This window comes from Halobellus clavatus (genome assembly GCF_900107195.1).
Classification (GTDB): domain Archaea; phylum Halobacteriota; class Halobacteria; order Halobacteriales; family Haloferacaceae; genus Haloquadratum; species Haloquadratum clavatum.
Genome location: NZ_FNPB01000003.1, coordinates 1 through 54,259, shown reverse-complemented (window position 1 = coordinate 54,259; position 54,259 = coordinate 1). Strand labels below are relative to the sequence as shown.

General features: G+C 67.2%; 59 protein-coding genes, 1 tRNA gene and 3 pseudogenes (1 of these 63 cut by a window edge). 36 read left to right on the top strand and 27 right to left on the bottom strand.

Annotated elements, in window-relative coordinates; genetic code table 11:
• Window positions 1-151 (bottom strand): annotated as a pseudogene (locus BLU74_RS05825) (haloacid dehalogenase type II); it reaches 530 nt to the left of the window's first position.
• Window positions 152-218: 67 nt separating this feature from the next.
• On the opposite strand from BLU74_RS05825, the gene BLU74_RS05820 reads away from it, so the two are divergent.
• The 5 genes from BLU74_RS05820 (at window position 219) to BLU74_RS05800 (ending at window position 5,367) form a co-directional block, all read left to right on the top strand.
• The gene (locus BLU74_RS05820; protein ID WP_089766263.1) at window positions 219-1,934 is read left to right on the top strand and encodes a glutamate--tRNA ligase; all 1,716 of its coding nucleotides are present in this window, start codon (window positions 219-221) and stop codon (window positions 1,932-1,934) included.
• Between the two features lie 191 nt (window positions 1,935-2,125).
• Window positions 2,126-2,455, top strand: coding sequence for a hypothetical protein (locus BLU74_RS05815; RefSeq protein ID WP_089766260.1), 330 nt, complete (start codon window positions 2,126-2,128; stop codon window positions 2,453-2,455).
• A gap of 121 nt (window positions 2,456-2,576) precedes the next feature.
• On the top strand, window positions 2,577-3,113 hold the full coding sequence (locus BLU74_RS05810) for a hypothetical protein (RefSeq protein ID WP_089766572.1): 537 nt from the start codon (window positions 2,577-2,579) through the stop codon (window positions 3,111-3,113).
• A 98-nt stretch (window positions 3,114-3,211) separates the two neighbouring features.
• Window positions 3,212-4,531 (top strand): histidinol dehydrogenase, encoded by a 1,320-nt coding sequence (gene hisD / locus BLU74_RS05805; RefSeq protein ID WP_089766258.1) that lies wholly within the window; start codon window positions 3,212-3,214, stop codon window positions 4,529-4,531.
• Window positions 4,532-4,533: 2 nt separating this feature from the next.
• Window positions 4,534-5,367 carry a class I SAM-dependent methyltransferase gene (locus BLU74_RS05800; protein WP_175454577.1) on the top strand — a complete coding sequence of 278 codons (834 nt, stop codon included), beginning with the start codon at window positions 4,534-4,536 and terminating at the stop codon, window positions 5,365-5,367.
• A gap of 18 nt (window positions 5,368-5,385) precedes the next feature.
• Here the strand turns inward: BLU74_RS05800 and BLU74_RS05795 are convergent, their stop codons facing one another.
• Window positions 5,386-5,811, bottom strand: a complete 426-nt coding sequence (locus BLU74_RS05795) for a universal stress protein (protein ID WP_089766256.1) — start codon at window positions 5,809-5,811, stop codon at window positions 5,386-5,388.
• Between the two features lie 126 nt (window positions 5,812-5,937).
• Here BLU74_RS05795 and BLU74_RS05790 point away from each other — a divergent pair, with 126 nt between their 5' ends.
• The 8 genes from BLU74_RS05790 (at window position 5,938) to BLU74_RS05755 (ending at window position 10,740) form a co-directional block, all read left to right on the top strand.
• Entirely contained in the window at window positions 5,938-6,303 is a 366-nt protein-coding gene (locus BLU74_RS05790) for a HesB/IscA family protein (RefSeq protein WP_089766253.1), read from the top strand.
• 67 nt (window positions 6,304-6,370) lie between these two features.
• Window positions 6,371-6,622: a DUF5816 domain-containing protein gene (locus BLU74_RS05785; RefSeq protein WP_089766250.1), complete on the top strand. Its 252-nt coding sequence runs from the start codon at window positions 6,371-6,373 to the stop codon at window positions 6,620-6,622.
• Window positions 6,623-6,700: 78 nt separating this feature from the next.
• Window positions 6,701-7,042: a DUF7116 family protein gene (locus tag BLU74_RS05780; RefSeq protein ID WP_217635339.1), complete on the top strand. Its 342-nt coding sequence runs from the start codon at window positions 6,701-6,703 to the stop codon at window positions 7,040-7,042.
• A 126-nt stretch (window positions 7,043-7,168) separates the two neighbouring features.
• Window positions 7,169-7,834: a hypothetical protein gene (locus BLU74_RS05775; protein WP_089766246.1), complete on the top strand. Its 666-nt coding sequence runs from the start codon at window positions 7,169-7,171 to the stop codon at window positions 7,832-7,834.
• Entirely contained in the window at window positions 7,831-8,502 is a 672-nt protein-coding gene (locus BLU74_RS05770) for a DUF2238 domain-containing protein (RefSeq protein WP_089766243.1), read from the top strand. The genes BLU74_RS05775 and BLU74_RS05770 overlap by 4 nt, the downstream gene beginning before the upstream one ends.
• 67 nt (window positions 8,503-8,569) lie before the next feature.
• On the top strand, window positions 8,570-8,776 hold the full coding sequence (locus tag BLU74_RS05765) for a dodecin (RefSeq protein ID WP_089766571.1): 207 nt from the start codon (window positions 8,570-8,572) through the stop codon (window positions 8,774-8,776).
• Window positions 8,777-8,846: 70 nt separating this feature from the next.
• Window positions 8,847-10,259, top strand: a complete 1,413-nt coding sequence (locus BLU74_RS05760; protein WP_089766241.1) for a bifunctional metallophosphatase/5'-nucleotidase — start codon at window positions 8,847-8,849, stop codon at window positions 10,257-10,259.
• A gap of 73 nt (window positions 10,260-10,332) precedes the next feature.
• Window positions 10,333-10,740, top strand: coding sequence for a universal stress protein (locus tag BLU74_RS05755; protein WP_089766239.1), 408 nt, complete (start codon window positions 10,333-10,335; stop codon window positions 10,738-10,740).
• A 10-nt stretch (window positions 10,741-10,750) separates the two neighbouring features.
• On the opposite strand, the gene BLU74_RS05750 is transcribed toward BLU74_RS05755, so the two are convergent.
• A complete protein-coding gene (locus tag BLU74_RS05750) occupies window positions 10,751-11,809 on the bottom strand; it encodes a mechanosensitive ion channel family protein (RefSeq protein ID WP_089766235.1) in 1,059 nt (352 codons plus the stop codon).
• Window positions 11,810-12,181: 372 nt separating this feature from the next.
• Here BLU74_RS05750 and trmB point away from each other — a divergent pair, with 372 nt between their 5' ends.
• The 4 genes from trmB (at window position 12,182) to bcp (ending at window position 16,161) form a co-directional block, all read left to right on the top strand.
• Complete coding sequence (trmB, locus tag BLU74_RS05745) at window positions 12,182-13,243, top strand: HTH-type sugar sensing transcriptional regulator TrmB (RefSeq protein ID WP_089766232.1); 1,062 nt, start codon at window positions 12,182-12,184, stop codon at window positions 13,241-13,243.
• A gap of 65 nt (window positions 13,244-13,308) precedes the next feature.
• Window positions 13,309-14,466 carry a DNA primase small subunit PriS gene (gene priS / locus BLU74_RS05740; protein ID WP_089766230.1) on the top strand — a complete coding sequence of 386 codons (1,158 nt, stop codon included), beginning with the start codon at window positions 13,309-13,311 and terminating at the stop codon, window positions 14,464-14,466.
• 16 nt (window positions 14,467-14,482) lie between these two features.
• Complete coding sequence (locus BLU74_RS05735) at window positions 14,483-15,640, top strand: DNA replication complex subunit Gins51 (RefSeq protein ID WP_089766227.1); 1,158 nt, start codon at window positions 14,483-14,485, stop codon at window positions 15,638-15,640.
• Between the two features lie 47 nt (window positions 15,641-15,687).
• A complete protein-coding gene (bcp, locus tag BLU74_RS05730) occupies window positions 15,688-16,161 on the top strand; it encodes a thioredoxin-dependent thiol peroxidase (RefSeq protein WP_089766225.1) in 474 nt (157 codons plus the stop codon).
• A gap of 99 nt (window positions 16,162-16,260) precedes the next feature.
• On the opposite strand, the gene BLU74_RS05725 is transcribed toward bcp, so the two are convergent.
• Both BLU74_RS05725 and BLU74_RS05720 read right to left on the bottom strand, forming a co-directional pair.
• Entirely contained in the window at window positions 16,261-18,522 is a 2,262-nt protein-coding gene (locus BLU74_RS05725; protein ID WP_089766222.1) for a CDC48 family AAA ATPase, read from the bottom strand.
• 2 nt (window positions 18,523-18,524) lie between these two features.
• Window positions 18,525-18,773, bottom strand: a complete 249-nt coding sequence (locus BLU74_RS05720) for a DUF7127 family protein (RefSeq protein WP_089766220.1) — start codon at window positions 18,771-18,773, stop codon at window positions 18,525-18,527.
• 212 nt (window positions 18,774-18,985) lie between these two features.
• Here BLU74_RS05720 and BLU74_RS05715 point away from each other — a divergent pair, with 212 nt between their 5' ends.
• The 3 genes from BLU74_RS05715 to BLU74_RS05705 all read left to right on the top strand — a co-directional run bounded on the left by BLU74_RS05715 (window position 18,986) and on the right by BLU74_RS05705 (window position 21,165).
• On the top strand, window positions 18,986-19,765 hold the full coding sequence (locus BLU74_RS05715) for an alpha/beta fold hydrolase (protein ID WP_089766218.1): 780 nt from the start codon (window positions 18,986-18,988) through the stop codon (window positions 19,763-19,765).
• A gap of 166 nt (window positions 19,766-19,931) precedes the next feature.
• Entirely contained in the window at window positions 19,932-20,249 is a 318-nt protein-coding gene (locus BLU74_RS05710) for a DUF5822 domain-containing protein (RefSeq protein ID WP_089766216.1), read from the top strand.
• A gap of 67 nt (window positions 20,250-20,316) precedes the next feature.
• Window positions 20,317-21,165 carry an eIF2B alpha/beta/delta subunit family protein gene (locus BLU74_RS05705; RefSeq protein ID WP_089766214.1) on the top strand — a complete coding sequence of 283 codons (849 nt, stop codon included), beginning with the start codon at window positions 20,317-20,319 and terminating at the stop codon, window positions 21,163-21,165.
• Window positions 21,166-21,228: 63 nt separating this feature from the next.
• On the opposite strand, the gene BLU74_RS05700 is transcribed toward BLU74_RS05705, so the two are convergent.
• From BLU74_RS05700 to tmcA, 4 genes are all read right to left on the bottom strand, one after another.
• Entirely contained in the window at window positions 21,229-22,398 is a 1,170-nt protein-coding gene (locus BLU74_RS05700) for a Gfo/Idh/MocA family protein (RefSeq protein WP_089766211.1), read from the bottom strand.
• Window positions 22,395-22,877 (bottom strand): GNAT family N-acetyltransferase, encoded by a 483-nt coding sequence (locus BLU74_RS05695; RefSeq protein ID WP_089766208.1) that lies wholly within the window; start codon window positions 22,875-22,877, stop codon window positions 22,395-22,397. The genes BLU74_RS05700 and BLU74_RS05695 overlap by 4 nt, the downstream gene beginning before the upstream one ends.
• A 160-nt stretch (window positions 22,878-23,037) precedes the next feature.
• Window positions 23,038-23,517 (bottom strand): DUF456 family protein, encoded by a 480-nt coding sequence (locus BLU74_RS05690; protein WP_089766206.1) that lies wholly within the window; start codon window positions 23,515-23,517, stop codon window positions 23,038-23,040.
• 78 nt (window positions 23,518-23,595) lie between these two features.
• The gene (gene tmcA / locus BLU74_RS05685; RefSeq protein ID WP_089766203.1) at window positions 23,596-25,932 is read right to left on the bottom strand and encodes a tRNA(Met) cytidine acetyltransferase TmcA; all 2,337 of its coding nucleotides are present in this window, start codon (window positions 25,930-25,932) and stop codon (window positions 23,596-23,598) included.
• A gap of 232 nt (window positions 25,933-26,164) precedes the next feature.
• Between tmcA and rpl7ae the strand changes: the two genes are divergently transcribed.
• The 5 genes and pseudogenes from rpl7ae to BLU74_RS05660 all read left to right on the top strand — a co-directional run bounded on the left by rpl7ae (window position 26,165) and on the right by BLU74_RS05660 (window position 27,837).
• On the top strand, window positions 26,165-26,527 hold the full coding sequence (gene rpl7ae, locus BLU74_RS05680; RefSeq protein WP_089766200.1) for a 50S ribosomal protein L7Ae: 363 nt from the start codon (window positions 26,165-26,167) through the stop codon (window positions 26,525-26,527).
• A 6-nt stretch (window positions 26,528-26,533) separates the two neighbouring features.
• The gene (locus tag BLU74_RS05675) at window positions 26,534-26,758 is read left to right on the top strand and encodes a 30S ribosomal protein S28e (RefSeq protein WP_049986948.1); all 225 of its coding nucleotides are present in this window, start codon (window positions 26,534-26,536) and stop codon (window positions 26,756-26,758) included.
• Window positions 26,759-26,761: 3 nt separating this feature from the next.
• A pseudogene (locus tag BLU74_RS05670) lies at window positions 26,762-26,944 on the top strand (50S ribosomal protein L24e); the annotation flags it as partial.
• Window positions 26,945-26,946: 2 nt separating this feature from the next.
• Window positions 26,947-27,426: a nucleoside-diphosphate kinase gene (gene ndk, locus BLU74_RS05665; protein ID WP_089766194.1), complete on the top strand. Its 480-nt coding sequence runs from the start codon at window positions 26,947-26,949 to the stop codon at window positions 27,424-27,426.
• Window positions 27,427-27,552: 126 nt separating this feature from the next.
• On the top strand, window positions 27,553-27,837 hold the full coding sequence (locus BLU74_RS05660) for a DUF6199 family natural product biosynthesis protein (protein WP_089766192.1): 285 nt from the start codon (window positions 27,553-27,555) through the stop codon (window positions 27,835-27,837).
• Between the two features lie 12 nt (window positions 27,838-27,849).
• Here the strand turns inward: BLU74_RS05660 and BLU74_RS05655 are convergent, their stop codons facing one another.
• From BLU74_RS05655 to BLU74_RS05620, 8 genes are all read right to left on the bottom strand, one after another.
• Window positions 27,850-28,914 carry a methionine synthase gene (locus tag BLU74_RS05655; RefSeq protein WP_089766189.1) on the bottom strand — a complete coding sequence of 355 codons (1,065 nt, stop codon included), beginning with the start codon at window positions 28,912-28,914 and terminating at the stop codon, window positions 27,850-27,852.
• Entirely contained in the window at window positions 28,914-29,924 is a 1,011-nt protein-coding gene (locus tag BLU74_RS05650) for a 5-methyltetrahydropteroyltriglutamate--homocysteine methyltransferase (protein ID WP_089766187.1), read from the bottom strand. The genes BLU74_RS05655 and BLU74_RS05650 overlap by 1 nt, the downstream gene beginning before the upstream one ends.
• A gap of 55 nt (window positions 29,925-29,979) precedes the next feature.
• Window positions 29,980-30,585 (bottom strand): HemK2/MTQ2 family protein methyltransferase, encoded by a 606-nt coding sequence (locus BLU74_RS05645; protein WP_245705752.1) that lies wholly within the window; start codon window positions 30,583-30,585, stop codon window positions 29,980-29,982.
• A gap of 38 nt (window positions 30,586-30,623) precedes the next feature.
• Window positions 30,624-31,841: a mechanosensitive ion channel family protein gene (locus BLU74_RS05640; RefSeq protein ID WP_089766181.1), complete on the bottom strand. Its 1,218-nt coding sequence runs from the start codon at window positions 31,839-31,841 to the stop codon at window positions 30,624-30,626.
• Between the two features lie 10 nt (window positions 31,842-31,851).
• Window positions 31,852-32,712 (bottom strand): 16S ribosomal RNA methyltransferase A, encoded by an 861-nt coding sequence (locus tag BLU74_RS05635; protein WP_089766179.1) that lies wholly within the window; start codon window positions 32,710-32,712, stop codon window positions 31,852-31,854.
• A 93-nt stretch (window positions 32,713-32,805) separates the two neighbouring features.
• Window positions 32,806-33,453, bottom strand: a complete 648-nt coding sequence (locus tag BLU74_RS05630; RefSeq protein ID WP_089766176.1) for a DUF655 domain-containing protein — start codon at window positions 33,451-33,453, stop codon at window positions 32,806-32,808.
• A gap of 114 nt (window positions 33,454-33,567) precedes the next feature.
• Entirely contained in the window at window positions 33,568-33,924 is a 357-nt protein-coding gene (locus tag BLU74_RS05625) for an RNA polymerase Rpb4 family protein (protein ID WP_089766174.1), read from the bottom strand.
• 9 nt (window positions 33,925-33,933) lie between these two features.
• Window positions 33,934-34,224 (bottom strand): 50S ribosomal protein L21e, encoded by a 291-nt coding sequence (locus BLU74_RS05620; protein ID WP_089766172.1) that lies wholly within the window; start codon window positions 34,222-34,224, stop codon window positions 33,934-33,936.
• A gap of 131 nt (window positions 34,225-34,355) precedes the next feature.
• Here BLU74_RS05620 and BLU74_RS05615 point away from each other — a divergent pair, with 131 nt between their 5' ends.
• Window positions 34,356-34,622 (top strand): glycine zipper domain-containing protein, encoded by a 267-nt coding sequence (locus tag BLU74_RS05615; RefSeq protein ID WP_089766169.1) that lies wholly within the window; start codon window positions 34,356-34,358, stop codon window positions 34,620-34,622.
• Between the two features lie 102 nt (window positions 34,623-34,724).
• Here BLU74_RS05615 and BLU74_RS05610 read toward each other — a convergent pair whose 3' ends face one another.
• From BLU74_RS05610 to BLU74_RS05600, 3 genes are read right to left on the bottom strand one after another with little or no spacing between them, the layout of a single operon-like run.
• Complete coding sequence (locus BLU74_RS05610; RefSeq protein ID WP_089766167.1) at window positions 34,725-34,991, bottom strand: elongation factor 1-beta; 267 nt, start codon at window positions 34,989-34,991, stop codon at window positions 34,725-34,727.
• A gap of 3 nt (window positions 34,992-34,994) precedes the next feature.
• On the bottom strand, window positions 34,995-35,174 hold the full coding sequence (locus BLU74_RS05605) for an HVO_2753 family zinc finger protein (protein WP_081927459.1): 180 nt from the start codon (window positions 35,172-35,174) through the stop codon (window positions 34,995-34,997).
• Window positions 35,175-35,219: 45 nt separating this feature from the next.
• Window positions 35,220-36,479, bottom strand: coding sequence for a tripartite tricarboxylate transporter permease (locus tag BLU74_RS05600; RefSeq protein ID WP_089766164.1), 1,260 nt, complete (start codon window positions 36,477-36,479; stop codon window positions 35,220-35,222).
• Between the two features lie 124 nt (window positions 36,480-36,603).
• Here BLU74_RS05600 and radB point away from each other — a divergent pair, with 124 nt between their 5' ends.
• The gene (gene radB / locus BLU74_RS05595; RefSeq protein WP_342702053.1) at window positions 36,604-37,296 is read left to right on the top strand and encodes a DNA repair and recombination protein RadB; all 693 of its coding nucleotides are present in this window, start codon (window positions 36,604-36,606) and stop codon (window positions 37,294-37,296) included.
• A gap of 36 nt (window positions 37,297-37,332) precedes the next feature.
• Here radB and BLU74_RS05590 read toward each other — a convergent pair whose 3' ends face one another.
• A complete protein-coding gene (locus tag BLU74_RS05590; protein WP_089766159.1) occupies window positions 37,333-38,478 on the bottom strand; it encodes a CBS domain-containing protein in 1,146 nt (381 codons plus the stop codon).
• Window positions 38,479-38,725: 247 nt separating this feature from the next.
• On the opposite strand from BLU74_RS05590, the gene BLU74_RS05585 reads away from it, so the two are divergent.
• Both BLU74_RS05585 and ppk1 read left to right on the top strand, forming a co-directional pair.
• On the top strand, window positions 38,726-39,490 hold the full coding sequence (locus BLU74_RS05585) for a metallophosphoesterase family protein (protein ID WP_089766157.1): 765 nt from the start codon (window positions 38,726-38,728) through the stop codon (window positions 39,488-39,490).
• Window positions 39,491-39,502: 12 nt separating this feature from the next.
• A complete protein-coding gene (gene ppk1 / locus BLU74_RS05580) occupies window positions 39,503-42,025 on the top strand; it encodes a polyphosphate kinase 1 (protein WP_089766155.1) in 2,523 nt (840 codons plus the stop codon).
• Between the two features lie 15 nt (window positions 42,026-42,040).
• On the opposite strand, the gene fer is transcribed toward ppk1, so the two are convergent.
• Window positions 42,041-42,781 (bottom strand): ferredoxin Fer, encoded by a 741-nt coding sequence (gene fer, locus BLU74_RS05575; RefSeq protein WP_089766152.1) that lies wholly within the window; start codon window positions 42,779-42,781, stop codon window positions 42,041-42,043.
• A gap of 148 nt (window positions 42,782-42,929) precedes the next feature.
• Between fer and BLU74_RS05570 the strand changes: the two genes are divergently transcribed.
• Window positions 42,930-43,142 (top strand): hypothetical protein, encoded by a 213-nt coding sequence (locus tag BLU74_RS05570; RefSeq protein WP_089766147.1) that lies wholly within the window; start codon window positions 42,930-42,932, stop codon window positions 43,140-43,142.
• A gap of 27 nt (window positions 43,143-43,169) precedes the next feature.
• On the opposite strand, the gene BLU74_RS05565 is transcribed toward BLU74_RS05570, so the two are convergent.
• Entirely contained in the window at window positions 43,170-43,862 is a 693-nt protein-coding gene (locus BLU74_RS05565) for a type 1 glutamine amidotransferase domain-containing protein (protein WP_089766144.1), read from the bottom strand.
• Window positions 43,863-44,293: 431 nt separating this feature from the next.
• Entirely contained in the window at window positions 44,294-46,207 is a 1,914-nt protein-coding gene (locus BLU74_RS05560; protein WP_089766141.1) for an ABC transporter ATP-binding protein, read from the bottom strand.
• 316 nt (window positions 46,208-46,523) lie between these two features.
• Between BLU74_RS05560 and BLU74_RS05555 the strand changes: the two genes are divergently transcribed.
• Window positions 46,524-46,838 carry a DUF7526 family protein gene (locus tag BLU74_RS05555; protein ID WP_089766139.1) on the top strand — a complete coding sequence of 105 codons (315 nt, stop codon included), beginning with the start codon at window positions 46,524-46,526 and terminating at the stop codon, window positions 46,836-46,838.
• 93 nt (window positions 46,839-46,931) lie between these two features.
• Here BLU74_RS05555 and BLU74_RS05550 read toward each other — a convergent pair whose 3' ends face one another.
• Both BLU74_RS05550 and BLU74_RS05545 read right to left on the bottom strand, forming a co-directional pair.
• On the bottom strand, window positions 46,932-48,767 hold the full coding sequence (locus BLU74_RS05550) for a hypothetical protein (protein ID WP_089766136.1): 1,836 nt from the start codon (window positions 48,765-48,767) through the stop codon (window positions 46,932-46,934).
• Window positions 48,768-49,215: 448 nt separating this feature from the next.
• Window positions 49,216-49,290: transfer RNA gene (locus BLU74_RS05545), tRNA-Val, on the bottom strand.
• Between the two features lie 297 nt (window positions 49,291-49,587).
• On the opposite strand from BLU74_RS05545, the gene trpD reads away from it, so the two are divergent.
• Genes trpD through trpG form a run of 4 tightly spaced genes read left to right on the top strand, consistent with a single transcriptional unit; the run spans window position 49,588 to window position 53,689 of the window.
• Window positions 49,588-50,610, top strand: a complete 1,023-nt coding sequence (gene trpD / locus BLU74_RS05540) for an anthranilate phosphoribosyltransferase (protein WP_089766133.1) — start codon at window positions 49,588-49,590, stop codon at window positions 50,608-50,610.
• Between the two features lie 3 nt (window positions 50,611-50,613).
• Window positions 50,614-51,300, top strand: a complete 687-nt coding sequence (locus BLU74_RS05535; RefSeq protein ID WP_089766131.1) for a phosphoribosylanthranilate isomerase — start codon at window positions 50,614-50,616, stop codon at window positions 51,298-51,300.
• Window positions 51,301-51,344: 44 nt separating this feature from the next.
• Window positions 51,345-53,030 (top strand): anthranilate synthase component I, encoded by a 1,686-nt coding sequence (gene trpE, locus BLU74_RS05530; RefSeq protein WP_089766570.1) that lies wholly within the window; start codon window positions 51,345-51,347, stop codon window positions 53,028-53,030.
• The gene (gene trpG / locus BLU74_RS05525) at window positions 53,027-53,689 is read left to right on the top strand and encodes an anthranilate synthase component II (protein WP_089766129.1); all 663 of its coding nucleotides are present in this window, start codon (window positions 53,027-53,029) and stop codon (window positions 53,687-53,689) included. Before trpE ends, trpG begins: the two co-directional genes overlap by 4 nt.
• Here the strand turns inward: trpG and BLU74_RS05520 are convergent.
• Window positions 53,676-53,897, bottom strand: coding sequence for a DUF8029 family protein (locus BLU74_RS05520; protein ID WP_089766128.1), 222 nt, complete (start codon window positions 53,895-53,897; stop codon window positions 53,676-53,678). The two genes, trpG and BLU74_RS05520, sit on opposite strands and share 14 nt — an antisense overlap.
• Before the next feature lie 101 nt (window positions 53,898-53,998).
• Between BLU74_RS05520 and BLU74_RS05515 the strand changes: the two are divergent.
• Window positions 53,999-54,259, top strand: a pseudogene (locus BLU74_RS05515) (IS6 family transposase); the annotation flags it as partial.

Genomic DNA, 54,259 nt, shown 5'->3' with positions numbered 1-54,259 from the left:
ACGTGTACGCCAGCGAGCGCGACCGCCAGTGCTTCGAGATCGGTTCGGGCTCCGCAACCCGGTCGGCGAGCGCTGCTTCCGCTGCATCGACGTCGACGAGCGTGCTGTAGGAATCGAAGGTAACCGTCGTGACCCGGTCTGCGTCGAACACGGCGACCAGACGGCCGCCGGGAGGAAAATCCCTCGTTTGATTACCGGGGAGGACCCACCGACGGGTAATGGACGAGGACTTACGCGAACGCGTCGAGCGCGAGGCCGAAAAGCACGCGCTCCTGAACGCGGTCAAATACGAGAGCGACGCCGACGTCGGAGCCGTGATGGGCCCCCTGATGGGGGAGAATCCCGACTTCCGCCCCCACGGCGACGAGATCCCCGGAATCATCGGTGGCGTGGTCGGGCGCGTCAACGACCTCTCGACGGCGGAGAAGCGCGAGCGACTGGAGACGCTCGCACCCGAGGAACTCGCCGCGATCGAAGCCGAAGACGACGGCGACGAGCACGACCTGCCTGATCTCCCGAACGTCGACGACTACGACGAGGTGCGGATGCGGGCCGCGCCGAACCCGAACGGACCCTGGCACATCGGTCACGCCCGGATGCCGGCGGTCATCGGTCGGTACAAGGAGCGATACGACGGGTCGTTCGTCGTCCGCTTCGACGACACGGACCCCGAGACGAAGCGGCCCGATCTGGAGGCCTACGACGCCATCCTCGAAGACATCGACTACCTCGGATTCGAGCCGGACGAGGTCATCCTCGCGTCCGACCGCCTGGAGACCTACTACGAGCACGCCCGCGACCTGATCGATGCCGGCGGCGCGTACACGTGTTCGTGTTCGGGCGAGACCTTCTCGGAACTGAAGAACGACGGAGAGGCCTGTCCCCACCGCGAAAAGGATCGGGAGACGACCCGGCGGGAGTTCGCGGCGATGGTCGACGGCGAGTACGACGCCGGCGAGATGGTCCTCCGCGTGCGGACGGACATCGACCACAAGAACCCCGCGCTGCGCGACTGGGTCGCGTTCCGAATGATCGACACGCCGCACCCGCGCGAGGAGGCCTCCGAGTACCGGTGCTGGCCGATGCTCGACTTCCAGTCCGGCGTCGACGACCACCTCACCGGCGTCACCCACATCATCCGCGGCATCGACCTCCAGGACTCCGCGAAGCGCCAGCGGTTCGTCTACGACTACTTCGACTGGACGTACCCCGAGGTGGTCCACTGGGGCCACGTGCAGGTCGACGCCTACGACGTGCAACTTTCGACGTCGACGCTGAAAGAGAAGATCGACGCGGGCGACCTCGACGGGTGGGACGACCCGCGCGCGCCGACACTGAAGAGTCTGCGACGCCGCGGGATTCGCGGTGAAGCCGTCGTCGAAGCGCTGGCCGCGCTGGGCACTTCGACCTCGAACGTGGACCTCTCGATGAGTTCCGTCTACGCCGAGAACAGAGAGCTCGTCGACGACGAGGCCGAGCGGTACTTCCTGGTCAGAGACGGCGAGATGTTCCCGATCGAGGGTGGGCCGGACGCCGGCCACCCCCCGATACACCCCGATCACGAGTCCCGCGGTGAGCGGACCGTCCCCGCGGCCGACGGCGTCGTCGTCGAACCGGAGGACGTGCCGGCGGAGGGAGACCGCGTCTGGCTGAAGGGCTACGCGTGTGTCCGGCGCGAGGGCGACAGCCTCGTCGCGACCGGTGACGACATCGACGTGGTTCGGGCGGGCGACGTCGACGTGATCCACTGGGCGCCCGCGACGGACACCGTCGCCGTCCGACTGCGGACGCCCGACGGCGACGTCTCCGGCGTCGCGGAACCGGACTTCGGCGCGACCGAAGACGGCGACGTTATTCAGTTCGAGCGGATCGGGTTCGCACGCGTCGACGACCACGGAGACGAGGAATCGGTCGCGTACTGGTCGCATCCGTAGTCGGTCGCGGCCCGCGCGCCGGAATGTGGTCGGCGTCCCCGGAGGAGCGATGCGCTCGTTCGGCCCGAATGGGTCGTATCGGCGGATAATCCGGATAAAACGTCGCTAACTCGGGCGAAAAACCGGGACAAGCCCGGTTCAGGAAGTCGCCCGTTTAGGGGGCTCCACCGCCCCAATCCGAGTGCAGAGCAATGAACCGAACCACACTACTTGCCGCCGCACTCGCAGCGCTCGTCGTTGCGACTGGCGCTGCGGCCGCGGTACCCGGTAGCACAGGCGCGGCAGATAGCGGGACGGCCGCTCAGGCGGACCCCGGAGCGGCCGAGGACGCCGGAACGGCTGGGCCGCCGGACGATCTCCCCGGTCCGGTTCCGGACTTCGTCTCCGACATCCACGGGCTGGTCCAGCAGTTCGTCGACGGCACGCTGGATAGCCTCGGACCGAGCGTAAGCGACGCGGCCGGTAACGACGACGCAGGCGACGAGGACGTTGGTACCTCGACCGCCACGTCGGCCTCGTGATAGTGCGGACCGGTACCACTATTTGAACGAGGCACGAGACCGAAACACAGCGGTTCCGCCCTGGCCTCACAGCGGAATGCCGGTCCGCGGGGACCCCGGGGCGGGCACTCACCCGAACACTATGGAAGGAAAATTCATCATCGTCATCGCGCTACTCGTGGCAATCGGCGGCGGCGTCGCCGTCGTCGGCGGAGACCTACTGCCGGGTGGAGACGGGGCGAGCGCGGAGCCCTTCCCGACGCAGACGGCCACGGCGACACCGTCGACCGAGACGGCCACTGACGGGAACGGAACGACGGCAACGGCGACGCCGCGGCCGCCGTTCGGCTTCGCGATCGAGAACATCGAGAACTGCGGGCAGACCTGCCGGGACGTCACCTCGACGCTACGGAACCAGCAGGACACGACAGCCGAAGACGTCACCGTCTACACGCGGATCTTCGCCGGCCAGGGGACCGACGGCGACGTCGTCTGGCAGGGGAACGAGTCCGTCGGGACGCTTGGGGCCGGCGAGTCGTACACGACGACGCGGCAGGTCGAACTATCGTTCTCGGAAGCGCTGAAGATCCAGAACGACGACGGCTGGATCACCGTCCAGACGACCGTGGAGACGGCCGACCAGACCGTGACGTTCAGCGACGAGCGACAGGTCGCGTAACGCGACCGGCCGCGGGTCACCCGACCGGCGGCTTTCGCGCCGAACGCGAGACCTGTCGTTCCGGAACGTCCTTACCCACCCGCGTCGAATCGAGCCGTATGGATCTGGAAGTTCGGGCCATCTCCGAGCTCTCCCCCGACGAGCGCGCGGCAATTTTTGAGCGCGACGCGGGAGTGACGGAGGTCCGAAGCGACGTCGAGGAGATTGTCGAGCGCGTCCGGACCGAGGGAGACGTCGCCGTCCGCGAGTTCTGCAGAGAGTTCGACGACGTCGAGGTCGGGAATCTCGACGTGACTGACGCGGCCGAGCGGGCATACGACGAGATCGACGACGACGTCCGAGAGGCGATCGAGACCGCCGCAGCCAACGTCAGGGAGTTCCACGAGCGGCAGATGCCCGAAGACTGGCGGGCGTCGTTCGGCGCCGAGGGGGACGCGAAGGGATCCGAGGCGGGCGTCAGGGAACTCGGCCGGCGGTTCCGACCCCTCGAGCGCGTCGGCGTCTACGCGCCCGGCGGCACCGCTGCGTACCCCTCCAGTGTGATTATGGGCGTCGTGCCCGCGACGGTCGCGGGCGTCGACCACGTGGCGCTCGCGACGCCACCGGCCGAGGAACTGAACCCGGTGACGCTCGCGGCCGCAGACGTCGCCGGCGCGGACCGGATCTACAGCGTCGGCGGAGCGCAGGCGATCAGCGCGCTCGCGTATGGGACCGAGAGCGTCACGTCGGTCCAGAAGATCGTCGGCCCGGGCAACAAGTGGGTGACTGCGGCCAAGGCCACCGTCCGCGGCGACGTCGATATCGACTTCCTCGCGGGGCCGTCGGAGATCTTGGTGCTGGCGGACGAGACCGCCGATCCCGGCCTCGTCGCCGCCGACCTCCTCGCGCAGGCCGAACACGACCCCGCTGCCTCGGTGGTCGCCGTGACCGATAGCGAGTCGGTCGCCACGGACATCGTCAGTGAGGTGAGTGCACGGATCGAGGACCGCGAGCGGGCCGACGTGATCCGCGAGGCACTGGCGAACGACGCCTCCGGTGTCCTCCACGCGCGGTCGATGTCCGAGGCGGTGCTGTTCGCCGAGGAGTACGCCGCAGAGCACCTCTCGATCCAGGCCGAGGACGACGAGGCATTGCTCGATCGGATCACGAACGCCGGGAGCGTCTTCCTCGGCCCGTCGACCCCGGTCGCGGCGGGCGATTATGCCTCGGGGACGAACCACGTGCTCCCCACGTCGGGGGGCGCGAAGCGCGAGGGCGGACTCTCCGTGGACACGTTCCTCCGCTCGACGACGGTACAGCGACTCGATCGGTCGGGGCTCGAGTCCCTCTCGGAGACGATCACCACGCTCGCGGAGGCCGAGGGGCTCGAAGCCCACGCCGAGAGCGTCCGTGCGCGGTTCGACACCGGTTCGGAGTAGCGATGCCCGGCCGCCGCCCGCTGACGTTCGCCGACGCGTGCCGGGCCGTGCTGGCCGACCCGGCGGCGGCGCACTCGATGGACACGACGCTGGCCCCTGTGCACGCCCGGACCGTCCCCGAGGACTGGGGCGAGCGTCGGTCACAGCTCGTCCGGCGTCGCGTTCCGACCGGCGTCGACCGCGTCCTCGAACTCGGCTGTGGCCTCGGCGCGCTCTTGGCGCCACTCGGGACGCACTACGAAGTCGTCGGGGCCGACGATCGACGGGCCCACCTCCGGTTTCCGGCCGCCCGTGGGGAGTCAGTCGTCTGCGGTCGGCCGGTCGCGCCACCGGTCCACAGCGCGTTCGACGCGGTCTGCGTCCTCGAACCCGCAGTGGCCCGGCACTCGGCCTTCGACGTCTGTGGCGGAGCCTACGTCGCGCTCAGGCCCGGTGGGATCGTGATCCTCGCCGCCCCCACCGATCCCGAGGCGGTGTTCGATCCGGAGGTAGAGACCTACCGCGGGTCGAGATACCGGCTCGAACGCGCCGTCGACATCGGGAGCGACGACGTCGTCAGCATCGACTACCGCGTCACGGATCGGCGCGACGGCGACTCGGTGGTGACGAGCGAGCAACGGCCGCTCGAACTCACCTCGACGGAGGGCCTCACCGCAGCACTCCGGTCCGCGGGGTTCACGAACGTCCGCGTCGCCGGGGAGAGCGATCTGCCGGGCGTCGTCGTCGGGACCGGCGTCAGACCGATCGACAACGGCCCGCCGGGCGGCGACCGAACGGCCCACTCGTTGGACCCAGCGGAAACCGGGGGATGGGCGGACGATCGATCGGACGAGTGAGCGGACGAGTGAGCGCCCTCAGTCGGACTCGGCCCCACTGATCGTCAAGACGGGTCTCTGTGAGTGTCGGACGACGCGTTCGGTCGTGCTTCCGAGGAGATACCGATCCAGGCCGCGACGGCCGTGGGTTCCCATCACGACGACGTCGGCGTCGACGCTGTCGGCGTAGTCGAGGATCGTCTCCACGGGGTCGCCCGTCTCGACGCTGTCGACGATCCTGACGCCGCCGACCCGATCGGTCGCCGTTTCGAGGATCTGCTCGCCTTCCGCCTCCAGCGCGTCGACGACCTGACCGCCGAGAGTGGTGACACTATCGCGGTTGGTGTCGGCGACGTACAACAGATGTACCGTCGCATCAGCGGTCCGGGCAAGTTCGACGGCGTGGTCGAGTGCGGCGGCCGCCTGATCGCTTCCGTCGGTTGGAACGAGGATCATCTCGTACATACCGGACCGTTCGCGGAGGAGAATGATATATGTCGTGTCGGGGATCGCGCGTGAGATGTAACCAGTTGTGGTTTCGCATCGGCCGACAGCGTTAGCATTAACATCGTCGGTGTTGTAACCGGTTGTATGAGCACTGAATCGGCCGAAAGTGACGCCGGTACCGCGGTGACCGTCACCCGGGAGGCCGCCGCGGAAGCCCTCGATCTCATCGAGTCCGAGGGACTCGATACTGACGTTGCTGGACTCCGACTGTTCGTCCAACAGGGCGGCTGTGCGGGGCTCTCCTACGGGATGCGGTTCGACACCGAACCCGAGAGCGACGACGCGATCGTCGAACAGCACGGGCTTCGCGTATTCGTCGATCCAGCGAGCCAGAACTACGTTGGCGGGTCGACGCTGCGCTACGAAGGAGGCCTCCAGGGCGCGGGGTTCCACGTCGAGAACCCGAACGTCGTGAGCGAGTGTGGGTGTGGCGAATCCTTCCGTACCTGACGCATTCTCCCGCGCAGCCGGCGACCCGAACGTGAGGACTATACTGGCACACTCGTAAGTATCGGGTATGGCTGTCGAACTCGATCCGCTCACCACGCCCGAGGCCGGGACCGTCCACGTCGACCGGCACAACGGCGAACGAGGGATGAAGGGGCCGTTCTTCGTCGCATACACGACGGCGGACGGCGAGGAGCGCTGGGGGTACGTGTGCGGGAACTGCGAGTCCACGGACAACGCGATGGACACGATGGGTCGGATCGAGTGCAACGCCTGTGGCAACGTCCGAAAGCCCGAGGAGTGGGACGCAGCGCACGAGTGAGCGGCTGTCCCCGGCCGATTCTCACGTATGTGATACCGTAACAAGATTTATGCGGTCGGCTGCCGTACGTCCAGATACATGCCCCCTGTCAGCATGCCTCCCGCAGAAGACGCCCGGGCGATCTTCAGTCGGCTGGGCTACAGTGTTTCGGGCGACGGACCGGAGTTCGTCGCCGAGCGGAAGTGGCGCACGGTTCGCGTCACGGCGCTTTCGGACGGCGATGACCTCAACGGCCGCCGACTCCTCGCGGACGGCGGCGAACCGTCGAACGACTATCGATTCCGCTGCTTCGTCGCACCGGCGTCCGAGACAGGGGCCGTACAGAATCGACTCGCCAGCGTCGATCCGGGCTACGAATGGGCCGTGATTGGCGTCGCCGACGACGGCGACTACGACGTCCACCTCCCCGACGCCGCCTGACTCCCGGGGTCGCGGTCGCTGGCGATTCGGATCCGCTCTCGATGGACCCCGACAGCTATGCGGCCATTCTGCGCTCGCGGTCGTCGTCTACGAACCGTTTTGTACCGGTAGGTACCTAACACGTCTATGTCGAACTCGGGGCTGTCGAGCGTCGTCGAGAGCCGGCGGATCAACGCCGCGCTCGCCGGGGCGATCGCAGTCTTTCTCGCTGTCGCCGCAGTCGGGCAGTTCCTCGCCGGTGAACTCGAATGGGCGGGATTCACCGTCGGCGTGTTCGTCGTGACTCTCGTCCCGCCGGTCGCAAAGCGCCAGGTGACGGCGATGCTCCCCTGGGAGGTGGTGCTGCTCGCCGCCCTCCCGATCGTCTCGCGGGCGCTCGTCGCGGGCGAGTCGATCGGCGGGATGACGTTCTCGGGGCGACTCACCACGTACGTCGCCGTCGCTGCGGTGGCGCTGTTGATCGCGGTCGAGCTGGACGTGTTCACGCGCGTGAAGATGAATCACCGCTTCGCGGTGGTGTTCGTCGTCGTGACGACGATGGCCGCGGCGGGCATCTGGGCCGTCGTGCGGTGGCTCTCGGACGTCCTCATCGGCACGCGGTTCCTCTACGACGGCCGGGCCGAGGCGGTGATCGAGGAGGCGCTGATGTGGGACTTCGTCGCCGCGACACTGGCTGGCGTCGCCGCCGGCGTCCTCTTCGAGTACTACTTCCGGCGACACGCGCGCCTGGTCCGTCGGATTCCGGAGGCCACGCCGGGTGAACGGCCCGATGAGGAGGTACCTCGCCGATGAGGATCCGCGACGTGCTGCACATCTCCGAGCGACGACAGCGGCAGGCCGCCCGCGGGATGCAACTCTTCTTGCTCCTCGCCTTCGTCGGCGGCCTCGTCGCTCGCAACGCCGGGGTCGCGATCAACGCGCTCGTCGGACTGCTCGTGACGTTCCTGCCGGGCGTCCTCGAACGCGACCTCGGGATCCCGATCGACGCCGGGTTGGCCCTGTGGATCTCGGCGGCCGTCTTCCTCCACGCACTCGGGACGATCACCATCCCCGGCGTCGGCAAGCCCTACGTCGACATCTGGTGGTGGGATCATCTGACGCACGCGCTGTCGGCGAGCCTCGTGGCCGGCGTCGGCTACGCGACGACGCGTGCGGTCGACCTCCACTCCGAACACGTCTCGTTCCCGGCACGGTTCCAGTTCGTCTTCATCCTGCTCTTCGTCGTCGCGTTCGGCGTCCTCTGGGAGGTCATCGAGTTCGGCATCGGCCTCGCCGCCTCGATGACGGGGACGAAGGGCGTCCTCACGCAGTACGGACTGGAGGATTCGATGCTGGATCTCGTCTTCGACACCGTCGGCGCGATCCTCGTCGCGGTCTACGGGAGCGAGCAACTCTCAGAGGTGGTGGACGCGCTCAGCGACCGCCTCGCCGACGGCCGGGACGGAGACGCGCGGTTGTAGGTCGGGGCGGCCCCGCCGAGACGGCCCCCGGGACTTATTTTGGTCCGTGCTGTACCCCAGTATGGCGATGGTCTTCAAGAAAGTAACACTAATCGGACGGAGCGGTGAGAGCTTCGACGAAGCAGTCGACGACGCGATCGACCGAGCGAACGAGACGCTCGACAACGTCCACTGGATCGAAGTGGACGAACTCGGGGTCGAGATCGCCTCCGTCGAGGACCGAGAGTACCAGGCGGAAGTCACGGTCGCGTTCCAACTCCGCGACGGCGAGTAAGCCGACCGGGGTCGCCCGTCGTCGACCCACACCGACGAGTTCTTTTCTGTCGCCCGATCACACAGCGTCGATGCCGCGTCTCCTCCACTACTCCGACATCGAGAACGTCTACGACGATCCCGTCCGTGTGGGCCGGCTCGCGGGCGCGATCCGCTCGCGATCCGGCGCGGACGCCGTGGTCTGCGGTAGCGGCGACAACACCTCGCCCGGGGTGTTAGCGCTCATCGAACGCGGCCGTCAGGCCCTGGATCTCTTCCGGGCGATCGACGCCGACGTGGAGACGTTCGGCAATCACGACTTCGACTACGGTCCGGCGGCGGCCCGCGGCGTCGTGGCCGACGCGCCGCAGACGTGGGTGGCGGCGAACGTGGTCGACGCCAACGGCGACCGCTTCGCGGCCGAGCACGTGACCCCGACGACGATCCGGGAGGTCGACGGCGTCCGCCTCGGGTTCTTCGGCGTGACTGATCCGGCGACGCCATCACTGAACCCGATGGCGGGAGAGTTGGTGTTCACCGACCCCTACGACGCCGCCGAAGCCGCCGTGGCCGACCTCCGGGACCGAGGCGTCGACCACGTGATCGCGCTCTCCCACCTCGGCGGGGGCGACGACGAACTCGCCCACCGCGTCGACGTCGACGTGATCCTCGGCGGGCACGTCCACGCCGAGCGGGACGAGCGGGTCGCTGGGGCGCGCCTGCTCCGGCCGGGGGCGAACGGGCACGTGATCTTCGAGGTCGAGATCGGCAGCGATGCCGACGGTGGAATCGACGTCACACGACACGAAACGGCCCAGGCGCCGGTCGCCGAGGACGTCGTGGACGCGCTGGAGGGACGGATCGACGCCGCGGGTCTCGATGAAGTGGTCACCACCCTCGAGGAGCCGATCGATCGAAGCGAGGAGACCGTCTTCGGCGGCGAGTGTCGGATCGGGAACTTCGTCGCCGACGCCTATCGCTGGTCGCTGGACGCGGACGTCGGCCTCCAGAACAGCGGCGGGATCCGTAACGGCCCGCCGCTCGCCGGAGCCGTGACCGTCGCCGACCTCGTGAGCGTGATCCCGTTCGAAGAGCACGTGGTCCGCGCCGAAGTGACCGGTGCGGAGTTACGGGAGATCTTCAGAGAGTCCGCGGCCGCCGTCGTCGATTTCGGCGAACCCGGGTGGTGGCACGGGCACGTCTCGGGCGCGACCATCCAGTGGGACGACGACGCGAACGAACTGCTCGATGCGACTGTCGCCGGCGAGCCGATCGACTCCGATCGGCGATACACGATCGCCACGTCGGCGTATCTTCTCCACACGGACCACGAGTTCCCGACGCTCAGCGAGCAGCACCGGATCGGGGAGGGCGGTATCCAGTTCGAGGTGCTAGCGGCGTACGCCCGCAAATTCGGCATCGACGCCGCGCCCGACGGACGCATCAGGCGGATCGGAACGAACCGGACACCGCGCGAAGACACCGCCACGGGAGCGGACGAATGAGTCGAGAGGCCTGGACTGCTGGCCGACCGTGGAGTGCAAACGTTCAGGAACCGCGGGGGCGTCGGGGCCTATAATGACGCGTGTGGTGGTCCCCGTGCGATACCCACTCTCGAAGCACTCGCGAGCGACGCTCTCGGAAGCAGTCCGGATCGCCCGGGAACAGGAGGCCGAGTTGACGGTCCTCCACGTCGACCTCTACCAGGACAGCCGAGGGGTGACGCGGGCGGCGTTGAAGCGCGCCGTCGAGTCGGCGGTGGGCTCACAGGATCGGACACGCTACGTCGTCCGCCGTGGGTTCATCGTCGAAGAGGCGATCCTCGAAGAGGTGGCCGCACAGGCCGCCGACGTGGTGGTCCTCGGTTCGAAACAGGCGGGTCGCTGGCGGCAGATGCTCCGGCGGATCCTCGACGACCCGGACATCGAGTCGTATCTTCGCAAAAAGTTGGAGTGCACTGTGATCACCGTCCGGGCCGACAACTGACCTGGGGGCCTCACTCGTCGCTGCCTGACGTCTCATCGGTGGTCGGTTCCGCGCCGCCGGTCGGCATATCTTGAGTTTCGGACGGTGTACCCGGGGAATCGGCGTCCCCTGCCCGTCGTTCTGCGTGGGCCTCGATCTCGCGCTCGGCGCGCGAGTCCACCGTCGCGTCCAGCGTGCCGCTGGTGTCGTCGAAGACCAGATGTCGATGCGGGTAGGCGAACTCCACGGCGTCGGTATCCGTGACCGCGTCCCAGATCCGATCGCGGATGTGCGATTCGATGGTCGCGATCCGGTAGGGTTTCTTCACCCAATATCGAAGTCTGAGGAGGACGCCGTCGTCAGCGAAGTCCGCCCGATGGACGGTCGGGCCAGCAGGGTATCTGGCCCCGCCGATACGAATGTCGGGTCCCCCTTCGACCACCTCGGCTTCGGCAGCCGCGGCGCGGCGCATATGCTGACGGGCCGCTTCAGTGTCGGATTCGTACGTCACGAGGACGTCGAGTCCGAGCCGGACACGTTCGTCCTCTGCGGAGAAGTTCGTCACCAGCCGGTCGCGGATCGAGGAGTTCGGAATCACCAGCGAGGTGTTGTCGAGGGTGAGCAGTTTGGTGTAGTTGATCGTGATCTCGTCGACGAACGCCCGCCGGCCGTCTTCCAGTTCGATCAGATCGCCGATCTCGTACGGCTGGTCTGCGAGGACGAACACGCCGTTGATGATGCTGCCGACGATCGGCGCGAGAACGATACCGAGGACGGCCGAGAACACCGTCACCGAGAGCACGAGATCGCCGACTTCGAGACCGAGGATCCGGGCGGCCCCGCCGAGAGCTATGAGGACGACCGCGAGGCGGATGAGTCGCAGCACCGTCTGGGCGACACTCTGTCGCTTGAACTGGCGAGCCACCGGTCGACCGAGGAGTCTGACGACGTACCGCGAGCCGACGACACCCAGACCCACGACGAGGAGGGCGAGCAGCGGCCGGACGCCCGGAATCTGGAGCCACGACGACACTATCCCAGTCGATCCAGTGGGCGTCGCCGCAGCCACGATCGTCGATGGCGACAGCATACCTCCGACCAGCGTGGGGGCACATAAAAAGCGTTGTCACCCGATGGGGAAACACCACCCGCTCGGTCGGTGAGAATCGCTCTCGCGGTCGGGAGTCGGTGGGATCGCAGTCAGCTCGCCGGACGGAAGTGATTCGCACGTCGGTCGGGAGCCCGATCCCGCATCCTGGCGGTTCCACGGGCACGGGCCGGGCGATCGCCCGGATCGTCGGCGAAGGTCCGCAGCATCCGCGAGGCACCCGCTGGAAGGCGATTGCGGGCTGTCAGTGGGTCGGCTGGATCTATGAGAATCGTTCGGCTGGGATTCGGTTCGACAATCGAGTGCTACTCGAAGTTTAGTAAATTGTAAGTGTCGGGGGTCAGAGATACTGGTATGGCAGACGAACTTCGAACGACGCTCGAACGCGTCGGCGACCGGTTCAACCTCGGCGAGTACGAGATCGAGGCCTACCTCGCAGTGCTCGAACACGGGGAGCTGACGGCCTCCGAGATCGCCGACGGGAGCGAGATCCCGCAGCCACGGGTGTACGACACGGTCCGGAGTCTCTCGGATCGCGGACTCGTCGAACTCCGTGAGTCCCGCCCGATGAAGGTCGTCGCCGTCAATCCCGACGACGCGTTCGGCGACGTACAGCAGTCGCTTGACGATCTCGTCTCCGAACTCGAGGCGCGGTACACTGCGCCGGCCCGAGACACCGAAGCGGTCTCGCTGGTGAAGTCGCGCTCGACGATCCTCCGGTACATTGAGGAGATCATCGAGAGCGCCGAGTACGAGATCGTCCTCTCGCTTACGCCCGAACTCCTCCGTCGCTTCCGCGACGACCTCGCAACCGCCATCGACGCGGGAGTGAGCATCGACCTGCTGGTCACGCCCGGATCTCGCGCTCCCGATCCGTCGTCGTTCGACTACCTGGAGGTCGCGACTGTGGCCCGAGCGCGACGGGGGATCACGACCCCCGTCCTCGCCGTCGCCGACGGCAACTACTCGATCTACGCCACACAGGACGCGCTCCGCGACGACCGCGACCGGTACGGCGTCATCTTCAACCGCTCGGCGCTGGGCTTTCTCGTCTCGGGGTTCTTCGGGACGGTCCTGTGGTCGACCGCCGAGACGCTCGCCGAGGACGGCAAGCGCCGACCGTTCCCGCGCCGATACGCCTCGATTCGCCGGGCCGTGAAGGACGTCCGGGTGTTCGACGGCCCCTTCTACGCCTCGATCACGGGCCGCGACATCGAAAGCGGCGACCCGGTGATCGTCGAGGGCGAGATCGAGACCACGACGTTCGAGGAGACAGAAGAGGTCGCCTCGCTCAGGCTGGAGACCGACGACGGAACGCTGGAGATCGGCGGGCTCGTCGCGTCGCTGGAGGACGTCGAGGCCCAGGAGATCATCCTCGGGCGCGACGGGATCCCGGACCGCGAGCAGTTCGAGTGAGCACGCGCTCGCGCTCGCCCGAGTCACAACGGCTTTAGCCCTCCCTTCGCTATCGAATCTGACTGATGGAGTCGCGTACGCGGACGTATCTCGAGGGTCGATTCGGCGACTACTACCGTCGGAGCGACATCTCACTCCCGCCTGCGGCCGACCGTCGCGAGTGGGGGCACATCCCCTGGAGCGCGGGCTCGACGACGATGGTTCGCCACCAGTCCCTCTTGGACGTCGGTGACCTCGGCGACTTCCTCCACCGGACGGCCCCGCGGCACGTCTACTTCTCCTCGGCGCGGTTCGCCGATCCGGGAGCGAGTTCGATGGACGAGAAGGGCTGGCAGTCCGCCGATCTGGTCTTCGACCTCGACGCGGACCACCTCCCCGGCGTGGACCCCGATGAGACGTCGTACGCCGAGATGCTCGCCGCCTGCAAGGAGGAACTGCTGAATCTGCTCTCGTTCGTCGACGACGACTTCGGCTTCACGGACGTCTCGGTCGTCTTCTCGGGCGGCCGGGGCTACCACGTCCACGTCCGGGATCCGGAAGTGAGAGGACTCGACAGCGAGGCCCGCCGGGAGATCGTCGACTACGTCCGCGCGATCGATCTCGATCGCGACGGCCTGATCGAGACGGTCTCGAACCGCGGCACGACGCGGCGGGTACTCCGCCGCCGCGGCGGGTGGGGCGCGCGCGTCCACACTCGACTCGTCGACCTCGCCGAGCGGCTCCGCGAAATGGACGAGGCGGACGCACTCGCCCGACTGCAGGAGCTCGACGGCATCGGCGCGGGCCGCGCGGAGACCATCCTCGGGCAGATCCAGCACAACTTCGAGGCCATCCGCGAGGGGAACGTCGAGGCCGGCGGGCCGGGCACGCGCATCCTCGTCGACGCGCTCGCGTCCGAGGCGATCGAGGCCGAGACGGCGCCCATCGACGAACCCGTGACGACTGACACCAAGCGGTTGATTCGGCTCCCCGGGAGTCTCCACGGGGGCTCGGGGCTGGCAGTGACGCCGCTGGACCGCTCGGAGATCGAGTCGTTCCGGCCGCTGGAAGACGCCGTGTCCGACCGCTTTCGGGGCCGCGACATCGCCGTGACCGTCACCGATCCGGGCCCGGTAGACTTCGACGGCGACACGTTTAGTATCCCGGAGGGTGAGCACTCCGTAGAGGAATGCCTCGGGATCTTCTTGATGGCCCGAGGACGCGCGGAGAAGATCAAAGAGTGAACGGGAGACAACGGATATGGATCTAGACGAGTTGCGGAGCGTCCAACGGACCGAGCGCCAGAAGGACAGCCTCCAGCATCTCCGCGATTCGTTCTACGCGGACGTGGCCGCTTACATCGAAGAGCGGAAAGCCGAACGGAAACGGGCGGCGGCGGACGCGGACGATCCCTTCGGCGATCCGGCAGTCGGAGAACTCACTGACGAGATCGAGACCGCCGAAGAGGTCGTCGAGGCGATCTACGAGCGCCGGGTCGGGAAGGTGGTCAAACTGGCGTCGTTCGCGGCCGCGGATATGAGTGCCGACACGAACGGACTGACTGCCGAGGAACGGGCGCTCTTCGACGATCTCGTCGGACGTATCAAGCAGAGCCGACAGACGATTCTGGACGTCCTCGCCGGAGAGGGAAGTCCCGCCGTCGACCAGACCGAACCCGCGGACGCGCCACCTGGACAGGCGGCGAGCGATCGCGCGTCTGCACAGCACGGATCGCCGGCGACGACTGCGCCCGGCGTCTCCGAGGCCACAGCGGATACGACAGATAGCGCGGCTACTACGAATGCCGCGAATGCCACAGATGCCGCGAACCCCGCGGATCCCACAAACACCGCGTCACCCGACGACGTGCTCGCTGAGGCGATGGGCGGTCCGTCGTCGGAGTCGGATCAGGAAGCGCCTGAGGAGCCGGCACCGGGTGACTCGGCGGCGACAACGGGGTCGGCTACGGCTCCGGACCCGCCCGCGGGGCGGTCCGACCCCTCCGCAGAGCCGGACGCCGGACACCCATCCGACGGCGGCGGGCCGGCCGTCCCGCCGGATGCCCCGCCGGACGCGGCGGCGACGGAAGCGCCGGTCGTCGGTGCGGAGGCCGAGGACGCCACGGAGAGCGAACCGACCGAGACGGAACACGGGGAGCGGACCGCTCGGGACGGCGGCCTGCCAGCAGACAGCGTGCCGGACGCCTCGCCGCCGACCGGCGGGTCCGAGGGGCCCGAAGCGCGAGGCGGGAGCGGCGACGACACCGAGCGGTTGACGCTCCGTATCACCGAGGACGTCGGCCGGATCTTCGGCGTCGACGAGCGGGAGTACGATCTCGCGGCCGAGGACGTCGTGACGCTCCCGAGCACCAACGCGGGGCCGCTCATCGAGCGCGACGCCGCCGAGCGATTGGAGTGACGGCCAGAGCGGTACGTTCAAGCACCAGACCCTGCAACCCGATTCGTATGCTGGAGACAGGAACGCAGGCGCCGGACTTCGCGTTGCCCGATCAGAACGGCGAGACGGTCTCGCTGTCGGATCACCGCGGCGAGTTCGTCGTCGTGTACTTCTACCCGCGGGCCGATACCCCCGGCTGCACGACGGAGGCCTGCGGCTTCCGGGACACCTACGACGAGTTCGGCGAGCGCGGTGTCAGCGTCTTCGGGATCAGCGACGACTCGGTCTCAGACCTCGAATCGTTCGCGGCGGAGTACGACCTTCCGTTCCGACTGCTCTCCGACGAGGGCGGAGAGGTCGCGAGCGCGTACGACTCCTACGGGGAGAAAAACATGTTCGGCAACACCTTCGACGGCGTGTTCCGGAACACGTACGTGATCGATCCCGACGGCGAGATCGTCCTCACCTACGAGGGCGTGGACGCCGAAGGCCACGCGGCGACGATCCTCACCGACCTGGACGGCCTCGACGCGGACGTCTAGGTGACACCACGTTTCTGATGAAGTGAACGATAAACGGGTTTATTTCGGAGTTAAAGGAGCGTGGCCGAGCCGACCGATATCGGCCCCGAAGCCGGATCCTTACTGGAACGTCCGACCGACGCCGGCCTCGGGTTCGCGCTCGACCTCGCTGGTCTGGAAGCGCTCTTCGATCTCTTCGTAGCGCTCGCGCGTCTCGGCGGTGACGCTCGGACCGACCTCGCTGAGGGCGCGCTCGAAGTGGTCCATCGTCACGCGGACGTTACCGACGGAGTCGTCGACCTCCTCGGGAGAGACGCTGTTGATGAACTCTCGGCTGGCGGCCATCGAGGCCTCACGGCAGACCGCCTCGATGTCGGCCCCGACGTAGCCCTCGGTGCGACGCGACAGCGAGTCGAGGTCGACATCGTCAGCCAGGGGCTTGTGCTGGGTGTGGACCTGGAAGATCGCCCGGCGCGCCGCCTCGTCGGGGACGGGAACGTGCACGTGGCGGTCCAGTCGGCCCGGCCGCAGCAGCGCCGAGTCGATCAGGTCCGGGCGGTTGGTCGTCGCCACCACGACGACGTCTTCGAGCGTTTCGAGCCCGTCGAGTTCGGTCAGCAGTTGGGAGACGACGCGTTCGGAGACGCCGGAGTCGCCCGTGTTGCTGCCGCGCTCGGTCGCGATCGAGTCGATCTCGTCGAAGAACACCACGGTCGGGGCGTTCTCGCGGGCCTTCTGGAAGATCTCGCGAACGCCCTTCTCGGACTCACCAACGTACTTGTTGAGGAGTTCCGGCCCCTTCACCGAGATGAAGTTCGACTCGGACTCGTTGGCGACGGCCTTCGCGAGTAGCGTCTTGCCCGTCCCGGGCGGCCCGTACATCAGCACGCCCTTGGCGGACTGCATATCCATCTGCTCGAACACCTCGGGGTAGTCGAGGGGCCACTGGATCGTCTCGCGGAGACGCTCTTTGGTGCCGTCCAGGCCGCCAACGTCGTCCCAGGTGACGTCGGGGACCTCGACGAAGACCTCGCGGAGGGCCGAGGGCTCGATGCCCTTGATCGCCTCCTTGAAGTCGTCCTCGGTGACTTCGATCGAGTCGAGCATGTCCGCGTCGATCTCGTCGGATTCGAGATCGAGTTCGGGTCGGATCCGGCGGAGGGCCGTCATCGCGGCCTCCTTCGCCAGGCTCTCGATGTCGGCACCGACGAAGCCGTGGGTGTTCTCGGCGTACTGATCGAGGTCGACGCCGTCGGCCAGCGGCATATTCCGCGTGTGGACCTGCAGGATCTCTTTGCGGCCGTCGCGGTCGGGCACGCCGATCTCGATCTCGCGATCGAAGCGGCCGCCGCGTCGCAGTGCCGGGTCGATCGCGTCGACCCGATTGGTCGCACCGATGACGACGACCTCGCCGCGCTCGTCGAGCCCGTCCATCAGCGAGAGCAGTTGCGCGACGACTCTGCGCTCAACGTCTCCGCCGGCCTCGCCACGCTCGGGCGCGATCGAATCGATCTCGTCGACGAAGACGATGGCCGGCGCTTCCTCTTCGGCCTCCTCGAAGATCTCGCGGAGCTGTTCTTCGGACTCCCCGTAGTACTTCGACATAATCTCGGGGCCGGAGATCGTGTGGAAGGAGGCGTCGATCTCGTTGGCGACGGCCTTCGCGATCAGGGTCTTGCCGGTCCCCGGCGGACCGTGGAGGAGGACGCCCTTCGGCGGCTCGATGCCGAGCCGCTGGAACAGTTCGGGGTGCCGCATCGGCAGTTCGATCATCTCCCGCACCTGTTCGAGTTCCCTGTCGAGACCGCCGATGTCCTCGTAGGCGACGTTGGGCGTGTCGCTCTCCTCCGCCTCGCCGGACTGGATCTCCTCGGCAGGGGTCTGACTGATCGAGACCTCCGTCGAGTCGGTCACGACGACCGTGCCTTCGGGCTCGGTCGAGGCGACCTTCAGCGGGATCGGCTGATTACCCGAGGACATAAAGCCGAAGCCGAACGGGACGCGGATGTTCTGGCCCTGCGTCACCGGTTGGCCGGCGAGTTTGTCTCTGAGGTGCGCGCCGATGTTGCCGCTGATCCGGAGGTTCTGCGGGAGGGCGACCGAGACGTGCTTCGCGGGCTTGATGTCAGCCTTCTCGACTTCGACGTGGTCGTCGATGCCGACGTTCGCCTGCTGCCGAAGTCGGCCATCGATCCGCACGACGCCCGTGCCGCTGTCCTCGGGATAGCCGGGCCAGACGCGAGCGATGGCGGTGCCGTCGCTCCCGTCGATCCTGATGTAGTCGCCGCCTTCGAGATCCATCTCCGTGGCGGCCTGTCGGTCGATCGCGGCGAGTCCGCGACCGGCGTCCTTCTGCTTGAGGGGTTTGACAGTGAGTTTCATATTTAGCGGTCTCCTGTGATCGTTAGCACACCGTTGTTCGTCGTGATCGAGGTCTCGGCCCCGGGGAGCTCGAACTCCGCCTCGGACACGCCCTCGTCGGTGTCGGCCACGACGATGGCGGTCGATCCGACGACGTCGACGCTGACGTCCTCGTCAGCCACCTGAAGATCGGTCACGAAGACCCAACTGTCGTCGTACTCGTACCGGCGGACGATTCGCTCGTTTTCCCCGGAAAGTTGCATCGTGCTCATCGTTGATTCCTAACTCCAAGTTAGTCGCTTTACTATATAAATCTGTCGCAGACTAATCGCAATACAGCGATGGTCACCGGATCCGAACGGTTGAATTGCAGTTCGACGTCGAAACCGCCGCCACGACGAGTCTCGAGGGTCTCGGCTGAGCGCCGAATCCGGCGAAAGGACTGCATCGAGGGTTTATCTGCCACGCCCGCGAATCGTGTGGTATGAAAACGGTAACACACCACGAGCGGGAGACGGCCTACCGCACGTTCGATCGCGGGGGATCGGGCGCTCCGCTACTGGCGATCCACGGGACCGGCGGGAGCCGTCTAGTCTGGTCGCAGCAGTCGAGATTGGCCACCGAACAGCCGCTCGTCGCGGTCGATCTCAGCGGCCACGGGGAGAGCGACGACGTCGCTGCGGAACCGGGCTATGAGACGCTCACAGCCTACGTCGACGACGTCGTGGCAGTCGCTGAGGCCGTCGGTGCCGAGGTGCTTCTTGGCCACTCGCTGGGTGGGGCCGTCGCTCTCACCGCGGCACTGGAGCGCAACTTCTATCTCTCGGGGCTGCTCCTCGCCGGGACGGGACCGCGGCTGCCCGTCCTCGACGACGTCCTCGCCTGGGTTTCTGAGGACATCGATCCCGTGATCGAATTCTTCCACGAACCGGACCACCTGTTTCACGACGTCGACGAGGAGATACGCGACGTGTCTCGCGACGCCCTGCGGACGACGGGACGTGAGATCCTCGAGCGTGACTTCCGGACGGCCCACGGATTCGACGTGCGCGATCACCTCTCGGAGGTCGGGGTCCCGACCCTCGCGGTCGTCGGTGAGTACGACCGGCTCACGCCGCCGCACTTTCACGAGCAACTACAGGCGGGGATCCCCGACTGCGAACTGACGGTGATCGAGAAGGCGGCACACCTCGCGATGCTCGAACAGCCGACAGCGTTCAACGACGCAGTTCGGGACTTCCTCGACCGGCGCGTGCAGGAGTGAGGACACGCCGTCTCATAGTGTTTACTCTCATCTCGTACCGCCGGGCGCTGCCAACGGGGGTGGCGCTCGGCGGTAAAAAGTGAGAGTAAACACTATCAGACCCTGCGTCGGTGACACCACCGTCGAAAACCATCACGTCTTTGCGTCTGCCAACGAAGGCCCGCTCGTGCAACCGGTCGAGACTTCCGATCCAGACGGCGTCGACTACGGGTGGGTGATGCAGACGACGTTCGTGCTCACGATCGTCGTCGGCGCACCGGTCGTCGCCGCCCTCTCGCTCCGCACACCCCTGCCGACCTGGGGGTCCCGCGTGACCTTCGCGATCCGGGTCGGCGCGGTGGTCTGGATCGTCGTCGCGATCTCGGTCTTCGCGTACGCCCGGCGCTACGACGCCGGCGACGGCGGGGAGGACCCGGACGCGATCGACCGCGACGGCGGAGACGCCGAACCCGAGGCGCTCGACCGCGACGGCCGGACCGAGTGAGCCACCGCCGGGGGTTCGAGACCCGCGCCGTCGGAAGGTCTTTCACCTGACTCGTCCACCTTCAGATATGATCGACGAGACCATTGCGGAGATCCGAGAGATGCAGACGCACAGTTCGTCGGTCGTCGCCGTGAAGGCGACGCAGTCGCTCTCGGAACTGCTAGATCGAGAGCACGCCACGGTCGAGGAGTTCGAGCGGGATCTCGAACGCAACGTGAGCGCGCTCAAGCGAGCGAACCCCTCGCACGCGTCGCTGTTCAACGCGATGGAGACGGTTCTGGTCAACGTCGTCGGGCGAAAGGACACCGTCGACGAGGCGAAAGAGCTTCTCGAAGAGGTCTCCGCCCGTGTCGTTGAGGACGTGAGACACGGAAAGTCCCGGGCGGCGGCGAACGCGGCACCGACCTTCGAGGACGGCGAGACGATCCTCACGCACGATTACTCCTCGACGGTCCTCGAAGCCATCGAGACGGCAGTCGATTCGGGGATCGAACTGACCGCGTACGTGACGGAGGCCCGGCCGCGCTACCTCGGTCGGAAGATCGCGCGTCAGTTGGCGACGGTCGAGGGCGTCGAACCGCACCTGTTAGTCGACGGCGCGGTCGGGTCGTTCCTTCCGGAGTGCGACAGGGTGGTACTCGGGATGGACTGCATCGTCGAGGAGACGCTGTACAACCGCGTCGGGACGTATCCGATCGTCGCCACCGCGACCCACCTCGACGTCCCCGTCACCATCGTCGGGTCGGCCGCGAAGGTCGTCGACGACGGCTTCGTCTTCGAGAACGAGTACCGCCCGCCCGCGGAAGTCTCGCTCGAACCGATCGAGAACGTCCAGATCGAGAACCCGGCCTACGACGCGACCCCGATGGAGCTCGTCGATCAGCTCGTCACCGACAACGGCGTAAAGAACCGCTGACCTGGGGGCGAGACCGCGGCGGTGTCCCTATCGCCACTCTCGTCACCGACCCCGGCGTCCACATCACTCCTCTCGGTTGCCGGCCGCGACGCCCTCGCCGGAGATCTCGTCCACGGCGACCCATTCACCCCGTTCGTCGGCGCGTTCGATCGCTTCGAGCACCCGCTGGACGGCGTACCCGTCTGCAAAACTCGGCCGAAACGCCCCGTCGCCAGCGATCGAGCGGAGGAACTCGTAGTTCTCGTGAACGACGGCGTGTTCCCATCCGAGAGTGTGCCCCGGGGGCCACCACGCCTCGCCGTAGGGGTCGTCCTCGCCGGTGACGAGGATCCGCTCGTACCCCCGGTCGTCTGCGCCGGCGTACCGCAGTTCGTTCAGCCGTTCCAGCGAGAACGAGAGGCTGCCCGCCGAGCCGTGAATCTCGATCCGGTGGTCGTTCTCGTGACCGCGGGCGTACCGCGACCCCTCGAACGTCCCCACGGCGCCGGTTTCGAACTCGGCCTGCGCGGTGTAGGCGTCGTCGACCGTGACCGGCCGCGTCCCCTCGCCGTCGGGTGCCGGGCGCTCCTCGACGAAGGTCCGGAGGTGCCCGGAGACGCGTTCGATCGCCCCGGCCGAGTCGCCGACGAGGAAGCGAGCCAGATCGATGGTGTGCGCGCCGAGGTCACCCAGGACGCCGGAGCCGGCGAGGCCCTCGTCGAGTCGCCACGACCAGGGGGAATCGGGATCCGCCAGCCAGTCCTGGAGGTACTGCCCGCGGAACTGCCTGACGTCCCCGATCCGTCCGTCCTCGACGTACCGCTTGGCGAGCCGGATGGCGGGGACGTACCGATAGTTGAAGCCGCAGCCCGCCACCGCGCCGGCGTCCCTGGCCGCGTCGCGCATCGCTGCGGCCTCCCCGAGGGTCCGCGCCAGGGGCTTTTCGCACAGGACGTGCGTGTCAGCCTGCAGCGCGGCGATCGAGGGGTCGGCGTGGACGTGGTTGGGCCCGAGGTTGTAGAACACGTCCACCTCGTCGACGACCTCGCGCCAGTCGGTCGCAGTGGCGGAGAACCCGAGCCGACTCGCGGCCGTCTCGACCGCGTCGCCGTCGCGTCCGACCAGGACCGCTCGCTCTGTCTGCGGGGCGTCGGGGAAGAACATCGGCAAGCGAGCCAGCGCGTTCGCGTGCGCTCGGCCCATAAATCCGTAGCCGAGGACGCCGACCGAGAGGGGGTCGGAGGCGCCGCTCATCTCCGGCGGCGGAAGAACTCGGCGAACTTCTCGCGGAGCGACCCGCCGTCGCCCAGCCGGAGGTAGTACGCGTCGCCGCCGTCCTCGTAGTAGCCCGTGATCCGCCGTTGGATATCGAAACCGAGGTGCTCGTAGAACGACAGCGCCGACTCGTTGGTCGCGCGGGCGTGACAGGAGATGGATTCGTGTTCCTGAAGCGCCGCGGCGACGAGGCGCTTGCCGTGGCCCTCGCCCCGCCGATCGGGAGCGACCGCGAGAAACAGGATGTACCCGTCCCGGCGGACGGATGCGAAGCCGATCAGTTCGTCCTCCTCGAAAAGCAGATGGTCGCGAGCACGGCGATAGGCGTCGACGAAGAAGGTTCGGCGCTGTTTGAGGACGCCCTCTTGTGCCCGGATCGCCTCCTTCAGGTTCCAGGCGGCCTCCGCGTACGCCGCGGAGCCGGGGGGATCCTCCTTCGTCTCGACGTTGACGCTCACAGACCCTCGTTGGAGCAGGACCGATATAATTCCACCGTCGGATCGGCATTCTGCCGGAGGCGTTCTCTTGATCGATTCATACTGATTACTCTCGTCTCTCTACCGCCGAGCGCCGACACCGGGAGTGGCACTCGGCGATGAAAAGTGCGTGTCATCAGTATCAGAGCAGCGCGACGACGACGAGCGCGACGAGGATCGTGCCGGTCAGGAGGATCTGGACGGCGGTCGACGCGAGGACGCCCACGGTGGCATAGAGCGCGACTCGCCCGCTCGCCTCGGCGTCGGCGTGCTGGGCGAACTCGACGGCGAACACGGTCGCGGCGACGCCGGCGACGAACCCGATCGGGCCCGCGACGAAGAGCAACAGCACCCCGACGACGACCGCCGCGGCGGTCGTGAGCGCCGACGCGCCACCGGCCCTGGCGGCGATCGCGCCGCCGAAGTAATCGACCACCATCGTGAGCAGGCCCACGGCGACTAACACGACGACGAGCGCGGTCGAAGGCGCCGCATAGCCGGTCGACCACCAGTAGAGCAGGACCGCGACGACTGAGAGCGCGCCGCCGGGAAGGAGCGGCAGGGCCGCACCGATCACCGCGACCGCGGCGAGGCCGAGCGCAACCCACGTGACGGGATCCATACCCGAACGTCGACCGTAGGGGTGATGAACGCAGTGGATCGCCCCCGGCGCCGGCGGTTCGTACGACCGCGGCCGCTGTCACTCCTTGAAGCGCGCCCGCTCGGCAGCCACGACGTCGCGGTGGCTCCCGTACCGATCGACGAGGGCCTCGTAACTCGCGCCGAACGCGCGCATACACTCGCGCGTCGACACGTAGCCGAGGTCGTCGGCGACGGCCGTCCACGGTCGGGTCTGGAGCGGTTTCTGCACCAGGAGCCGCTCCTCGCGGGCGGTTAGCGGCCGCGAGGACCCCTCGCCGGTCGCGGGTGCACCGAGCAGAGCGGCGAGCGCGAGACGGCGGAACGCGTCGGGGGCGGTCGTGTACTGGCCGGGACCGGTGGACGCGCCGACGACGACGCGCCACTCCCGCTCGGAGAGGGTGGGGGGTTCTGCCGGCGGCGGGCACGCCGCCAGCGCGCCGCGGATCACGTCGGCGTCGGCGTCGCTGAGTTGATCCGTGAGGACGGCCGGAATCCGGTCTCGGAACCACCGCGCGTGGCGGTCCCGGAGACGCTGTCCCGCCGGAGAGAGTGGAGCGAGCATCAGCGCGGAGTACTCGCCGCTGGACTCGTTCCGCGTGGTCGAGAGGTGGACGGTGTCGAAGCCGTTGGCGTCCCAGAACGACAGTAGCTCCGGCGTCGCCCCGTAGGCGACACCGAGGTAGTCGGCGGTCTCGGCGAACTCCGCGCGGATCTCATCGAGCAGTGTCGATCCGAGCCCGCGCGAGCGAGCGGCGTGGTGCGTTGCGATTCGGACGATCCGATAGCCGACCGGCCGGCCGGCGGCCTCGTCGCGGAGTTGGCTCGTGAAGACGTCGGGGAGCATGTTGCCCCGGACCCGCGCCCCGTCGTACATCGCCGCGCGCGTCGGTGCATCGAGTCCGCCTTCGCGCGCGAGCAGCGCGACGCTGACCACGTGTCCGTCGTGTTCGAGCGCCCGGACGCGGAGGTTCGGCGCGTCGAGGAGTCGCGCGAGGTCGTTCGGCTCCGTCCGGTAGTGTGCGAGCACGAGCAGTCCGAAGACGGACCGCAGGAGGTGTTCATCGGCGGCGAGATCCGACGGGTCGAGCGCGCGGTACTCGACCGTCGAGGGCGACGCCCCTTCGAGGAGCGTCGCGACGGGCGGGGTCGCATCGAGCAGGAGCGTTCGGAACGCCCACGTCTCCAGTGGGTCGCCGGCCGCGTAGCGGATCGGCTCGTGCATCGAGACGTCTGTCACCGCGTGGGGACTCGCCGTCAGGTCGTCACGGAACCGGACCGAGAAGCCCCGGCCGGCGCCCTCGTACCCGTGGACGGTCGTGACGAACGCGACGGCGTCGGCGTCGAGGAACGAGGAGAGCAGTCGCACCGGGAGTGCGGCTGCCTCGTCGACGATGACGCAATCGGGGTCTCCCGGCCGGTCGACGGCCGCGGTCGGGGTCGCGAACCGAACGCGTCCCCCGCCGGTGGCCGAAAGGGGACCCTCGTTGTGACCGTCGCGACCGCTCTCGGCCACGGATTCCTCGAGCGCGCCGAGGTCCGCGAGCACCGTCTCGGCGCGGGCGAACACGTCGGCCGCGTTTCGACGCTCGGGCGCGGTGACGAGCACGTCGCGCCCCGCGGCGGCGAGCGATCCCGCGGCCAGTCCCGCGGCACTCGACTTCCCGCGCCCGCGGTCGGCTTCGACGACGACGGCCCGGGGCGCCGGACCGTCCCCGTCGCTGCGGTCCGATCTCTCCGCGCCGGCCAGGGCCTCCAGTGCGCGGAGGGCTCGGGACTGATCCGCTGTCAGGCAGGCCTCGTAGGCGGCGCGGGGGAAGACGCGTCTCCCCTCTGTCGGGACGGTCGGCGACGAGCGCGCCGGGGCCTCGCCCATCGCCGTCTCCCCGTCACCGCGCCGTGCGACGGTCCCGTCGTCGACGTCGACGATCGTGACGCCGGGGTGCGTTCGGAGCGTCGCCACCAGCCGCTCGCGGAACCGCCCGCCGACGTCGTCGAGTCCGAACGGCGGGACCGCCAGCGATTCCTCGAAGGACCCCGGTCGATCGGGCCACGCGTCGAGCGGCGGCGTGAGCAGGACGAACAGGCCGCCGCCGTCGACGCTGCCGACGAGTCGGCCGATGACGTTCGGCGAGAACGACTCGTGCGCGTCGCAGATCACCGCCGATTGCGTGGTGCCGAGGAGCTCGGCGGCGTGTTCGGGCGCGACGCGGTCGAAGCGGAAGCCCTCGCGGCCAGTGACGATCGTGGTCGCTGCGTCCGGAATTTCAGCGCCCTCGATCGCGTCGAAGGCGGCGTCCAGGCCGGCCTCGCGCGCGCCGGCGAGGACGAGCATCCGTCGGTGATTCCGGCGTCGGGCCACCGCGCGGAGGTCGGCGGCGAGGGCGGTGACGTCCATACCCGCGGGAAGACGGCCGGCGACCAAGGGGGTTGCGTTCACAGTCGGACTCACGCCCCCAGTTCCGCGTGTGGCGCCGTGGCACGCCACGACGCCATTGAAAGCGCTTTTATGGGATCCCGGGTTACCGATGTGTAGAGCCTGCCCGGGGTTGATGATACTCCTCGCCGTCAGGGAAACCCAGCAGACCGGCGAGGCAGTCGAGCCCGCGAGCAGGAGAGGTGAACAACCAATGTCAGTCTACGTAGAATTCGACGTCCCAGCCGACCTCGCAGAGGATGCCCTCGAGGCCCTCGAGGTCGCCCGAGACACAGGAACCGTAAAGAAAGGAACCAACGAGACGACCAAAGCCGTCGAGCGCGGCACCGCGGAACTCGTCTTCGTCGCCGAAGACGTCTCCCCCGAAGAGATCGTGATGCACCTGCCCGAACTCGCCGACGAGAAGGGCATCCCGTACGTCTTCATCGAGACGCAGGACGACGTCGGACAGGCCGCCGGCCTCGAAGTCGGCTCGGCCGCCGCCGCGATCGTCGACGCCGGCGACTCGGAGAGTCAGGTCGAAGACATCGCCGCGAAGGTCGAGGAACTGCGGTAAGCGACGATGAGCGCAGAAGAGACCGCCAGCGACTCGACGTCCGCGGAGGTCATCGAGATCGTTGGCAAGACAGGGATGCACGGCGAGGCCATGCAGGTCAAGTGCCGCATCCGCGAGGGCTCGAACCAGGGCCGCATCATCACGCGGAACGTCCTGGGTCCCGTCCGCGAGGGCGACATCCTGCAGCTCCGCGAGACGCAGCGCGACGCCGATTCCATCGGAGGTCGATAACCTATGGTCGAGACGCGCACCTGCGATTACACCGGTGAGGAGATCGAACCCGGCACGGGAACGATGCTCGTGAAGAACGACGGAACGATCCTCCACTTCAAGGACTCGAAGGCCGAGAAGAACTACCGCCTCGGCCGCGAGCCGCGCGATCTGGAGTGGACGGAAGCGGGGAGCGGAGACACCGGCGAATGAGTCATCACGACGAACGAACCTTCGTGATGGTCAAGCCCGACGGCGTTCAGCGCGGGCTGATCGGCGAGATCGTCTCTCGGTTCGAAGAGCGCGGTCTGAAGCTCGTCGCCGGGAAGTTCATCCAGATCGACCGGGAACTCGCCCACGAACACTACGGGGAACACGAAGACAAGCCGTTCTTCGACGACCTCGTCGAGTTCATCACCGCCGGACCGGTCTTCGCGATGGTCTGGGAAGGTGCCGACGCGACCCGACAGGTCCGATCGATGGTCGGCGAGACCGACCCCGCCGAGTCCGCCCCGGGAACGATCCGCGGCGACTTCGGCCTCGATCTAGGCCGTAACGTCATCCACGCCTCCGACCACGAGGACGAAGGCGCGAACGAACGGGAGATCGACCTCTTCTTCGAGGAGGACGAACTCCTCGACTACGAGCGGATCGACGCGGCCTGGCTGTACGAAGGCGAAGACCACTGATCGGTCCGCGACCGCGGGCCGTCAGCCGGCGACGGTCTCCGTATTTTTCCACCACGGAGAACCATCGCTACCCTCTTTGGGGCCCGCGACAAACAGTTGAGTATGCAGAAACCGTGCACGCGATTGATGGCGGCATCGGCAGTGGTCTTCGGCGTTGTGGGCGCGCTGGTTCCTCGACGGGTGATCGAGGTCGCCGGACGGCTGCTGCTCGCGGGCTATGAGAACCCCGAGGATCTCGAACCCGAAGGGTGGTACGTCTCGGCCGTGCGCGGGAAGTCGGCGCTGTCGGCACTCGCGGGCGCGATCGTGCTCGCACTGGAGTACGGCCCGTCGCGCGGCGGAGACGCGGAAGCCGAAGACACTGAAGACGCGGAAGCCGACGCGGTCGACCGCGCCGACGCGGAGGAGTGAGACCGGACCGCGCTACGGTTCCGGCGCGACGAGATCGATCTCGCCGGCGTCGAGTTCGGCCTCGACTTCGCGAGCGGCCGAGACGAGATTCGCTATTTTCTGATAGGCGACCTCGCGGGGCAGGAGTTTGACGCCGCAGTCCGGCGAGACGGTGAGGCGTTCGGGCGGGACGATCTTCAGCCCTTCTCTGATGTTCGATTTGATTTCGGCCACGGTCTCGATTTCCGCGTCGTGGACGTCGACGACGCCGAGTGCGAGGTCCGGCTGGAACTCCGGCGAGCGGAAGACGTCGATCTGTTCGTAGCCGTCGTTGCAGAGTTCGACGTCGAACTCGTCGATCGGGAAGTCGTTGATCTCGGGGTAGATCCGCGAGTAATCGCCGTAGCAGACGTGCAGGCAGATCCGGACGTCGTCGGGGATCCCATCGACGATGCGTTCGAGGGCCTCACCGACGATGGCGTGATCGTCCGGCGTCGTCGCCAGTGCGGGTTCGTCGATCTGGATGTAGCGCGCGCCGGCCGCGACGAGCCGTTCCACCTCCTCGTTCACGAGGTCCGCGAGGTCGTACGCGAGTGCGGCCTCGTCTTCGTAGGCCTCGTTGAACGACCACCGCGCGAGCGTGTACGGTCCGGTGATCGGCACTTTCACCGGCTTCTCGGCCACGTCGGAAGTGAACTCGAACTCCTCGAGGAGCCACGGTTCGTCGTACTCGACCGTCGAGACGACCGAGGGCTTGTTGAAGTAGTTGTGTCCCCAGACCTTCACCGGGCCGTTGAACTCGTAGCCCGGAATCCGGTGGGCGAAGTACTCCACCATCTCCTCGCGTCGCATCTCGCCGTCGACGACCGTGTCGAGCCCGGCCCGTTCGTGTTCGCGCGTGATCACCCGCGCGGCGTCGTCGTACGCCTCCTGCAGATCGGACTCCGCGAACCCGGCGTCGCTCTCCCTTTCGAGGTCGCGCACGGTGCTGAGCCACGACGGTTTCGGGTAACTCCCGACGACCGTCGTCAACAGGAAGTGCTCGGCGTCGTGGTCGTCCGGGCGGAACTGCGCGCGGTTGTCGGCGTCTCGGGCCATCAGACCGTCACCTCCCGATCGAGGTCGGCAGCGGCCGAGAGCGCGCCGAGTTTCTCGCGGAACTTGGTCACGGGGAGGTAGAACGGTTCGGTGTTCGTCGTGAAATAGACCGTCTCGAAGTCCGTCGAGGGGACCTGTTCGGTGAACCACGTCGCGCGTTCGCGGAGCGTCTCCGCGGACTCCACAAGCGTGTTCTGGCCATCGGCGAGTCCGAGGGCGACATCACTCGGACAGCCGTACTCGGAGGCGTTGTAGACTGTCTGTTCGCGGTCCGCCGCCACGACGTCGAAGCCGACTGCGTCGAACTCGGCATCGAGTAAGTAGGCGTAGGTCTTCTCTTCGAGCGCGCCGAAGTACGTGTGGACGACGACGTCGGCATCGGTGGCGCTCGCGACCGTGTCGATCGCCTCCGGGATGCCCGGCGCGAGGTCGTCGCCCGGCGCCGACGTCACCAGCGAGGGATCGAGCAGGAAGAGCGTCTCGTGGTCGGGAAAGGCCGCCACTTCGCTCGCGAGGAAGTCCGCGATCGCGGCCAGGAACTCGGCTTCGTCGCCGTAGTGCTCGTCGGTCGCCAACTCCGAGAGCGAGTACGGGCCGGGCAAGACTGCCTGTAGCGGCGTCTCTCCGTCGAGGAGTTCGGCGGTGGCATCCAGTTCGGCTGCGACGTCGCCGGAGGGAGTCAGATCGCCGACCACTCTGGGGTCGCGGTAGAAGTTGTTGTTGTCGTAGTAGCGGACGATCCCGCCGGTGTCGACGTTGTCGTGGACAGTGAGGGGGTGAGCGAGCATATCGTCCCAGCGCAGTTGGCCCTCGACGATGCAGTCGACGCCGGCGTCGCGCTGTTCGTCGACGACCTCCGAGCGGGCGCGGTCGTAGGCGCTCGCGATCGCCGCCGATTCGTCGCCGCCGATCAGATCGCCCTTTTGATGGCCTTTGAGGTCTCCAAGTTTCGATTTCGCCCAGTCCGGGAGGGGGAACAACCCGGGCGTGGTCGAGACGTACTCCGTCATCACCAGTCGCTAGGGAATGACGCTGCTTAATATTTGCTATGCCGTTTTATTTTTCTCAGTTATTCTTCGGTGTCAGGCCGACGACAGTGAGCGTCTCGAAGGGGTAGGACTCCTCGACGACGACTTCGTGGTCGAATCCGCAGTTCGCGGCGTAGGAGAGCACCTCGTCGTAGCCAGTGAGCGAACTCACGAGAAGCAAGACGAGTCCGTCAGCAGTGAGAACCCGAGCGACCGTGTCGAGGAACGGATCGACCAGTTCGCGTCCGGACTCGCCGCCCGAGAGCGCGCGCTCCATCCAGTCGTCCCACTCGTTGTCCGGGTCGGTCGGGAGATACGGCGGATTGAACGCGACCGTATCGAAGGTCTCGGCGGCAAACGGTTCGACCAGACTCCCGCGGACCACCTCGAAGGCCGTCGTCGGGGTCCGTCCGGCCTCGTCCGCGTCCGGGCCCTCACGTGCTCGCTCCCGCGCGGCCCGACAGGCGTGGGGACTGAGGTCGCTCGCGACCACCTCGCTCACGTCGTCGGCCTCGCGGGCCGCCCGCGCTGCAACCCACCCCGAGCCGGTGCCGACCTCCAGCAGCCGACCCCGGCCGCGCTCGAGGACGGCCGATGCGAGGAGGCCCGAGTCCTCCGCCGGCTGATAGACCCGCGTCTCCATCCCGCGGCGTTCGGCTAACGCCGACGACGAGTCGTCGGTCACGCGGATCCGTCCCCGTCGGTGCCCTCGGCACCGCTCGCCCCGCCGTCGGTTCGACTTGCCGTCGGTTCGGTCGTGCGGGCCTCGCTCGCTCCCGTGTCGTCGCCTGCGAGGACGAATCCGCCGGCCTCCTCGCGGCCGGCCAGTTCGCGCTGCGGGAAGGGAATCTTGATCCCCTCGCTTTCGAGCGCTCGTTTTACCGCCCCGATGACTGCGGTCTGCGAGCGCCACTTTCGGCGCGCGCTCGGGTTGTCGATCCAGTATCGAACGCCCAGAACGACCGAGGAGTCACCCAGTCGCTTGAGCACGACCTGTGGCGTGGGGACGTTCATCGGATCGTCGAGGCCCGAAACCGCGTCCTGTGCGACGTTTGCGGCTCGTTCGGGGTCCGAGTCGTAGTCGACTCCGACTTCGACTTCGATCCGGAGCCGCCCCTTCCGGCTTCGGTTGACCAGGCTGTTCGACGAGACGACGTCGTTCGGGATCATCACGTACTCGCCATCGAACGTCTGCACGCGGGTGTTGACGATGGTGATGTCGGTGACGATGCCCTCATACTCTTCGACCTGGATCCAGTCGCCGATCTCGAAGGGCCGTGAGAACATCAGCACGAATCCGGCCAAGAGCGCTCCGAGCGTCTGTCGAGCGGCCATCCCGACGACGATGCCGAGGAACCCCGCCCCGACGAGGATGCCGCCGATGTTCACCTGCCACAGCGACAGGACGATCATAAACGAGAGGAGATACAGCGTCACCTGTCCGACCCGGAAAGCGATCTCCCGTTCGTGCTCGCCGAGGGAGGACCGCGTCTGGGCGATCTCCTCGACCAGCTGGCGGATCAGCCCCGTCATCGTGTACGCGCCGATCAGGAACAGGATGGAGATCCCGAGTCGAACCGCCGCCTCGGGGCCCAGGTTGTCGCCGAAGACACCGAGCAGTTCCGAGGAGAGCCCCCAGACCGAGACGATCGCGACGCCGCCGGTCGCGGCAGTGATCATCGTAGCCAGCGTGACGAACAGGTGCCACACCGCCGAGGGGAACCGCTCGGGTTCGAGCGCGTGAAGCCTGTCGGTCCGCGCCAGTAGCGCCATCACCAGCAGTCCGATGGTAAAGGTGGCGGCGATCCGGCCCGGAAGCCCCGGGATCAACTGGGGGACGGTCTCAAGGGTGCTGTTCACGCCTTCAGTCGTGGTCTGTAGGGTGAGTTGCCCGGGCATCCCACTCACCTCAGCGTCCGTGCTCGTCGGCGAGTTCGGTCAGCCTGGCGAACGTCGCCGGCGCGAGCGATCCTGCGCGCTTGCGCAACAGGTCTTCGTCTACCGCGGTGACCGCGTCGATCACCGCCGCTGGATCCTCAAGTCCCGAGATGTGGGCGGTGTTCCTGATGCCGTTGCGGATCGTCTTCCGTCGCTGTGTGAACAGCGCCTTCACGAAGTCGAAGAAGAACGCCTCGTCGTCGACGTCGTAATCGGGGTCTCGGGGGCGAAGCCGGACGATCGCGCTCTCGACGGCCGGAGCGGGGTCGAACGCGTCTGGCGGGACGATCTCGACGACCTCCACGTCCGCGTAGTGCTGGGCGCTGACCGACAGGCGGCCGTAGTCGTCGCTCCCCGGCTCGGCCGCCATCCGCTCGCCGAACTCGCGCTGGAACATCAACACCAGCGGTCGGCCCGTCGGGAGGAGTCGGAACGCGATCTCCGAGGAGATCCCGTACGGGAGGTTCGAGACGCACGCCGAGAACGCGGGCAGGTCGATCGAGAGCGCGTCGCCCTCGCGGATCGTGAGGCGTCCGTCGTCGACGGCGTCGGCGAACTCCTCGCGGAGGAACGCCGCCAGCGACGGATCCCGTTCGACGACGGTGACGCGGTCGGCGGTCCGGAGCAGTCGGTCGGTGAGCGCGCCCGTCCCGCCGCCGATCTCGAGGACGTGTGAACGATCGGCGTCTGCAGGCAGGTACTCCGGGATCCGATCGAGCACGCGATCGTCGATCAGGAAGTGCTGGTCGCGATCGGGATCACCGCGGACGCCGGCGCGTCGTCGCAACGCGTCGGGGTCGCGACCGGTGGCGTCAGGCGTCGATTCAGTCATTAGTGTCCTGTGCGCGCGTAGGCGGGTAAACGTCTCGGGTTCGGCTGGTCCTGTCAGCCCCCAAGCCCGGGGGCGGTTCGTCCGACGGCCCGGTTACGACTCGCGGCCGACGAACGTCTTGTACTTCAGGTCGTCGTCGCGCAGCTCCTCCATAATGCGCTCGACGAGGACCTCCCGGGGGTTGTGTAGTCCCGAGATCCGTTCTTCGAGGTCCTCGAAGCTCTCGAAGGGCCCGCGCTTGCGCTGATCGAGGATGTTGTTCCGGAGTTTCTTCCCGATCCCCGGGAGCAGGTTCAACTGGTGGAGACGGAGCGTGATGGGTTGGGCGTCGTTGTAGAAGTCGACGAATCGGTCCTCGTCGGCGTCGATGATCTCTTCGACCGCGTACTCCAGTTCCGCGTTCGCGGTGTTCGAGAGGTCCTCGTATTCGACCTGTTTGAAGCCGTCGACGACGTCTCTGGCCTCCGTGGGGCCGATCACGACCCGGTCGCCGATCGACACGTCGGCGTCTTCGGTGAACGTCAGTTCGAACAGCCGGAAGTCCCGCTCTCCGAGGGCGTACGCCAGCGGCGACTTCCGGTGTCGCGGCCGGTCGTCGTCGGCACGGCCGTGCTGGAGGTAGTCCAAGACGACCGCATAGCGTCTGTCGACGGCCTCGGATTCGGTTCCCTCGCTCGTATCGGCGTCGTCCGTCGCCGCCTCGGGGGGATCGCCGTCGCTCCCGCCGTCGGTCGTAGTCATACACACACGTACGCCCACGGCGTATTTAAAAAGTTGGCCGACGGGGTGGCGACGTGGTCTCGGACCGGGCCGCGATCGGCAGCCCTTGGGCGGCAGGAGACGAGTCCGGGGGCGTCAGACGTACTTCGCGACGACGTTCAGTACGTCGTCGAGTTCGTCGCCGTCGAGCGCGTAGCGCTCTTGGGCGTAGACGGCGCGGAGTTCGTCGCGGCTCTGTGGGAGCAGGTCCGCGATCTTGATGGCCGTCACGGGGTCGACCTTCTCCAGTTCGAGAAGTTCTTCGACGAGGTCGCGGGACTCCTCGGGATCGAGATGGGCGAACCGATTGACGTGTTCGATGGCTCGCGCGAGCTCGTAGCGGAGTTCCCGCTCCTCGTCGGCGGCGCGCTCGGCTTCGACGTCCTCGAGGAGGGATTTGACCTCCGAGACGGTCAGATACTCCTCGTCGACCTTCTCTTTGAAGATGGTCATCGCGGACGGTTATTCCTGTGCGCGCAGGTGAGCGGGGTGAGCGATGATCGTCTTCTCTTTGCCGCCATCGACGATCCGGACCTTGAACGCGCGGCCCTGTTTGCCGATGACCTCGCCGGTGTGCCCGTTGAACCGGGGGTGGAAGCGGCCGTCCTGGGCGCTCGGGTCGATCTTCAGATGGACCTTCTGTCCCTCGTCGTACTCGGCGATCGAGCGCTGCGGTGGCGACGTGCCCCGGTTACGTGGCTTGTTCGAGAGCTTTCCTCGCGTCCCGTGAAGTGGACCATTGGAACTCGGCATAGTCGTTGGAGTTCCATACTTGGGACGCAGTTATAAAACGCACGTTCCGTCCGTGCCAGCGCAGCGGGCACGGTGGCGGGTCGCGACCCGTCTCGGCAAAGTCTAAATCACGGGGCGTTCAACGGCCCGGTATGGCACAAGAATACGCATCCGGTGGACAACTCTCTGAGGACGTCGAGGGCGCCCTCGAAGGCGACGGGGGGTCGACCCACGACGATTCGAGCACTCGACTGGAACAGTTCGGCCTCGGCGTCGCGGCGAGCATTCTCCTAGGCGCCGTGGTCGGCGTGGCGGCCTCGTGGTCGATCGGCGGGGCGCTCCCGCTGATCATCGCGCTCGGGCTCGGTTTCATCTTCTCACCGGTCGTCGGCGTGCTCGTCCTCCGTCGGAGCGAGTAAGCGCCGCTCGAACGGGTCGTCCCGTCGGTGCTGTCGTCTGCACGCTGGTCGCTCCGCTCTCCAGCGGCAGATGAGCGTCGGGGAATCGCTTCGCCCGAAGAATCAGATACGGCCGACGTTCTCGACGGCCACGCTCTCGACGCCGTCGACCTCGGAGAAGGACTCTTCGACGGCCTCAGTCCCGCCGGCGTCGTCGGGGACGATGACGGTGGGCAGGAGCGCGACGAGTCCGAACGCGACGTCGTCACGCTCGAAGCCGTTGATCTTCGCGCCCTCGGGGAGCGACTGTTCGAGTCGCTCTTGGAGTTCGTCAAGATCGATTTCGGGGCTGTTCGGCATCACCTTGATTTTGGCTGCAACTTTTCCCATCGTTCAGGGTCCCATAAACCCGCAGTCCGGGCACTCATAGAGGTTGCTCTGTTTTCGGCACTTCGCACACCGCGAGATCTCGTGGCCACAGTCCGGACAGTTGAACGTCGCCGCGCTCATGCCGGAGATGTTGATGCCACAGGACACGCACTGTCGGGCGTGTCGCTGTTCGGACTGGCTCATACACTACTGGACCCGGCCGCGACTTTTAACGGTTGTCTTTCCCGTTCATCCCAGGATGATCGGTCCGAACAACACCCCCATCAGGTGAACGCGCCGCGCGCCGACCCGCGGCGGCACCAGCCCGAGCAGCGTCGCGAGACAGAACACGGCGCCGCCGAGGACGCCCGCGAACCCGACCGAGAGCGCGGCCAGCAGACAGAGGACAGAGACGACGAGCGGCCGGCGCGGCAATCGGCGGACCGCGCCGAGATACCACTCGCCGAGCGTCACCAGAAGCACCACGCCGACGGCTGCCGCGACGACGAGCGTCGCGAACAGCACGACCGTGTCGGCCACGGCGAGTGCGAAGTCACCATTCCCGTCAGTCAAGAGCGCCTGGGCCGCGACCGTCACGCCGCTCCGCGGAGCGCCGAGGACGACGAGCGAAGCGACCGAAAAGACCGCCGTCGCCGTATCAGCGCCGCTCGTGGCGACGACGTAGGCGCGATCGGAACCGCGGCCGGCGGGTCCGCTACCCCCGGCACCGCCGAGCGCCAGCACGGCCGCGACGCCGGCGGAGACGCCCGGCAGGTAGCCGACGAGTGCGCCGCCGCCGACACCCGAGAGTGCGGCCCTGAGCGTTTCGGACCGCGAGAGCCCGAGTCGGGTCCCGTCCTGCGGCGGAATCGCGCCCCGGACGTCCAGCGCGTCGAGGAGGATCGGCGCGCCGAACAGCCCACCGAAGAGCGGCGCGAGCATCGAGGCCGCGCCCGAGGGTGACACCGGCCCGCTCGCCGGGAGATCGAGCGTCAGGAGACCCAGGAGCGTCGCCGCGCACAGACAACACAGGCCACCGAGGCGACGACGTCGTGTCGGTTCGGCGAGGATCAAGAGCGCGGCCACGAGCGCCAGTAGCGCCGGGAGTGCCGCGAGCAGCCAGCGACGGCCGGCCCCGATCAGACCGGCGAGCGGCACCGCGACGACCACCGCGGCGACGAGCGCGATCCCGCTTCCGAGCGCGGAGAGCCGGATCGTCTCCCGGCCCCGGCCGGCGAGGACGAGCCGGTGCCCTGGCAGTGCACCCGGCGCGGTGGCGGCGTCTGGGACGCCCAGCACCAGCCCGGGAACGATCGAGAGAAACGTGTGGACCACCCCCGCTGCGAGGATTGCCGCGACGACCGCCCCCGGCGGGCCGGGCAGGTGAGTCGCGACGCCGACGGCTCCGAACGCGACGCTGTTGACGTGAAGCCCCGGAATCAGTCCGGTCACCGTCCCGGCCCCGATTCCGAGCAGCGCGTACGTCAGTGTCGTCACAGCGGCGTCCATCACCGGGGATGGTCCCGGCTTCGTATTTCAACGCTCGGCGGTCGTCAAGGGAATCCGGGTCACAGTCGGCAGTCGGCTCCGATGGACCGGGGGGTTTTTCGCCGGAGACGCCCGAGAGTGGCGCGTGACCGACGCACTCACCACGGGGTGCCGAGCGCTCGACGGTCTGCTGGGAGGGGGAGTTGAGCGCGGCACCGTCACGCAGCTCTATGGGCCGCCCGCGGCCGGGAAAACGAACGTCGCCCTGTCGGCGGCCGTCCGCGTCGCCGCCGCCGGCGAGCGCGCCGTCTACATCGACACCGAGGGCCTCTCGATCGATCGCTTCCACCAACTCGCCGCGGCCGTCGCCGAGGAGGAATCCGTCGAGGACGTCACCTCCAGGCTGATCGTCTCGGAGGCACACGATTTCGAAGAACAGGAGGAAGCCGTCCGCGACACCGAGGAGTTCGCCCCGCGTGCCGACCTGATCGTCCTCGACAGCGCGACCGGCTTCTACCGCCTCGAACGCACCGGCGACACCGACGCCGGCGACTCGCTCCGCCGGGTCGCCAGCCAGGTGACGCACCTACTCTCGCTCGCGCGGAAACACGACCTCGCGGTCATCATCACGAATCAGGTGTTCACTGATCCGGACGCAGACCGCACGCGGGCGCTTGGGGGCCACACCCTCGAACACTGGACCGGCGCGGTCGTGCGACTGGAACGGTTCCGTGGCGGCAACCGCCGAGCGACGCTCGAAAAGCACAGAGCGAAAGCGGTCGGCGAGAGCGTTACGTTCGAGATTACCGACGAGGGGATCGAGAGCACCGACCGGTAACGGGCGGCGGCCGAGCCCTCGGCGCGGGCGCTGCGATCAGAGTTCGCCGAGCTTCCGGATGAGCTGTCCGCGGTACTTCTCGTCGGCGTTGAGGCCCTTCATCTCGAGGACGTTGCGTTCGAGTTTGTCGAGCGCGACATGGAAGGCGTGCTCTGCGCCGTAGCCCTCCCCGCTGCCCGCGACCTGTCCGTGACTGGTCCGGAGGCGGATCTGACACTGGATCAGCGGCGTGCCGCGGAGCTTCTCTTTGTGCTCGTGAAAGCGCACGTGCGCGTGGAGCACCTGCATCTGCTGGTACTTGTCGACGACCGTCGTGATCGATTCGACGATCTCCTCGCGGGTGAGCGTCTCCAGCAGACTGACGTTGGTGATCTGGACGTCCATACTCTCCTCCTCGGTGAAGGTCAGCGCGCGCAGGACGTCCGTCTTCGTGACGATCCCCTGGACCAGGTCGTCGTTCTCGTCCGGGGTCACGACGAGTCCGGAGAGGTCGTTCTCGAACATCCGCCTGACGGCGACGTCGACGCTCTCGGCGGGCGTGGCGGTCACGACCGGCGACGACATCAGATCGTACACCGGCAGATCGAGCATCCGGTCGATGTCGCCGCGTCGGTCGCCGCGTCCCTGTCGGTCGTCGTCGCGGACGACGAACTCCACGAGATCGTGAGTCGTGACGATCCCCGAGAGGTTCCCGGAGTCCTCGTCAACGACTGGCAGCCGAGAGATGCCGTGTTCGCGGAGTTTGTTGATCGCCTGCCCGACGTGGGCCTTGTCCCCGATGTTGACGACATCCTCGGTGTAGATGTCCTCGACGCTGATCGCGTCCAAACTGTCCAGGACGGCCTGCAGGATCGCGTCGCTGCCGACGATACCGTAGAGCGTCTCCCCCTCGAAGACGGGGGCGATTTGCACGTCGCCTTCGACGAGCATCCGCGCCGTCTCGCGGACGTCCTCGTGACGGTCGATTCGCGGCGCGGACTTCATCACGACGGAGGCCTTCGTGTCGTCTTCCATACGAGAGCGAACGAGCTGCTTCTCGCCGATCACGCCGGTGTAGTCGCCGTCTTCGGTGACGATGATCCCGCGAGGGTTCTCCCGCTCGAAGATTGCGCGGATCTTCCCCAGTCGCTTGCCGGCATCAACTTCAACGAAATCAGGAGTGGCAATATCAGTAATATCCATAACGGAGTAGCCTCCTGCTGGACGTACGCCTCGGGCTGTCTTGAAACTTCGTCCCGTTCTCAGCCGTTCGTGACGTCCGGGGGAAGGTTCGACTGACCGGCGGTAGCGGACCCAAGCCGGCCGTCTTCGATCGGTCGTTGGTGGGTGGATCCTCTAGCCGTGGCAATATATACCGCAATATAGTCGCGGGTAGCCGGACCAAGCAATCATAGCAACCATCTATACAATCATCAGCCATTACCGCAATATGGAAATCGGAGCGACATCGGACCGAGCCGCCGGGTCGGCAGAGCCAGCGGATGGGTCGCCGGTTTCGCTCACTGAGGCGGACTTCCACCCGTCGGTCGCCGGTCACCATCGCCGGATCGACGCCGCCCTGTGGGACGACATCTACGTCGTCGGCGACGTGCACGGTTGTATCGACGAACTGCGCCGGCTGATGGACGTGCTGGACCCGAGTGCGGACGATCTGGTCGTCTTCGTGGGCGACCTGGTTCGGAAAGGCCCGGACACCGCGGCAGTCGTCGAGTACGTGCGATCGCGCGACAATCTGGTATCGGTCCGCGGCAACAACGAGCACAAACTGATCCACGACCGCAAGCAGGTGGCGAGTCTGGGACCGGCCGACGAGACCTACCTCGAATCACTCCCGGTCGCACTGTCGTGGGACGGCGCGCTCGTGGTCCACGGCGGCGTCGATCCAAGCTGTCCGCTCACTGACCAGGACGCCGAGTCGCTGCTCAACTGCCGATCGCCGGGCGGAGAGGGTTACGACGGGCCGTTCTGGTTCGAGACGTATCGCCGGCAGCCGCGCGTCTTCTTCGGACACACCGTGCTCGAAGCGCCGGTCCGGACCGAGTGGGCGGTCGGCCTCGACACGGGTTGCGTCTACGGCGGTTCGCTGACGGCGTACGACTACCGCCGAGACCGCTTCGTGAGCGTGCCCGCCACCGAAACCTACGAGGAGCGCGCCGACCGAAAGGTGCTGGCGCCGGACGACGTGAACGCCTGACCCTCGATTACGATGAGCGGAACACCTCCCGACGACACTGACGGTCGCAACGGGGCGGCGGACGCGGACGGCGTCGACAAATCCGACAAGTCGGGTGAGGAGGGCGACCACGACGGGTCGAGCAGAGCAGACGACCACGACGTCGGTGCGGGACCGAGCGTCGGCTCGGGCGTGGGGACTGTGTGTGAGCCCTCGAAAGGTGGTCCGACGCGCGTGCTCCACGGGACCGACCCCGGACCGGTTCCGGATTTCGACGGCACCGACGTCGACTTCGCGGAGCCGAAGTGGTATTTGAACCGGGAGCTGTCCGAACTCTCCTTCCAGAAGCGCGTGCTCCACGAGGCGATGGATCCCCGGAATCCCCTGCTGGAACGGACCCGGTTCCTCGGCCTGTTCACCAAGAACATCGACGAGTTCTGTATGAAGCGGATCGGTGGGCTCAAACAGCAGATGGCGGGCGAAGTATCGGATCTTACGCCTGACGGTCAGACGCCGGAAGAACAGTGGCGGCTCGCGCTCGACACCCTCGAAGAGATGTTCCGGCGGCAGGATGCGTGCTACCGTGCGGTCGTCCGGGAGCGACTCCCCGAGATTGGGATCGAGGTCGTCGAGCACGACTCTCTCTCCGAGCGGGAGCAGAAGGCGCTCCGGGCGCACTTCGAGGCGGAGATCCTCCCGACGCTGACGCCGCTGACGTTCGATCCGGCGCACCCGTTCCCGTTCATCTCGAACCTCTCGCTGTCACTCGCGGTCAGGACCAGAGGCGAGGGCGAGGAGCCGAAGTTCTCCCGGGTGAAGATCCCGGAGAATCAACCCCGTCTGCTGGAGGTGGACGCGGTCGTCGACGACCCTGGAACCTACACCGGCGAGGAGTCGGGGGCAGGTGACGTCACCACCGCTAACCCCGGAGCGACCGACAGATCGAGAGACGGCGACGCCGTTGATCGGTTCGTCTTCCTCGAAGACCTCATCGCCGCCAATCTCGATCTCCTGTTCCCGAACGTCGAGGTGCTCGACTGGTCGACGTTCCGCGTGACCCGGAACGCCGAGGTGCGACGGAACGAGGAGGTCGCAGAGGGTCTGATCGAGATGATCGAGGGCGTTCTCCGGGACCGTCGGTTCGCCACGGTCGTGCGCCTGGAACTCTCGAAAGATACGCCGGCGGCGGTCCGATCGCTCCTGATGGACCAGCTCGACCTGACCGACCGCGAGGTGTTCGAGCGTGAACCGCCGCTGAACCTCCGGCACCTCTCCAGGCTGGTCGAACTCGACCGGCCGGCGCACTCGCTGCCCTCGTGGACCCCGCAGCCCCATCCCCGGTTTGACGGCGTCGTCGACGAGGAGACCGATCGGGACGTGTTCGACGTGATTCGCGACGACGACGTGCTGGTCCACCACCCGTATCACTCGTTCGAAAAGACCGTCCAGACGCTCCTCCGGGAAGCCGCCCGCGACGACAACGTCCTCGCGATCAAGGCCGCCATCTACCGGACCTCGCGGGACTCTCGGGTGATCGAGAGTCTCATCGAGGCCGCACGGAACGGAAAGCAGGTCGCGGTGATGGTCGAACTGAAGGCGCGGTTCGACGAGGAGAACAACCTCCGCTGGGTCGAGCGACTCGAGGAGGAGGGCATCCACGTCGCTTACGGGACCATCGGGCTCAAGACTCACACCAAGACCGCTCTCGTCGTCCGCCGCGAGGATGACGGCGTCCAGCTGTACTCTCACGTCGGCACGGGCAACTACCACGCGGAGACCGCGAAGGGGTACGTCGACCTCGGCTTACTGACGAACGACCCCGACGTGGGCCACGACCTGACGAAGCTCTTCAACTTCTTCACCGGCCACTCGTTCCACGAGGAGTACCGGCGGCTCCTCGTCGCGCCGGGTACCCTCCGGACGGGGCTCCTCGAACGGATCCGGGCCGAGGCCGACCACGCGCGCGCTGGCCGCGGGGGACGGATCATTGCGAAGATGAACGCGCTCGAGGATCCCGAGATCGTCGCCGAACTGTACCGTGCGGCCCGCGCGGGCGTCGAGATCGACTTGATCGTCCGCGACATCTGTCGGCTGCGACCGGGGATCGACGGGATCACCGACACCGTGACGGTGACGAGCGTCGTGGGGCGGTTCCTGGAACACTCGCGGATCTTCTACTTCGAGAACGGCGTGGACTCGGAGAGCGGCCAGTCAGCCGGCCAGGTCGACGGTACTGGAGATCCCGAGTACTTCATCGGATCGGCCGACTGGATGACACGGAACCTCGATCGGCGCGTCGAGGCAGTCGCCCCCGTTGACGACCCTGAGATCCGCGAGGAACTCGAAATCGTGCTCGACTGCTATCTCGCGGACAACCGGAAGTCCTGGGAGATGCGACCCGACGGCAGCTACGTCCAGCGGGCGCCATCGGAGGGCGAATCGGCTCGCAGCGTCCACCGGCTGCTCGCCGAGCGCGCGAGCGCCGGGGCGGCGACCGGAGATCGGTCTCGCCTCCCGGACCTCGACGTCGAATCGCGGTTCGTGGACGGCGAGTGAGAGTCGGATGACCCTTCAGTCGTCTGCGCGCGCGTTCCCGAACTGCTCGGCGGGCAGGCGAAGTTCGGCCAGCCCTGGCAGGTGCTCGATGTTGAACACGACCTGCAGGTCGTCCGTGACGGGGTGTCCGATACAGGAGAGTCGGATGCCGCGTTCTTTCATCTCGTCGGTCAGGACCGTGCTCACGGGCATCTCCACCTCTCCGTTGACGACCGCAACGGCGCAGTTCGCACACGCACCGCCCCGGCACGCGTACGGCCACGAGAAGCCGTACCGCTCTGCGGCCTCCAGGAGGGATTCGCGGTCCTCGACGACGAGAATACCGTGGCTGTCGACGTCGAGGTCCGCGGCTTCGGCCTTCTCGAAGAGGTCCTCGTCGGTCAGTTCCCAGCCCTGCGCTTCGACGACCCCGTAGTCGAGGTACTCGACAGTCGGACCGAGCGTCTCTTCCTCTGCGTCGTCTTCGTCAGCATCGTCCGCGTCAGACCGATCAGACGGCCCGTCTCCGGCACCCCCGTCGTCGGTACGGGTGCCACCCTGGGCTGCATCGGACGAGCGCTGGCGGCCGTCGGTCTCGAAGGTCGACGGGTCGCGGCCGGCCGAGAGGTGCTCGTAGGCCCGTCGAACGCGCTTGAACTCCGCGACCGATCCGCCGTGGTCGGGATGGGCCTCTTTCACCCGTTCCCGATAGGCTCGAACGACGACGTCCGTGTCGGCGTCGGGGTCGATTCCGAGTACGTCGTACGGCGACTCCACGAAGGGGGTTAGGGAGATGACGGGAATAAGTCCTCTCCTCGATCCAGCGGGGTGGCACCGGCGTCGACGCCCGGGTGCGGCGGGGGCCGCAGAGCGTCTGCCGCCACAGATCAGTATGGTTTTTGAACCAATACACCGTATCGAACGTATGGCCGACGAGACGATGGAGACGATCGCGACGCTGTTGCGGAGCAGCATCGAATCGACCGAAGACCCAGAGATCAACTACAAACTTCGCACGGCGCTACAGTTGCTCGACGTCGTGGAGACCCGCGAGGCGCGGGCGATCGATCTACTCGCCGACGAGGAGTTCGACGACGACCTCCGAGGTCGACTCGAAGATCTCGGATATCTGGAGTAGCCTCACTCGGCGCGTTCTGGACTGCGCTCAGGCCGTTGGCTCGATCCCCAACTCCGCCAGCAGGGTCTCGGCCGCCGCCAGGGAGGAACCGGGACCGCGGGCGGTCACCAGGTCACCGTCGACGGTGACGCTCGTGTCGGCGTCGAGTTCGGCGTCCCAGTTCGCCCCGGCAGCGCGGACCTCGTCTTCGACCCAGTAGGGGAGTTTACGACCGTCGGGCATCCGGTCGTGGTCGTCGACGATGCCCGCTTCCCAGTCGTTGGGGAAGCCCGTCACGTCGCGTCCCTCGACGAGGAAGGACCCGTCCTCTGCTCTGGTGAACGCAAGAATGCCGACAGCGTGACACACCACGAGCGCCGTGCCGTCAGGCCCCGCGACCGCGTCGGCGAGGATCTCGCGAGCGTCGCTGTCCTGATTCACGTCCCACTCGGTCCCGTGCCCGCCGGGATACACGACGGCATCGTACCCGTCTGCGGACGCCGTCGCCAGCGGGATCGGATCGTTCAGACGCTCGTCGCTCTCGTCGACCGATCGGACGTGGGCGGCGGTCTCCGCCCCGACGTTCTCGGGGTCGATCGACCGCTCGTCGACGACCGGCGGATCGCCCGTCGGCGTGGCGACGGTGATGTCGAATCCGGCCTCGTCCAGTGTCTCCAGCGGTTCGATGCACTCTTCGCCCCAGTAGCCGCGCTCGCTAACGATGAACAGTGCTGATGGCACGTTCCGACCACGTGCCTGCAGACAGTAAAGTCGTCCGAGCGAACAGCCCCGAGGAACCCCGACCGTGGACGTGACGGGCTCGACTGGCGAGGCGGGACATCCGGACCGAGACGTGTGGGAAGTATGGTGGGCTTACTCGACGGCCGCCCTCGATCGGCGCTTGCCCACCATTCCGTCCTGAAAAGTGAGTTGCGGTGGTCGGAGTCACCCCGCTGACGGGTGGAGTCGTGCGCTCTCTCCGTGCAACCGCGTGAGTTCGACGGCGTAGCCCTCGCGGTTGGATCGCCGAAAGTGACCCCGGCTGGTGGGACTGCGTCTCGCTGCTGTCTATGGCCGTCCCGAGTCGCTCTGAGACGGCGGCGACCTGCACCCTCTGGCCGACCGACATTTTCCGGCCGATCTGCATCCCCAGACCGGCCCGGATTGCCGGCTCAGTCGCTCGCGTCGGCCGTCCTCGCGTCGTCGACCTGTGCGTCCCACAGGGCGGCGTACTCGCCCGAGTCAGCCACGAGTCGGTCGTGGGAGCCGGACTCGACGATCTCGCCGTCGTCGAGCACGACGACCCGATCGGCGTCACGGATGGTCGACAGCCGGTGGGCGATGACGAACGCGGTCCGGTCTTCGATCAGCCGGTCGATGCTCTCTTTGATCTCTTCTTCGGTCTCGGTGTCGACGTCGCTCGTCGCCTCGTCGAAGACGATGATCGCGGGGTCGTTGAGTAGCGCCCGCGCGATCGCGATCCGCTGGCGCTGCCCGCCGGAGAGCTTGATCCCGCGCTCGCCGATCTCCGTGTCGTATCCCTCCGGCAACCCGGAGATGAACTCGTCGGCCGCCGCGGCCTCCGCAGCTGCGACCACCCGCTCGCGCCCCGCGTCCGGGTTCCCGTCACCCCCCTCCGCGGCCAACACCTCGCTGTCACCGTAGGCGATGTTCTCGGCGACAGTCCCCGAAAAGAGGTAGGGGTTCTGTTCGACGATCGCGATCGACTCCCTGAGCGCCTCGAGGTCGTACGTCCGGACGTCGCGGCCGTCGACGGTCACCCGTCCGTCGTCGACGTCGTGGAGCCGGGGGACGAGTTTCACGAGCGTCGACTTGCCCGCGCCGGTCGCTCCGGCGAGTCCGATGGTCGCCCCGGCTGGGACGTCCAGTGACACCGACTTCAACACCGGCTCGCGGTCGTCGTAGCCGAACCACACGTCCTCGAACGCGACGTCACCGTCGATCCGGTCGGGGACGTGCGGGTCCTCGGGTTCGGTGACCGTCGGATCCTGGCCGAGAAGCCCGAACACTCGCTCGGCGCTGGACTTCGCGAGTTGGTACTTGTTCGCGGACCGGCCGATCCGGCGCATCGGGGAGTAGAGCCGCCGCAGGTAGAGGAAGAACGCCGCGAAGGCACCCGTCGAGATCAGCGCCGCCTCGCCGGGGGGCGTGGTGATGATCGCTCGCCCACCCACGAACAGGATGAGCACGAATACGACGCCCGTGAGGAGTCGGAGCGTGGCGAAGAATCCCCGGCGAATCCGGAGCGCCGCCACCTTCTCGTCGTGGTACGCTTCGCTCCGTTCGGCCACCCGGTCGCGCTCGAAGGCGTACCGGTTGAACGCCTTCACGACGGCGACGCCCCCGAGGTTGTTCTCCAGCCGCGTGTTGAGCCGGGCCACTGTCTCCCGGAGGGATTTGTACCGCGGTTCGATCCACCGGAGGAAGACCACGCTCGCCAGCCCGATGATCGGGACGGGCGCGAGGGCGATGAGCGCCAGCGTCGGCGCGTAGTACCACAGCACGGCCGCGATCCCGCCGACCGTCGCGACCACCCGAATGAGCTGGCGGAACTCGGTGTTGAGGAACTGCTCTAAGCGATTGATGTCGCTGTTGAGGATCGACATCATCCCCCCGGTCTGGTGGTTGGCGAAGAAGTCCATCGAGAGGTGCTGGAGGTGGTCGTAGGTCTCGTTCCGGAGGTCCCGCTGGATCTTCTGCGCCGAGGACTGGAGGAGGTACCGCGACCCGAAGCGAGTGACTGATCGGAGCAGGTACGCCAGCGCCGCGATCACGATCAACTGGCGGAGGAACGCGAGGCGTGCGGCCTCTCCGGTGATCGCGCCGCCGGGTAACAGCCCGGCCTCGGTCAGCAGTCCGGGGTCGGCCGATCCGAGCACCACTCGGTCGATGGTGGTCGCGACGATGACCGGCGGCACCAGCCGGGCGAACCGCGTCAGCATCGCCGCGAGCACTCCGAGCGTGATCCGCGGCCAGTACGGTCGAGCCGATCCGAGTAACCGGCGCATCGGGTGGCCGTCGACGGAGTCGCGAATGTCCGTGAATCCGCCGTCGGCGTCGCTCACTGGGCCACCACCCGGACGCCGGCAGCCCCGCGTCTCCACCGTCTGAGTCCGGCAGTCATTGTGTGTACCGCAAAAATGCGCCCGACGAACCCAAACCTGTTGTTTCGTCCGCGTCGTGAGCGGGTCGACCGCAGACGCCGGGAGAGATGTCCGTCGTCCGCAGGACTCGACGAGAACACCACTGGGGAGACGGGTGTGTCAGACGCCGACAGGGTCCGCACCTCCGCGCTCGATCCAGACGGTCAGCGTTCGATGACGAGCAGCAGCCCAAACCGGTCGTTTTAGACCGCTCCCAGCCCCACTGATCGGTACAACGATGTCCGAGACCGTTCGCGGCGAGGTGCTCCACGTCGTTACTCCCGAGGAGGCCGCCGATCACGAACTCGAACCGGCACTCGAGGAGTTGGCGGGCTCGCGGTCCATTCTCATCTGTCGCCGCGGGGGGGCCCCGTCGCTCTTTGAACTCCTGTGGGCGGTACTCCGTCGTGATCCCATCGAACCGGTGACGGTCGTCGCCGACCTGGGACACGAGAGCGTCGCGGAGGGCGACGAGATCACCGCCCAGATCGCGGAGACGGAGCTCGCCGGCGTCTACACCGCGGTCGGTCCGGTGACTGTCGAGTCGCTGTGATCCGGGCGTCAGTCGACGACCCTCGTTGTTCGCCGACGGCATCCCGCCCGCGGAGGGCACGGGACCAACAGGGCGATCCACCCCACCGCCGTCTCAGGCGGTTGCGGTGGTCTCGTTGGTCGTGGTCTCGTTGGTCGTGGTCTCGTTGGTCGTGGTCTCGTTGGTGACCGTCACACGGTCGTCGTCAGGAGGCACGATCGAGGTGTCCTGGCCGGACCTGACGGGGATCCGATCGGTCACCGCACCGTTCTCGTCGGTGATGACGATGTAGTAGATGATGTCGTCGTCGGAGTCCGTTCCGCTGTCGGAGTCCGTCCCGTCCTCGGGTGCGTCCTGACCACCGTCGGTCGTCGACTCGTCGACGGCCCCTCGGATGAACGCCCGGGTCTCGTTGTCGGTCCGGACCGCGATTGCGGCCCCGGAGTCGGCGTTCACGAACACGTTCCGGGTCACGTCGGTGAAGTCAGTGGGCGAGACCTTGATGTGCCACCAGAGATCCTCCTCGACGATCACCGGCACGGGTTCGGTGACCACGAAGTTCTGCCCCCAGTTGGTCTGTGAGTCCTCCGACCGGGCGATCCCCATCGCGCGCTCGGGTCCGGTGAGCGTCTCGCGGTCGGTACCGAAGAAGGTGTACTCGCCGGTCTCGGCGTCGGCGAACCACACCTCGTCAAGCCCTCGGCTGTCTTCGCCGTACGGTTCCATCGCGGTCACGTACGACATCCGCTCGCCCGCCAGGTCGATGATGAACGGCTGTCTGTTGTCGGCACCGGGCGGGAGTTCTGCGACCTCGATTTCACCCCGGTGGGCGCCAACTACGGGCAGTTGGTTCACGATCCCGTTGCGGTAGCCAAGCGACCCCATCTCGACTCGGGTGAGCGAGACCGGGTAGAGCCGCTGGCCGTCGACGATCTCGTTTTGTTGTGCTTCCTCGGGCGTCAGATGCTTGATCTCTCCGTCGGGGAACACCAAGGCGCCGCCCTCCCACACCGGAACCGTGTGCGGGAACGGCGTCAGCCGCCACTCGTGGCCGGTCTTCGGGTAGTACATATACGGCGTGCCGTCGTGGGTAAACTCCACGGCGTCGTCGGTGTACCGCGCGAAGTAATCGGTCTTCTTGAGCTGCCAGTCCGCCGACCGGTGGAGGAACATCCCCTCGCCGTAGGTGAACTGCGTGTCGTCGAACGTCTCGGTCCGGCGCTCGTCGATCCGGGTCATATCCGAGAGCAACACCCCGCGCTGGTTCAGGAGGAGCGTGTTCCGGAACCCGTCGGGTTCGATCGGGTAGGACCACGCCAGCGACCCGTCTTCGCGTCTGGCGATGTCGCTCGTCCCCAGCCGGTGTTGTCGGTAGGAGACCTCCCCGCGGGTAGTGATCTCAGAGACCCGACGGGGGACGACCCGCGGGTTCTCCGGGTTGGCCTCGGGGAAGTCCTCGACTTCGGTGGCCTCTGCCATCGTCTCCTGCGCCAGACTGCGCTGTTCGAGCGTCCCGCTGAGTCCGCCGACAAGGAACGAGACCGCGATCAGGATCCCAACGATCACGGCCAGGAGCCGGATTTTCGCTCCGGCAGCGCCGTCGCTCGGCCCCGACAACTCCCCCATCGGGTCGAAGTCATCGGAGAGCATCGTGGGGTCGTCGGAACCGCCCGGTCCGGAACTCTCCGGATTGAGCCGATCGGGCGGCAGGTACCAGAGGACGACCGCGGCGAGGCTCCCGCCGCCGACGACGAGGAGGCCGGTCGGCGAGTACATCGCCGAGTAGACCAGTCCGTGCCAGATCGGCCGCGTGAGGTAGCCCACAGCGAGCACCGCGATCAGAACGAGCGTTCGAAATCCAAGGTACAGGAGTGTGCCCCGATCCGGACCGGGGGCGTCGGTCGAAGGGACTTGTTCTGGACCGTCGTCAGGGTTCTGCTGGTTGCCCATCTCCTCCGTTCTTAGGACCCCCGGTACCTATAGGATGCGGAGTCGGTGGCCCCTCCGCGGGACCGGCCGCAACTGTCAGAGGAATCCCCGGTATTCGTCACGGCTCATAGACTCTGGACACGTCGACGCGGACGCCACCGTAACTGGCGGGTCAAGAATAACGGCGTCTCTGCGTGCGCCAGCGAGGCAGTTGTGCTCCATACGGACTGGTGTTGAATTCGGCTGCGTGAACGGAACCTACCGACAGACCGAGGCTTCGGTCCTCCCCAGTCACTGGAAGTCGTGTCCCGGCACGAAGGGGGTGGTGCGGATCAGGAGGGACAGCGAGTCGGAGTCCCGGGAACCGATCGACTCTCCGTGCAGCGTGTGCTGTTCAGCCGAGACACCGACTGGCGAGGCCGCTGGAACAACCGAAGGGCTCCGCGGTTCGATTCTGTGTAAAAGGGAGTGGGTTGGGGCGAATTTGAATCGCCGGCCTCCTCCATGTCAAGGAGGTGTCATAACCAGACTAGACCACCAACCCGCTTGGGCGTACATCGCGCCCGTCTGAGCGCATTCACCAGTTCCCGGGGGACACAATTGAAGGTTTCGTTTCGCAGATCGGACGCCGTCTGTCGGTTTCGCCCGTCCGAGGGTCAGTGCGGATCCGTTGCTCGTCGCAGCTCGCTGGAGAGGGTCACCCCGACTGTCGAGAATCGGTGAACGACAATCGAGGCGGGGCGACCGCCTGGTCTCTCGATCTCGATTCCGTACTCCGATAGGCTTATACTGATGAACGGATTTGTTCACTACAACACGAAGACGTACATCGGTGACCACGATGACACTCCAAGATTACATCGAACGCGCGACCGAGGGAACGGACCTGACACAGAACGAGGCACGCGAGGCGGCCAGCGCCGTCTTCGAGGACGCGACAGAGGCCCAGATCGGTGCGCTCCTGGCTGCGCTCCGCGCGAAGGGCGAGACCGAGACGGAGATCGCGGGCTTCGCACAGGGGATGCGCGACGCCGCGCGGACAATTGAACCCGACCGCGACCCGCTGGTCGACACCTGCGGGACCGGGGGCGACGACTACAGCACGATCAACGTCTCGACGACGAGTGCCATCGTCGCCGCCGGTGCGGGCGCCGCAGTCGCGAAACACGGGAACTACTCGGTCTCCTCGTCCTCGGGCAGCGCGGACGTGCTGGAGGTCGCCGGTGCGGACGTCGAAGCCGAACCGCCGGCGGTGGAGGAGGCCATCGAGCGCGACGGGATCGGCTTCATGCTCGCGCCGGTGTTCCACCCCGCGATGAAGGCCGTCATCGGCCCCCGCAAGGAACTCGGGATGCGGACGATCTTCAACGTGCTCGGCCCGCTGACCAACCCCGCCGGCGCGGACGCGCAGGTCGTCGGCGTCTACGACCCGGACCTCGTTCCCGTGCTCGCGCGGTCGCTCTCACACCTCGCGGTCGACCGCGCGCTCGTGGTCCACGGATCGGGGATGGACGAGATTGCGCTGCACGACGAGACTCGGGTGGCGGAGGTCGACGGCGACACGATCGAAGAGTACACCATCACACCCGAAGAGATCGGCGTCGACGCCGCCCCGATCGAGGCCGTCGCCGGGGGCAGTCCCGAGGAGAACGCCACGGACCTCCGCGGGATCGTGACCGGCGAGATCACCGGCCCGAAGCGGGACATCATCCTCGCAAACGCCGGCGCGGCGATCTACGTCGCCGACCTCGCCGACAGCATCGAAGACGGGGTCGCGGCGGCGGCAAACGCCATCGACGACGGCGACGCGGCGACGACGTTCGAAGCGCTCTGTGAACCACTCGACACCGCCGCGGAGCGCTGACGAATGGTCAGAGTGAAGATCTGCGGCGTGACGAACGAGACCGATCTCGGGGGTGTCGAGCGCGCCGGCGCGGACGCCGTCGGCGTCATCGCGGCCGTGCCCGTCGACACGCCCCGGGAGGTGTCGCTCGGAACGGCAACTCGCCTCCTCGACAGCGCGCCGCCGTTCCTGACGACGACGCTCGTGACGATGCCGGAGACACCGGCCGACGCGGTCGAGGTGTCCGAACGCGTCCGTCCGGACGTCCTCCAGCTCCACGGAGACTTCGCGCCCGACGTGTTCACCGAGATTCGCGAGTCCGTCCAGGCGAGCGTCGTGGCCGTCGTCGACGCCGCGGCCCCGGAGCGCGCTCGCGAGGTGGCGCCGGCGGTCGACGGGATACTCGTCGACTCCGTCGATAGCGAGGGCGCAGGCGGCACCGGCGAAACACACGACTGGACGGCGACTGCCGAGGTGGCATCGACACTCGACGCGCCCGTGATCCTGGCCGGTGGCCTGCACCCCGGAAACGTTGCCGACGCGGTCGGAACCGTTCGGCCCTTCGCCGTCGACGTCGCCAGCGGCGTCGAGGCGAGCGGCGAGGACAAGGATCCGGACGCCGTCCGCGCGTTCGTCGCGAACGCGAAGCGTGCGGGTGAGCGCGATGCCGACATCGACGGTCCGATCGAGGCAGAGGAGGTGTCCTCGTGACGACCAACGGACGCGCGTCGCCGACGGGGTCGACCGCGAGGACGCTGTCGCAGTCCCGGGAGTCCTTCGTCGAGGAGATCGGCTCAGCGACCGCCGAGGCCGACGGACCGGTCGTCGCTCACGTGACGGCTGAACTGCCGGAGACGACGCCGTTGACCGCCTACGCCGCACTCGCCGATCGGAGCGAGTACGGCTTCCTGCTCGAGAGCGCCGAGAAGACGCCGTCAAGCGACCCCGCCGGTGCGTTCGCGCCGGATCACGCCACGGCCGACCGTCACGCCCGATACTCGTTCGTCGGCTACGACCCGGACGCCGTCGTGACCGTCGATCCCGACGGCACGAGCGTCGACCGACTCGGCGGGCGCGCGGCCGAGTTCGTCGAGACCGGCGTCGGCGGCGACGAGGGGAGTGCCGACGGGACAGCGGACGACGGCCCGGATGTCCTCGACCGCCTCCGGGCGGCCTTCCCCGACCTCCCCCGCGTCGGCTTCCCCGACGACGACCGCCAGCAACTCCGTGGGGGCCTCGTCGGCTTCCTCGCGTACGAAGCCGTCTACGACCTCTGGCTCTCGGAGGTCGGCGTCGAGCGCCCGGAGAGCGACACGCCGGACGCGCAGTTCGTCCTCACGACCAAGACGCTCTCGTTCGACCACGCCGACGCGTCGGTCTCGCTGATTCTCACACCGGTCGTCACGCCCGACGACGATCCCGGGGCCGTCTACGACGACCTCGTGGCGGAGGCCGAGGCGGTCGCCGGCACGCTCGCGGATGCGGACGCCCCACAGACCGGCGGGTTCGTCCGTCACGACGAATCCGCGGGCGCGAAAGGAGCGTACGAGGCCGCGGTTCGACAGACCAAAGAACACGTTCTCGACGGCGACATCTACCAGGGCGTCATCTCGCGGGTTCGCGAACTCCGCGGCGAAGTCGATCCGCTCGGTCTCTATGCGGCACTCCGTGAGGTCAATCCCTCGCCGTATATGTACGTCCTGCGCCACGACGACCGGCACATCGTCGGTGCGAGTCCCGAAACGCTGGTCTCCGTCCAGGGCGACCGCGTGGTCTCGAACCCCATTGCGGGCACGTGTCCGCGCGGGACCAGCCCCGTCGAGGACCGGCGACTCGCCGGCGAGATGCTCGCCGACGGGAAGGAACGCGCCGAGCACACGATGCTCGTCGACCTCGCCCGTAACGACGTCCGGCGCGTCTCCGAACCCGGGAGCATCCGCGTCGAGGAGTTCATGAACGTCCTGAAATACAGTCACGTCCAGCACATCGAATCGACCGTGACCGGCACGCTCGCGGGCTCAGAGAGCCGGAACGGCGAGTACCCGGACGGCGCCGACGCGTTCGACGCCACGCGAGCCACCTTCCCCGCGGGGACGCTGACCGGCGCGCCGAAGGTCCGCGCGATGGAGATCGTCGACGACCTCGAAGCCACTCCGAGAGGCGTCTACGGCGGCGGCGTGGGCTACTACTCGTGGTCCGGCGACGCCGATTTCGCGATCGTCATCCGGACGGCGACGGTGGACAGAAGCGGCCAGGAGGACGTCATCGCCGTGCGTGCGGGTGCGGGACTCGTCGCCGACAGCGATCCGACCGCGGAGTACGAGGAGACCGAACAGAAGATGGACGGCGTCCTCACGGCCATCGAGCAGATCGAGCGCGAGGCCGTCGAGGCCGAGTCCGACGCGCCGACGAGTTCGGACGGCGAGGAGGTGGTCCGATGACGGTCCGGCTGCTCGTCCTCGACAACTTCGACTCGTTCACCTACAACCTCGTGGAGTACTTCTCCGAGCAGCGCGTCGACGGGCGGCCGGTTGAGGTGACCGTCCGCAAGAACACGGCCTCGCTCGAGGAACTCCGCGAGATCGATCCCGATGCGATCGTGATCAGCCCGGGACCGGGACACCCGAAACACGACCGCGACGTCGGCGTCACCAACGACGTGTTGACGTCGCTGTCGCAGACGATTCCGACGCTCGGCGTCTGTCTCGGACTCGAAGCCGCGGTCTACGCGTACGGGGGTGAGATCGGTCACGCGCCCGAGCCGATTCACGGCAAGGCCTTCCCCGTCGATCACGACGGTCGCGGGGTCTTCGCTGGCCTCGAACAGGGCTTTCAGGGCGGTCGATACCACTCGCTCGTAGCGACGAGCGTCCCCGACGAGTTCGAGGTGTCAGCGACGACGGCCCACGCGAGCGACGACGGCGATGCGGCAGTCGACCTGGTGATGGGCGTTCGACACCGGGAGTACCCGATCGAGGCTGTGCAGTTCCACCCCGAATCGGTCCTCACGGGCGTCGGTCACGACCTCGTGCGGAACTTCATCGAGGAGTGCGTCCTCGGGACGTCGGCGGACGGGCCAGCCGAGCCTACAGCGGACTGAGGCCGACGAACGAGAGCAGAAGGAGCACGCCGACGATCAGCGCGGCGATCGTGACGAGCCGCCACGCGATCTTCAGCGCGATCCGCCCGACGATGATGACGATCCCCACGCCCACGATGACGGCGAGCGCCTGCCCGAGCGGTTGCGAGAGCAGGCCGCCGAGTTGCAGGAGCGCGAGCCACGAGTGGATCGAGACCAGCAGAGACATATCCGGTACATTTCCGGACGGGGGAATAAGTCTGTGGGAGCCACTGGAAGTCGTGTTTAGTTAAGGATGAAGAGTGAGGCGGAGTGATTTCTTGGTGATCTATGCCAGAAATCGCCCGCCTCACCGGATGTACAGACTGGATTGATTTGGACTTTGTGGAGCGTCAGCGGACACCCGAGCGTGCGATGAAGCTCGGTATTCAGTTGCAGTTAGCGGGGCTGTCGCTCCGGAATACCGTCCCGGTTCTCGAAGAGTGGGGTGTCGAGCGCTCGCCGAAAGCGATCCACGATTGGGTGCAGAAAGCCGATCTACAGCCCACAGAGGGTCGAAGCCCGAATCACGTTGCTCTTGACGAGACTGTG

Excerpts from the sequence above, each read along its gene's own strand:
- BLU74_RS05820 (WP_089766263.1), top strand. The coding sequence starts at position 219 with ATGGACGAGGACTTACGCGAACGCGTCGAGCGCGAGGCCGAAAAGCAC.
- BLU74_RS05815 (WP_089766260.1), top strand. The coding sequence starts at position 2,126 with ATGAACCGAACCACACTACTTGCCGCCGCACTCGCAGCGCTCGTCGTT.
- BLU74_RS05810 (WP_089766572.1), top strand. The coding sequence starts at position 2,577 with ATGGAAGGAAAATTCATCATCGTCATCGCGCTACTCGTGGCAATCGGC.
- hisD (WP_089766258.1), top strand. The coding sequence starts at position 3,212 with ATGGATCTGGAAGTTCGGGCCATCTCCGAGCTCTCCCCCGACGAGCGC.
- BLU74_RS05800 (WP_175454577.1), top strand. The coding sequence starts at position 4,534 with ATGCCCGGCCGCCGCCCGCTGACGTTCGCCGACGCGTGCCGGGCCGTG.
- BLU74_RS05795 (WP_089766256.1), bottom strand. The coding sequence starts at position 5,811 with ATGTACGAGATGATCCTCGTTCCAACCGACGGAAGCGATCAGGCGGCC.
- BLU74_RS05790 (WP_089766253.1), top strand. The coding sequence starts at position 5,938 with ATGAGCACTGAATCGGCCGAAAGTGACGCCGGTACCGCGGTGACCGTC.
- BLU74_RS05785 (WP_089766250.1), top strand. The coding sequence starts at position 6,371 with ATGGCTGTCGAACTCGATCCGCTCACCACGCCCGAGGCCGGGACCGTC.
- BLU74_RS05780 (WP_217635339.1), top strand. The coding sequence starts at position 6,701 with ATGCCCCCTGTCAGCATGCCTCCCGCAGAAGACGCCCGGGCGATCTTC.
- BLU74_RS05775 (WP_089766246.1), top strand. The coding sequence starts at position 7,169 with ATGTCGAACTCGGGGCTGTCGAGCGTCGTCGAGAGCCGGCGGATCAAC.
- BLU74_RS05770 (WP_089766243.1), top strand. The coding sequence starts at position 7,831 with ATGAGGATCCGCGACGTGCTGCACATCTCCGAGCGACGACAGCGGCAG.
- BLU74_RS05765 (WP_089766571.1), top strand. The coding sequence starts at position 8,570 with ATGGTCTTCAAGAAAGTAACACTAATCGGACGGAGCGGTGAGAGCTTC.
- BLU74_RS05760 (WP_089766241.1), top strand. The coding sequence starts at position 8,847 with ATGCCGCGTCTCCTCCACTACTCCGACATCGAGAACGTCTACGACGAT.
- BLU74_RS05755 (WP_089766239.1), top strand. The coding sequence starts at position 10,333 with ATGACGCGTGTGGTGGTCCCCGTGCGATACCCACTCTCGAAGCACTCG.
- BLU74_RS05750 (WP_089766235.1), bottom strand. The coding sequence starts at position 11,809 with ATGCTGTCGCCATCGACGATCGTGGCTGCGGCGACGCCCACTGGATCG.
- trmB (WP_089766232.1), top strand. The coding sequence starts at position 12,182 with ATGGCAGACGAACTTCGAACGACGCTCGAACGCGTCGGCGACCGGTTC.
- priS (WP_089766230.1), top strand. The coding sequence starts at position 13,309 with ATGGAGTCGCGTACGCGGACGTATCTCGAGGGTCGATTCGGCGACTAC.
- BLU74_RS05735 (WP_089766227.1), top strand. The coding sequence starts at position 14,483 with ATGGATCTAGACGAGTTGCGGAGCGTCCAACGGACCGAGCGCCAGAAG.
- bcp (WP_089766225.1), top strand. The coding sequence starts at position 15,688 with ATGCTGGAGACAGGAACGCAGGCGCCGGACTTCGCGTTGCCCGATCAG.
- BLU74_RS05725 (WP_089766222.1), bottom strand. The coding sequence starts at position 18,522 with ATGAAACTCACTGTCAAACCCCTCAAGCAGAAGGACGCCGGTCGCGGA.
- BLU74_RS05720 (WP_089766220.1), bottom strand. The coding sequence starts at position 18,773 with ATGAGCACGATGCAACTTTCCGGGGAAAACGAGCGAATCGTCCGCCGG.
- BLU74_RS05715 (WP_089766218.1), top strand. The coding sequence starts at position 18,986 with ATGAAAACGGTAACACACCACGAGCGGGAGACGGCCTACCGCACGTTC.
- BLU74_RS05705 (WP_089766214.1), top strand. The coding sequence starts at position 20,317 with ATGATCGACGAGACCATTGCGGAGATCCGAGAGATGCAGACGCACAGT.
- BLU74_RS05700 (WP_089766211.1), bottom strand. The coding sequence starts at position 22,398 with ATGAGCGGCGCCTCCGACCCCCTCTCGGTCGGCGTCCTCGGCTACGGA.
- BLU74_RS05690 (WP_089766206.1), bottom strand. The coding sequence starts at position 23,517 with ATGGATCCCGTCACGTGGGTTGCGCTCGGCCTCGCCGCGGTCGCGGTG.
- tmcA (WP_089766203.1), bottom strand. The coding sequence starts at position 25,932 with ATGGACGTCACCGCCCTCGCCGCCGACCTCCGCGCGGTGGCCCGACGC.
- rpl7ae (WP_089766200.1), top strand. The coding sequence starts at position 26,165 with ATGTCAGTCTACGTAGAATTCGACGTCCCAGCCGACCTCGCAGAGGAT.
- BLU74_RS05675 (WP_049986948.1), top strand. The coding sequence starts at position 26,534 with ATGAGCGCAGAAGAGACCGCCAGCGACTCGACGTCCGCGGAGGTCATC.
- ndk (WP_089766194.1), top strand. The coding sequence starts at position 26,947 with ATGAGTCATCACGACGAACGAACCTTCGTGATGGTCAAGCCCGACGGC.
- BLU74_RS05660 (WP_089766192.1), top strand. The coding sequence starts at position 27,553 with ATGGCGGCATCGGCAGTGGTCTTCGGCGTTGTGGGCGCGCTGGTTCCT.
- BLU74_RS05655 (WP_089766189.1), bottom strand. The coding sequence starts at position 28,914 with ATGGCCCGAGACGCCGACAACCGCGCGCAGTTCCGCCCGGACGACCAC.
- BLU74_RS05650 (WP_089766187.1), bottom strand. The coding sequence starts at position 29,924 with ATGACGGAGTACGTCTCGACCACGCCCGGGTTGTTCCCCCTCCCGGAC.
- BLU74_RS05645 (WP_245705752.1), bottom strand. The coding sequence starts at position 30,585 with ATGGAGACGCGGGTCTATCAGCCGGCGGAGGACTCGGGCCTCCTCGCA.
- BLU74_RS05640 (WP_089766181.1), bottom strand. The coding sequence starts at position 31,841 with ATGCCCGGGCAACTCACCCTACAGACCACGACTGAAGGCGTGAACAGC.
- BLU74_RS05635 (WP_089766179.1), bottom strand. The coding sequence starts at position 32,712 with ATGACTGAATCGACGCCTGACGCCACCGGTCGCGACCCCGACGCGTTG.
- BLU74_RS05630 (WP_089766176.1), bottom strand. The coding sequence starts at position 33,453 with ATGACTACGACCGACGGCGGGAGCGACGGCGATCCCCCCGAGGCGGCG.
- BLU74_RS05625 (WP_089766174.1), bottom strand. The coding sequence starts at position 33,924 with ATGACCATCTTCAAAGAGAAGGTCGACGAGGAGTATCTGACCGTCTCG.
- BLU74_RS05620 (WP_089766172.1), bottom strand. The coding sequence starts at position 34,224 with ATGCCGAGTTCCAATGGTCCACTTCACGGGACGCGAGGAAAGCTCTCG.
- BLU74_RS05615 (WP_089766169.1), top strand. The coding sequence starts at position 34,356 with ATGGCACAAGAATACGCATCCGGTGGACAACTCTCTGAGGACGTCGAG.
- BLU74_RS05610 (WP_089766167.1), bottom strand. The coding sequence starts at position 34,991 with ATGGGAAAAGTTGCAGCCAAAATCAAGGTGATGCCGAACAGCCCCGAA.
- BLU74_RS05605 (WP_081927459.1), bottom strand. The coding sequence starts at position 35,174 with ATGAGCCAGTCCGAACAGCGACACGCCCGACAGTGCGTGTCCTGTGGC.
- BLU74_RS05600 (WP_089766164.1), bottom strand. The coding sequence starts at position 36,479 with ATGGACGCCGCTGTGACGACACTGACGTACGCGCTGCTCGGAATCGGG.
- BLU74_RS05590 (WP_089766159.1), bottom strand. The coding sequence starts at position 38,478 with ATGGATATTACTGATATTGCCACTCCTGATTTCGTTGAAGTTGATGCC.
- BLU74_RS05585 (WP_089766157.1), top strand. The coding sequence starts at position 38,726 with ATGGAAATCGGAGCGACATCGGACCGAGCCGCCGGGTCGGCAGAGCCA.
- ppk1 (WP_089766155.1), top strand. The coding sequence starts at position 39,503 with ATGAGCGGAACACCTCCCGACGACACTGACGGTCGCAACGGGGCGGCG.
- BLU74_RS05570 (WP_089766147.1), top strand. The coding sequence starts at position 42,930 with ATGGCCGACGAGACGATGGAGACGATCGCGACGCTGTTGCGGAGCAGC.
- BLU74_RS05555 (WP_089766139.1), top strand. The coding sequence starts at position 46,524 with ATGTCCGAGACCGTTCGCGGCGAGGTGCTCCACGTCGTTACTCCCGAG.
- BLU74_RS05550 (WP_089766136.1), bottom strand. The coding sequence starts at position 48,767 with ATGGGCAACCAGCAGAACCCTGACGACGGTCCAGAACAAGTCCCTTCG.
- trpD (WP_089766133.1), top strand. The coding sequence starts at position 49,588 with ATGACACTCCAAGATTACATCGAACGCGCGACCGAGGGAACGGACCTG.
- BLU74_RS05535 (WP_089766131.1), top strand. The coding sequence starts at position 50,614 with ATGGTCAGAGTGAAGATCTGCGGCGTGACGAACGAGACCGATCTCGGG.
- trpG (WP_089766129.1), top strand. The coding sequence starts at position 53,027 with ATGACGGTCCGGCTGCTCGTCCTCGACAACTTCGACTCGTTCACCTAC.
- BLU74_RS05520 (WP_089766128.1), bottom strand. The coding sequence starts at position 53,897 with ATGTCTCTGCTGGTCTCGATCCACTCGTGGCTCGCGCTCCTGCAACTC.